We start from the raw sequence: 55,994 nt of genomic DNA, 5'->3' as shown, positions 1-55,994 counted from the left end.
GGTCGGGGTCGCGCGAGCCTCGATCTCCGCGCTGCTGCTCGTTGTCGATGAGGCAGCGAGTCCAGGTGTCGTACACGGTGACCGACCAGAACAGTTTCGCCGGCGGGTCCGCGGGAATGTGCAGCGTGTAGGACTTGGCGCCATCGAGCCAGTCCCCCTCGGCATCGGTGTACGCGCCGAGATAGGCCTGACCTACCCCCGGTGTCTGGCTCTTCATCGCTTCGGAGAAACTGACCGCCTCGTAGAACCACGCGGCGCGTTCGAGCAACTGGTCGTAGTACGGCCCACGCTGGTCGGAATGATCGAGCTGCACAACCAGATCCCACTGCCGGTCGGGCCAGTACTTCGCGCCGGGGAAACGCTTGGCGAACGTATTCGCCTGCGCCATCAGCTCTCCGGCAGCGGTGGCGTCGGCCAGAATCGCGGCCATCCGCTCATCGGGTTCGAACGGCTTGTCCTTCTCGATCCCCAATTGCTTCAGCATGGCCAGGTAGAAGCGGTCGCGTTCGTCGACGATCTCGCGTTGATAGATGTCGTGCAGGCGAACCCAATAGTCGAGGCCACGCGGCTGGTCCCCGGTCCACGGTTGCCCCTGCGGCGAGATCAGTCGGGTCTGCGTGGCGGCGCCATGGAGCGGTTGGATACGCACTTGCTCGACCAAACCGCGCGCCTTGTCCGGGTCCGGATCCAAGGTCCGGAAGCCGAACATGATGTTCAGCCCTGTCGCGTGATGAACGAAGTAGTCGCCGTCGAGGTCGGGATCTTCGTGACCGGGAGGAAGAATCAAATGTTTGCCGCCACGGCCTTGATCGGGCCCCATCTCACCGAGAATGCCGAACTCACGCTGCCAGAAGTCCGAGAATCCTCCGGCGGTATGACCCGGCGGCACGTCGATCACCAACGGACCGGTGGTTCCGAGATCGATGAAATTCAGGATGTACGGGGTGGTTCCGTTCGCGGTGATCAACCCGAGGCGGTCGCGATAGGACACGTAATGCACCAGGTCGAAGTCCCCGGCGCCGAACACATCTCGATGCTGTGTCTGCCACTGCGCATAAGACACCAACGGCAAGGCCCACAGGTAGACCTGGCAGGCCAGTTGATAGTCCAGTTCATCGAAGATCAGCGGAAGATCGGCACGTCGCGGTAGTTCACCGTCCATACCTACCCGTGCCAAGCGACCCTGCAGCGAAGAATGCGCCATGCTCGCCTCCTGTTGTCACGGAATATCAGGTGTTCGCAATCTCTGGAACCCACCGCCAGCGGAGGCAGATCACTGAGGACCTAGCCCATACGGCTCACGCTAGGTCGGGCATCAGTACCGCGCGTCACACGTTATGGGTGATATCCGCTCGACCGGGCGACCGACATTCGAAATGTCACGCCCACAGCACTTTCGCCGAAGGACTCTTGCCGATAGACCGGAGCGACCGGGACAGGTTGGCGGCAACAGGTTATTCAATCTGGCAGGAGGCGCAGTTCGAGGAGGCGTAGTTCAGCCGGCATTCCATTGCTCTTGCCGGATACCGCTGCGGCCGAGCTGCGCGAATCCTACTTCGGCCCACGCAGGCGAGCACGCGCGCCTGCGATGATCGTGATGATCATGACCGTCATGACCTGCAGCGCGGTGAGTGCAGGTGCAGGTGGTGACTGAACAGGTGCGGCGTACTCGACCGGGGGCGGCTGGGTCGGCGGCGGTGGGACCGCCGCGAGGGTCGGTGGGATCACCTCGGGGAGTCGCACCGGGATAGGCGCGACGGCCGGTTCCGGCGCCGGCAATGGAATGATCAGGGGACTACCGGGCTCCGGTGGATCTGAGACCGGTAGCAACAGCATGCAGGTCAGCAGGGCGCTGCCGGTGGCGGCGCTGCCTACCGCCACACTGCCCGCACCGGCCGAGCCCGAGCCGACGCTTGCGCTGGAACCGAGGCCGACCAGGCTCGAGCCAAGGCCGCTACCGCTGAGAATGCCCGACCCAAGCGCGGCGCTGCCGACTGCCGCGCTGCCGACACAGGCGGGGAGCACAGCGTCGGGGTCGGGAAGCAGCAGGCCACCCAGCGTGTCCGGGGCGGCGATCTCGGTCGCCGGTGCCGTTCCAGGCGCGGGATCCACACGCGCGGTATCGATGCCGCTGGGAGTACTCGGGCCGAGGCCGAGAGCTTGCCCGCCTGCCGGATTCGGGACCACCCCGGCCGAGCTGCCGGTCGGCGCCGCTGACCGGCCCGGTCCGCTCGCGAGGCCGCTGCCGAGCCCCAGCTCCTGCCCACCGGATTGCGCGTCGCTCGGGGCCACGGTGCCCGGAGCCGCACTGCCGCTGAAGATCTGGTCGATCGTCGGCATTCCGGCGTCAGCCGCGACGTACGGTGAGTGGACAGCGAGCACCGCCGCGGTCGCCGAAACCGTCGTGAATCTTCTTACCACTCTTCGTTTTCCGCCCACGATGCCTCCGAAAGCCAAGTGCTGATCGCTGTTCGACCCGGTCAACGAGGAATGTCGCCGCTGGACGACGTCTCCGCGGCGAGATGATGGAAGCGCTCGAGCGCGAGTTCGTAGGCGTCCTTGGCGACGTGGTTACCGCCCGCGAACGGCTGATCCAGTTGATAGACAGCCAGAATGACCGCACCGATCACCAGGCCGAACAACCCGGTCATGAGGACGCTGCGATTGGTGACCACGACACCGGAGAAGACGGTGCCGAACAACAGCATGGCAGTGGCGAACCACAAGGCGATATAGAGAAAACCGGGCAACCGATAACCGGCGTCGAGGCCACGGTCGAAGCGGGCCTCGGTGATCGCCGCGACGGCAGTGGCGGCCTCGTCCTGGTCCGCCTTCGCGTCCGCGGTGGCGGCAGGCACGGAATCCACCGCCTCCCGCAGGTCATCGAGCGTCGCCTGCGTGGACGGGCTCAGCCGGCGCTGTTTGTCCATGACCTGCCACTCCTCGCCGATCACCTGCCGGGTGTAGGCGGTCGCCAGGGTGCGGATCTTCGCACGATCCGGCTCGGGCATGCTGTTCGCGGACTCGTACACGCTCACCAGGGCCTTGCCCTCCGACACGGTGTGCGCGTGCGAGGTGTCGTACTGCTGCCAGAGGATCACCACCACGAACGCCACGATGGCGGCGAAGAACATGTTGACCATGTCCAGCATCATCGAACCAGCGCCGGAATCGTCGTCGTGCCGCCATGATTCGGGCCGCACCCGATCCCCCAGCACGAAGATCCCCACCGCGACGCCCGCGAAAAGAGCCAATACCGCCAGCTGCAACAGAATTCCCAGCATTCGCGACTCCGTTCCTGGCGGGGTTGACGCTGTCGCAGGGTATTCGCGGTGGCCACGCGGATGGATTGCGATCCGAATCCTCTTCCACCCCACCGATTTACAACCGAGCGGTCGCTTTTCGGGGTGCTGCGTCAACGGGCAATGAATGCCCGCGGATCCGCTTCGCGCTAACCCGTACGGTGCAGTACGAGTTATGCTGTTGATGTGAGCCCTGCCACGCCTCATCGCAAACGCGCAGATGCCCGCCGCAGCATCGACCGCATCGTCGCCGCGGCCCGCGCTGAGCTGAGCAAAGATCCACAGGCGAGCATCGACGACATCGCCGAGCACGCGGGGGTGGGGCGGATGACGCTGTACGGGCATTTCCCCAACCGCGCCGCGCTGGTCGAAGCAGCCCTCACCGCCGCGCTGGCAGCGGGCGACGAGACATTGTCGTCGGTCGATCTCAGCGGGAACGCCGAACGCGCCATGACCCACTTACTCGGCGCCAGTTGGGATTTGATCGCCGAATCCGCCGCGTTGCTGACCGCCGCGATCGAGACCTTGCCCGCGGGGCGCATCCAACAGCTACACGACAGCCACGCCGAGCGCATGGACAAACTGCTTCACCGTGGCCGGGAACAGGGCGAGTTCCGCACCGATCTACCTGTCCCCTGGCTGCGCAACGTCATCCATTACGTCTTGAAGGGTGCCGCCGAGGAAGTCAGCGCGGGCCGGGTGCACGCCACGGACGCTCCTGGTCTCGTCACCGCCACTGTGCTCCCCCTTCTCATCGCGAACCGGGACCCGAGCTAGAGGAATTCAGATGACCACAGAGACTCCGGAACGCAGGCACTGGCTGGGGAAGCTGACCGAACGCTGGCCGACGGTACTTGGCGTGGCGACGGTCGCGGCACTGGGTGCGGGAATGGCCGGGGATGCCGACGATGAGCTCGGCGACATTCTGATCCTCCTGCCGCTGATCTACCTGATCGTGGCGAAGTGGCGCCGACCCGCCCTGACCTGGCCGGTCGTCATCAGCCTGCTTGTCCTGTCGACCGTGGTGAGCACATTCGACATCGTCCGGACCGGGTATGTGTTCGCGGCGATTGCGCTGATACTGCTGGTTTGGGCCGCCATCGACGGCCAACTGGGCCGCCGCGAGGATTTCACCGTTCAGGCGCTGGGCATGGTCGGTTTCGGCGCTCTGGCAGTGGTCGCGATCGCTGCCAGTCCGGAGATCGGGCGCTACGTGCTGGCTGCCTGCTGGCTGCTGCATGGCGTGTGGGACTTCGTGCATCTTCGGCTCAACCGGACCGTGGCGCGTTCGTTCGCCGAATGGTGCGCCGTCGTCGATGTCCTGGTTGCGATCGTGCTGGTTGTCGGGGTGTGACGGTTGCGCTGGGATGTGAGACCTCCGCGCCCCGCAACAGTTAGGTCATCGGCCGGTTGCGATGCCTGCCATGGTCAACTGGAGATACGCGTCGTCGATGTCGCCCTCGCCGAAGAACTCCGCGAGGACGTTGCGCCCGAGTTCCCGGCGATCGGCGGCGCCGACCAAGCCGAGCGCTGACTCGCGGGTCTGGGCATTCGGTTCGTCAGCCACCAGCGCTGCCACGATGGCGGCGGCACTCTCCCTGCTCCACACCCCGGGGACAGCCGCGGAGATGTCGCTCGTGGACGGGGTGGCGGCGCGATACCACCGGCCACCATCCCACCAATAGCAGAAGGACAGCAGGCCCACGCCCGCGCGCGGGTTCAGCGTCGCGTTCGCCACCCATGCGGGTGCGCCGGCGTAGAGGTCCGGCATCGGCGCCGCGCTGTTGTAGACGGCGTCGAGAACGGGGTCGTTCCACACACCGCCGGACAGAACGGCACGGTCGCCGGGCAGGATCCAGAGCGAAGAGCCACTGCGCTCGGCGCCCTCGAACAGGCCGAGCGCGGGCAGTACCCTTGGGCCCCAGGGTGATCCGACCGCAACGAAGGCCGCCGACAGCACTGCCCACCGTGCCAGCAGCGACGGCAACGCGGGCAGCTCGTCCGCGACGACCGCCGCACCGGGCGCGGCCCGCGCCGCCACCTCGGCGGGTCGTGACTGCCTGTCGGCGTGCCCGATGTGGGCGGCGAGCCACACCGGCAACCGGGGTCGCGGGAAGGCCTCGAGATCAGCTCGATAGACCTCGGCGGGGAAAAGGTGTTCGTCGGGAAATGGTTGTTCGCCGAAGTCGTAGTCCGTGCGCACGTCTCCCGATTCCGACACCACCAGCAGGTAGCGCCACCAGGGGCCGTCGGGCCGGACGGCCGAGGCCTCCCGGTGCACACGGACCAGGCCCATGATCTCCGCGGGCGGCACGATCTGGACCGGCTGGCCCTGCTCGTCGGTGGCGACGACCGAGGCCAGTTCAGCGGTGGCCGTCAGCACGAATATCGCGCGGATCTCCCGGGCTTGCGGCCCGAGTTCGGTCAGCAGTGCGGCGATGCGACGGCTCGCCGCATCCGGCGGTGTCGATCCGGCCTCGGTCGGGTCCTCGGTTCTGGTCACGATAGGGCACCTCCTCGGTCGGGGCGCAGGCTACCACCCATCGGCAAACGAACGGTGTTGCCGGAAGCGAGATTTCGTTATCCATAGACCGATACATGCTGTACGAGAACAGAATTCGTCTTCCAGTCGCTACGGGTTCAACTTCCTGCGATGTACTCCGACGACATCGACCGCTGAGGAGACAGCCGTGCCGCGCGAACCAGGAGTGCTCCGGAGCACCGCGGAGCAGTCATGACCCTCCAGCTGCCCGAGGGTTTGCACTGGCTGGCGTGGATCGCGGGCACGACCTGGCCCGCGGGCGACGAGGACGCGTGCTGGGCTGTCTCGGAGGCATGGAAAACAGCGAGCGCGGAGATCGAGGCACTACTCGCCGGCATCGACGAGGCCAAGGCGACCACCGTGGCGGCCTATCCGCAGGGCGAAGGCGGCGCCGCGATGGGCAGCCGCTACGACGTGCTGCGCGCGGGGGATCAATCAGTGGAGGCGCTGGCTCAGCTGATGCACACGGTCGCCGACAGCGCGTTCGACATGGGTACCGAGATCCAGGCGTCCAAGATCACCGTCATCGTGACCCTGGTCTGGCTCGCGCTGGAAATCCTGTGGGCTTGGGTGTTCCCGCCGACCGCGCCCGCGGTGGAGGCGGCCGCGATCACCACGACCCGGTCGTTTCTCAAGGTGTTCGAGGATTTCGTCCAGAAGATCATCACCTCGATCGCCGCCAGGCTCGGCGCCCCGACGGTCAAGCGGCACTTCTGGTCCCAGGCGGCGCGGCTGCGGCCGGTGATGCCCACCGCCAAGGGGTATGGCGTTTACGGTGTGCGGGCGATCGAGGCGGCGGTCATCACGGGGACGATCAACGGATCAGTGCAGGTCGGCCAGCTCGCGGCCGGTAAGCGTCGGCATTTCAACGGCCGCGAATTCGGGCTGTCGGTCCTCGCCGGTGTCGCCGGGGTGATCCCGGGCCGCGAGGTCGGCCGGTATCTCGGAAAAGGCATCGACAGTGTCGCAGGCAAGAACCTCGGCAGTGCGGCCGGGCGAGTGGGGCGAGGCGCCGTGATCGGCGCTACGTCCGGTGTCGTCGGCACCGCTGTCGGGAACCTGGCGGTGGGCGCGGCAACCGGCGACTGGTCGTCGTTCTCCTCCGGCGCGGGCTGGGTCGGCGGTGCCGCGCGCGGCGGCATCGTCGGCGGGGCGCGGGGCGGATTCGCCCTGGGAACGCCGATTCCCCTGGGGCGCGGGGACATTCGGTCCTACGTGTGGATGCCGAAACCCGCTACCGGCAGTCCGCCGGTTACCGATGGCTCGTCCTCCGGCTCGTCGGCCGGCTCGTCGGCCGGCTCGTCGGCCGGCTCGTCGGCCGGCTCGTCGGCCGGCTCGTCCGCCGGCTCGTCGTCCCGCGCCGGGATCGCCGGGTCACGTACCGACTCAGAGTTCAGCGGCGGCACCGTAGCGGGAACGAACTCCGGCCGCGGCGACGGTGGTTCGTCCTCCGGTAGCTCAACCCATTCCGGGCAGTCCGTGTACCACGACGTCTATCGCCCCGGCAGTCCCGAAAGCGGCCAGTCGGTGTATCACGATGTCTATCGCCCCGGCACACCGGAAAGCGGCCAGTCGGTGTATCACGATGCGGTCGGCACAATTTCGGGATCGTCGTCGTCCGGATCGACCCCCAGCTTTGTGACGGCTTCCGACGGCGGCGGGTCGGGCACCTTCACCGGCAGGCCGCCCACCTCGTTCGAGTCGTCGGTGGACGGCTGGGGACCGAGCGGACAGCCGCCGCCCGGCAACAACGGACTTGTCGGAGGTGGGGCACTGCCCCCGCCGACCGGCGGCGAACCGCCTGGCCCGGACGGTGCGGGTGCGCGCCAGGCCGGGACCGACCAACCGTTCCTCGGCGAGGGCAAAGATGTCCGCGGCAAGCCCCGCCCGAAACAGGTGCCGTCGGTGGAGCCACTGCCAGGGCCCTACACACCGCCACCCGACGGCGCCTCGCGGCCGAGTGACTGGGTGAGCACGGACCCTGCCGCGGGCACCACAGACGTCGATGTTCCTTTCACCCTCTAGACCGCCGATATCGAAGGGAGTGCGCGATGGCCGAAAATGTCGAGGTCGACCCCCAGAAACTGCGCAAGGCAGCGGAATTGACCGCGGAGTTGTCGACGAAAGTCACGGCTGCCGCCGACAAACTCCGCAATACCCTCGCCGGAACGGAATCCGACGCCACCACCGCCCCGTGGGGAGACGACAAGCGGGGCAAGAAGTTCGCCGACGGCGACAAGGGGTACCAGGCCGCCCGCGACAACTTGCTCGCCGGGGCCGACGGGGCCGCGAAGACCCTGCTCGATATGTCGACGGGCCAGCGCGAGGCGGCGGACATGCTCACCGGCACCGACCAGTCCTCGCATTTCGGCGCGGGGACGGTGTGAGCGCACCGTGCTGAACGACCGACTACGCGCGGACATGGCGACGATGCTCGACGGCCTCGGCGAGCAGTTCCGCGGCATCGCCGAACTCCAGAAGGAGCGCGCGCTCCTCACCGCCACCGCGACCGCGTGCGACAAGCGCATCGAGGTGACGGTGAACGCCGACGGCCTGCTGATCGCCACGAAATTCGCTGACGACGTTCTCGAGCTGAGCCTCGAGGAGATCGCCACGAATCTGACGGCGGCCGTCCAGTCCGCGGCCGCCGACGTGGCCGCTCGCGGCAAGGACCTGATGACACCGCTGCTCGAGCGACGCGACGCGCTGCCGAAACTCTCCGAGATCATCGAGGGCGCACCCGATCTGGGCGCGATGTTACCCACCGCGCCTGCCCCACCGACGGTCCCACCCGAACCGGCATGGTGGCCGACCGACGGTTCCGGCACCCGTGGTCCGCGGTCCGCGGTCGCTGACAACGACGACTGACCCACCCGCACGCGGACACCAGACGAAGCGGGATCCGATTCCCGGCGAAGAAAGGCGACGATGGCCCTCGAACCGAACACGTGGTCCGGCTTGGCGAATCAGGCGAAAGCGGGATATCTCGCGTTCGACCCGGCGAAAGCTTTGGCCGCGGCGAAAGCCTGCGCCGACCTGGTCGACGATCTACTCGGGATGAGCGCCGCGGTGACCGACCTGCGCCTGAACAATTTCTCGCCGATCGGCAATCTGACCTCCGGGACCCAGCTGTCGATGGCATTGAGCAACAAGGGTTCTCGCCTGCACACCATTCTCGACGACCACGCGAAGATCGTCACCGACATGGGCGACACCTACATCGCCGCGGGCAAGATGTATACGGGCACCGATCACAATTCCGGGGACAACATCAAGGCGCTCGGTGAACTGAGAATGCCGACCGCGGCGACCCCGTACGCACCGGGCAGTCCTGCTCCTGGTGCCCCCTCGGCCACTTTCGACAAGCCGAGCGGCGGTTTCACCTGGCAGAACGGCAACGAGACGCACACGGTGAATGCGGACGCCGAGAGTTTCCCTTCGTCGTTGAAGGACTATCAGGGCGCGAAGGACACCAGCGTCACGGCCAGCGTCGAGAACAAGGACAGTCTCACTTTCACCGATATGCACGAGCTCGGGCGCGATCTCGAACCGCGACCGGTGCTCGCCGCCGCGGGCACCTGGCACTCGTTGTCCACCGATCTGCTGAGCAGGATGAACAACTTCGTCACCGTGATCTCGGCGGGAACCGACGGCTGGGAGGGCGAGGGCGCTGCTGCCGCGGCGGCCGCGGTCACGAACTACACCGACGGCGTGCAACCGCTGATCAACTCGATGCTCGCGATGAGCCAGAACCTCGACTACACCGCGCAGTGGTTGCATCTCACGAAACTGAGCATGCCCGCGACCTCCGATGCCGGTGATTGCTGTCCTGGCCAGGTAACCAGGCGCTATCGCGAGGAGTGGCAGAAGCACTACGGCGAGGGCATGAAGAACACGGTGTCGATGATGCCGGTAGTCAACGGGCCGATCGCCACCCCTCAGCCCGCCGCGGGTGCGGGGCCGAATACGCCGGGCGGCAACGAGAACGGTGGCGGACAACAGGGCGGTTCCGGCTCGGGTACCTCGGGCAACGGTTACGGCAACCAGGGAAACGGCTACGGCAACCAGGGCAATGGTTACGGCGGCCAGGACGGTAACTACGGCGATCAGGGCGACGGCAACCGGACACCCGGCGATGGCTATCGCAGCGACCGGCCGGAGCTGGAATCCAGCAGTGGCGCCGGGTCGGGGGCAGGGCTGCCCGGAGCCGGTACCCCGACCGCAGGCGCCGCACCCGATATCGGTGCTCTGCCGTCGGGCTACGAAGCCGCGGGCGCGGACGCGCCGGGCGGCAGCGCGGGTGGGGGCGGCGCTCCCGCGGGGGTGCTCGGCGGGACCGCGGCGTCCCAGGGCGCCACGACGCCGACGCGTTCGACCAGCGGATCGGGTAGTTCGGCCTTCCCCCGCAGCAGCTTGCCAGCCGCCGGACAGCCGGAATCCGTCACCAGTGGCGGTATGCCGGAGGTCTCCTCCCTCGGTTCGGTCCCGCTACCGCGCGGGTCCTCCGGTGCGGGTGGGGCTTCGAGCACGAAGCCGTCGAGTTCGGGCGGCGCCGGTTCCGGTGCGGGCGCGGGCTCACTGGGCGACGCTCTCGGCGCGGCGGTGGGCGCGGACCCCGCGCAGGTGAAGTCGGTGCTCGACAACCTGCCCGGCCTGCTCGACGAGGACACCTTGTCGGACCTCACCGGATTGCCACCGGAACAGGTGCGGTCGATTCTGGACAACATTCCGGACGTGGTCGACGAGAACGCGCTCGCGGAGCTCAGCGGTGTTGATCCGGCCGGAGTGCGCTCAGTGCTGGAGAACCTGCCCGCCGCGTTGGACGAGGAGGCGCTCGCGACGGCGACCGGCGGCACGAACGGCCTGTCGTCCGCCGGGGCCGGGATCGCTTCGCCGGACGCGGCCTCGGGTGCCGGGAGCTCGCAGAGTTCACTGGCTTCCGCGGGCAGCGACTTCCTCGGGCAACTGGGGACGGCACTGACCCAGGGGCTGGATTCGCTCACCCAGCTCGGGAGCGCGCTCCCTGGCACACAGGAGATACAAGACATGCTGCGGCAGTTCGATCCGGACGCGTTGACAGCCGCGGCGGGACTCACCCCCGTCGAAACCGCGGGCGCGGGCGGTTCGGGCGCGGGTGGTGCGGGCGCAGGCGGTGCGGGGGCAGGCGGCGGAATCGGTTCACCGGAAACTCTTGCCCAGCAATCCAGCACTGCCCTGTACCCACGTGCGGGACTGCCCGGTGCCGAATCGCCGGTCTATCCCGCCGTGGCGGCCGCTGCCCGCACCGACTCCACGCCCGGCGGTATGCCCATGATGCCGCCCGCCGCCGCCGGTGGCGCGGGACAGAACGCCAACGGTGGGCACCAGCCCGCCAGATTTCTCCGTTCGAGAGCACACCTGGACGAGGCCATCGGCCCGACGCCCGACCGAGTGCGTCCGGTGGCCGACTCATGAGCCAGACCTGGGAATTCACCGACCTGGAGTTCAATCTGCTCTGCGAGGACGTCCGGCGGGGCGAACTGCCCGCACCGTTCATCTTCACCAGCCGTACCCGTCTCGAAGATGACTACGAGCGCGAGAAAGCGCAGGTTCGCCAGCAGTTACGACACCGGCTCGACAACGATCTCGATGCCCTGGCAGGCGCGATCGCCAAACCGGACGTCTTCGTCGTCGCGCACGCGTGGAACGACCAGGATTTCGAGAATCCCGAGGCGCGCATCCGGGTGCACGCCATCCGGCATCGGGCCCGCGGCTATGTGATCACCCAGCGCCCGGGCGAAACCCTCGCGCACAGCGGCGGTTTCGATGCCGTCGAATGCGATCCGTATGTTCTGGCCGACACCGTTCTCGGACTTCTCCCGCGCTGCGGCGCCGGGAAGCTCGACAACATCCGCCTGTCGCTCCCCCACACCGCACCGGAGGCCGAGCACGATCGCGCGGTATCCAGCGTCGCCGACAACGACGACGACTACGACCCCTTCCGCAGCGCCGCGTTCTTCGCCACCCCCGCCGTCAGCACCGGGATCATCAAAGTGCTGCAGGGCCGCTCGAAATACGGACCCCGCGGCCGGATCGAAGCCGGGCTGTTGTGGCGTGACCTGCCCGACGACGGGCGCTACGTGATACCGCTGGACGACCCAGCCCCGGTCGCCACCGCGATGAGCAGCGACCGGTTGGGCCCCTGGGTGCGCGACCGGATCGAGGAGATCCTCACCCGGCTGGAATCGCACAGGGAAACCGAGGAATGAGCGGACCCCGCTCGACGGACAACTCGCGGTTACACCAGCTCTGGCACGCGTAGGTGGGCGAAGCCGAGCCTGAACTCCGCGACCTCGAGAACTTCGGCGCCCATGGTGCTGGTCGCCGCGGCCCGGATTCGATCCACCTGGGCGCGGCTGTTGTCCAGTTCCTCTCTGCTTGCCCAGACCGTCGATCCCACCCCTCGGCCGGTCGCTCGGTCGACGAACAGGCTGGCGCTGCGGAATCCCTCGATCTTTTCGAGCTGGGGCAGCAGACCGGACTTGAATGTCTCGATCGCGGAATCGACTCCGGCCGGGTCGACCTGGACCCAGGTGCACCGAGTGCAGGCACTCGCGCCGGCCAGGTGATCGCGGTGCATGACCGCGACTTCCCATTCCTCGATTGTGTCGACCTGGCCGTTCAGCGCTTCGGCCAGACCATCACGCAATGATCGGACGCGCATTCTGCTGTCGTGCATCGCGGTTTCCGATTCCCACGCGGTTGTGGCGATACATCGGCCTGTCGCCCTGTCCACCATCAGCGACATGCCGACCCACCCGTCGAGCTCGGTCATATTCGGCATCACCGCATTGTTGAGGTATGCGATACCGCGGTCGATCGACGACCGCTGGGCCGTAAATGTGCTGGAACGTGCGTACACGGGCCACCTCCTACTTGCAGGAAGGGCGGTGCCCCGGTGGGCACCACCGACACATCCACTGTCCTCCGCGACGACCATCGACACAATGCGATGGGCGGCCTTCATGACGCCGATTATTTCGGCCGTATTCAGTGGCCCGAAGGTATTGACATCGAGCAAATCAGGAGAAGACTGGATGGATACCGGAACACCGGAAATGAGCCACACTGCCGACGGAGACGTTTGCCGACCGTGGTGACTTCGTTTTCAGGATCTGGCTAAGCCCCCGGCAAGCCAATCGAATAACCGGAGTTGTCAGCGACGACTGAGCTCAGGAATTCGATGAAGACTACCGGGGACTGTTCTGTGTGGGGGTAGAAATTCAGCCTGCTGTGTCAGGGCGGTCCGCGAGGCCAAGACGTAGGTGTTCGCTGTGGTACACGGCCTCATCCAGCAATTGAGCGACGTGATTGTCGTAGAGGCTGTACACGATGCTGCGTCCGGCCCTTGTGCCGTGGACCAAGCCGAGATTGCGCAGCAAGCGCAGTTGATGCGAGACCGCGGACTGCTCCATGCCGACCGCCTCGGCGAGCTCGGTGACCGGGCGCGGGCCTTGGCGTAGTTCGGTGAGGATGAGCAGGCGACTCGGGGTGGCCAGGGCCTGCAAGGTGGTTGCCACATGAGCGGCGGACGCGGCGTCGAGTCGGGAACTCGGCCGGTCGCGGCCTTCGACACCGTGTCCCATGGCGTGAAGTTTAGCTCACCAGCACTCATGAAAACCTCTTCATATGTACTGCTATTCTCGGGTGGTTCTGTCCCGACTTCCGGAGGTGACCTGTGGCTACGCCCACCGCCACGCCCACCCGCCGAGCCACCCCGCGCGCGGCCGTTCCCGTGCGCCGCACCCGACTGCTCGAACTGAGCGAAATACGTTGGGCAGCAACAGCATCCGTACTATTTGTGCTCGGCCTGGTCACCCAGTTCTCGGGTGGGCCGTCGTGGCTGTGGTGGGCGCTGTATCTGGCCTGCTACGCCACCGGCGGCTGGGAGCCCGCGCTGGCCGGGATGCGTGCGCTGCGCGAGAAAACCCTCGATGTCGACCTGCTGATGGTGGTCGCGGCAATCGGGGCGGCCTCGATCGGACAGGTGCTCGACGGCGCGCTGCTGATCGTGATCTTCGCGACGTCGGGCGCGGTCGAAGCCTTCGCCACGGCCAGGACCGAGGACTCGGTGCGCGGACTGCTCGGCCTCGCCCCGGAGACCGCGACACTGCTTTCCGACGGCCACGAACAGACTGTCAGGGCAGCCGATCTGGAAATCGGCGCGGTGATCTTGGTGCGGCCGGGTGACCGGATCGCCGCCGACGGGTCGGTAGTCGGCGGGGCCGGTGAGGTCGACCAGGCCACCGTCACGGGCGAGTCGATACCGGTGGACAAAACGGTCGGCGACGAGGTGTTCGCGGGCACCCTCAACGGCACCGGTTCGCTGCGGGTGCGGGTGGATCGCCGTGCCGAGGACTCGGTCGTGGCCCGCATCGCGACGCTGGTCGAGGAGGCAGGCCGGACCAAGGCCACGACGCAGTTGTTCATCGAGAAGATCGAGCAGCGGTATTCGGTGGGCATGGTCGCGGTGACGCTCGCGGTGTTCGTCGTGCCGCTGCTGTTCGGCGCGGCGTTGCAACCGACGTTGTTGCGCGCCATGACGTTCATGATCGTCGCCTCGCCCTGCGCGGTGGTGCTGGCCACGATGCCGCCGCTGCTGGCCGCGATCGCGAACGCGGGTCGTCACGGGGTGCTGGTGAAATCGGCCGTCGTGATGGAACAACTCGGCACCACCACCCGGGTCGCGCTCGACAAAACCGGCACCCTGACCCTGGGCACCCCCGAACTCGCTGATATCCGGGTATTGCCCGGCGGCCCGCTCAGCGAAGAACAGGTCCTGCGGCTGGCCGCGGCCGCCGAGCATCCCAGCGAGCATCCGCTGGCCGCCGCGATCGTGCGGGCCGCCCACCGCCGTAGCCTCGATCTCCCGATCGCCGACGACTTCACCGCCGAGCCCGGCCGCGGCGTCTCGGCCTTGGTCGAGCAACGCCTCATCCAGGCCGGATCCCCGGCCGCGCTTCTGCACCACGACAGCACAGCCGGCCGACATGCGAGCGTGGTGGTCACCGAACTCCAGCGCAACGGGCGAACCGCGGTGGTCGTGCTGTGTGACCACGAGCCCATCGCCGTCCTCGGCATCACCGATCAGGTGCGTCCCGAGGCCGCGGCCGCTGTCGCCGCGATCACCGAATCGACCGGCGCCGCACCGACTTTGCTCACCGGCGACAACCACGCCACCGCCGCCCAGATCGCGAAACAGGTCGGCATCACCGATGTGCGCGCCGGATTGCTGCCGCACGAGAAGGTCGCCGCCCTCCGAGATCTGGAGTCGCGGGGATGGCGGGTGACCATGATCGGCGACGGCATCAACGACGCTCCCGCACTGGCCGCCGCGCACACCGGGATCGCGATGGGCGGCGCGGGATCGGACCTGACCCTGCAGACCGCCGATGCGGTGATCGTCGGCGACGACCTGACCACCATTCCCGCCGTCATCGAACTGTCGCGCCGGGCGCGCCGCGTCGTGATCGCGAACCTGGCGATCGCGGCCACCTTCATCGTCGTCCTGTCGCTCTGGGACCTCATCGGACACCTCCCGCTCCCGTTGGGCGTGGCCGGACACGAGGGTTCCACCGTCATCGTCGGCCTGAACGGCCTGCGTCTGCTCGGTTCAGCGGCTTGGCGCTCCGAACAGGTCGGTGCGGCAGGTTCGCGGTGACCTCGCGTTCCACGGCAAGGAAGGGTCTCGGCGAACCGGGCCCGAAGGCCGGGGTCGGCCCGGGATGTCGGCGAGCAGACCAGACGAGCCGGACTACGGCAGCCGCGCTCCGACGATCCGCAGGGCCATCTCCGCGTACCGGTCAGCCACCTCGTTCACCGACCAATCCCCGCTTTCGCGATACCACCGCGCGATGTCGATTCCGAGCGAAAGCACCGCTACGACAGCCATTTTGAGGTCGGGGATGTCGAAATCGCCGGAGCGGACCCCGTCGGCGACGAGCGAGCGCACCGCGTGCTCGGTTTCTCGCCGGATGCCCCGGATCTCGGCCAGGTGCTCGGCACTGAGCGCGGCCAGTTCGTAGTTCAGGATGCGCGCGACGGTGCGGCGGCCGGCGTGCTCGGCGACGAAGGCGTGGACGAGTGCGTGCAGCCGCTGAGTTGGCGTTCCCGCTGCGGCGACGGCCTCGGTGACCAGGTCGAGTATCCGTTCGTGGCCACCGCGCGAAATCAGGTACAGCAGTTCTTCTTTGGACTTGTGATGCATGTAGACCGCGGCCGGGCTCATCCCGGCCGCGGCGGCGATATCGCGTGTCGTCGTGCCGTAGTAGCCCTTCGCCGCGAAGGCCTCGACGGCGGACTCGAGCAGGCGGGTACGCGTAGCTTCCGCCCGTGAGGTTTCCGCCTGGGGCACATCGGTCATGGATCGATTCTGTCAGCGCGTCGACCGGCCCGAGCGTGGAGGTGCTTGACGACCGGCGGCACCAGGAGCCAAGATAGAAATTAAGCAAGCGCTTATTTCCGCATCTCAGAACGGACGAACGTGACCGACGACGTACTCTGCCAGCGCGATCTCGAGTTCCTGCTCTACGAGTGGCTCGATATCACCCAGCTGACCAACCGTGCTCGGTTCGCAGAGCATTCGCGGGAGACCTTCGACGCGGTGCTTGACCTCAGCGCCGACATCGCGATCAAGGAATTCGCGCCACACAACAAGAAGGCCGACCAGCACCAGCCGATCATGCGGCCCGACGGCACCGTGGAGATGATCGGCGAGGTCGCGCACGCGCTCGAGATCTTCGCCAAGGCCGGGCTCATGTCCGGCCAGTTCGACGAAGAACTCGGCGGCATGCAACTGCCCGCGACGATCGCGCGCGCCGCGATGGCCTGGCTGCAAGCCGCGAACGCGGGCACCTCGTCCTACGCGCTGCTCACCACCGCCAATGCCAACCTCCTCGCCGAGTACGGCACCGCGAGCCAGATCGACGAGTACGTGCGGCCGATGCTCGAGGGGCGCTACTTCGGGACGATGTGCCTGTCGGAACCGCAGGCAGGCTCCTCGCTGGCCGACATCACCACCCGCGCCACCCGCCAGGACGACGGAACCTATCGGGTGACCGGGACCAAGATGTGGATCTCGGGTGGCGATCACGAACTCACCGGCAACATCGTGCATCTCGTGCTGGCCAAGACCCCCGACGGTCCTCCCGGGATCAAAGGCATCTCCCTGTTCATCGTCCCGAAGTACCTGGTCGATGGCGGGGAACGCAACGATGTCACCCTGATCGGCCTCAACCACAAGATGGGCAACCGCGGTACGACCAATACCCACCTCGCCTTCGGCGACGGCACCCACTCCCCCCGCGGCAAGGCAGGCGCGGTCGGGTTCCTCGTCGGCGAGGAGGGCCGCGGACTGTCCTACATGTTCCACATGATGAACGAGGCCAGGGTCGGCGTCGGGATGCTGGCCACCGCCCTCGGCTACACCGGTTACCTCAAATCCCTCGCCTACGCGAAGGTTCGCACGCAGGGCCGGGCTGTCGGGGCCAAAGATCCACTGTCGCCGCCTGTTCCGATCATCGAGCACCCCGATGTGCGCCGGATGCTGCTGGCCCAGAAGTCCTACGTCGAGGGCGCGATGGCGTTGAACCTGTACTGCGCGCGCCTGGTCGACGACGCGGCCACCGCGCCGGAGTCCGACGCCCGCGAGGCCGCCGCCTTGCTGCTCGACGTGCTGACCCCGGTCGCCAAGAGCTGGCCCTCGCAGTGGTGCCTGGAGGCCAACAGCCTCGCGATCCAGGTGCACGGCGGCTACGGCTACACCACCGACTACGACGTCGAGCAGCTCTACCGCGACAACCGCCTCAACCCCATCCACGAGGGCACCCACGGCGTGCAGGGACTCGACCTGCTCGGTCGCAAGGTAGTGATGCGGGGCGGCGCCGGACTGGCACTGCTCGGCGCGGAAATCGAGAAGACCATCGCGCGGGCGAGCGAACTGGGCGCGGAGCACGCCGCGCAGCTCGGTGCCGCGTGGCACAAGCTCGTCGAGACCACGATGCGGTTGTGGTCCACCGGCGACCCCGCCGTCGCGCTCGCCAACTCCTCGCTCTACCTCGAATCCTTCGGCCACGTCGTGATCGCGTGGATCTGGCTCGAACAGCTCGTCGCCACCGGGGACAAGGAAGGTTCGTTCTACGACGGCAAGCGCGCCGCGGCCCGCTTCTTCTACACCTTCGAACTACCCAAGGTCACACCACAACTCGACATCCTCGCGACCTTGGACACCACGCTGCTCGACACCGACCCGAACTGCCTCTGACCCGGCGTCGCAGTCCTCACTTCGGGGGATCCGAACCCATCGATGACCGCGTCCGGAATCCCCCGCTTCGTCACGCCGACCGTCCACCCGGGAACGCCCCTACCGGGCGCGTGCGCGAACCGGCGATGTCACCCCTGGGGCGGGAGTAGTTCGGCGACGAGGGCTTCGATGCGGGTTTTGATCTCGTCGCGGATCGGGCGAACCGACTCCACGCCTTTGCCCGCCGGATCGTCCAGTGTCCAGTTGCGGTAGCTGACGCCGGGGAAGACCGGGCAGGTGTCGCCGCAGCCCATGGTGATGACGACGTCGGAGGTTTCCACGGCGTCGTAGGTGAGGATCTTCGGGGTCTGATCGGCGATGTCGATGCCGAGTTCGGCCATCGCCGCGACGGCGGACGGGTTGATCGTCTCGGCGGGCGCGCTGCCCGCCGAGCGGACCTCGATCGCGTCGCCCGCGAGGTGGTTGAGGAATCCGGCGGCCATCTGGGAGCGACCTGCGTTATGGACGCAGACGAACAACACGCTGGGCTTGGTGGTCATGTGGGGCAATGCCTTTCAGCTGGCCGGGAGGTCTAGTTCGGCGAGGAGATGCCGGACACGGGTTTCGATGTCGTCGCGGACCAGGCGCATGCGTCCGATGCCGTCGATGCCGCGTTCGGAGGGTTCGTCGGTGCCCCAGTTGATGATTCGGATGCGCTCATCGCGGCGTCACCCCCGCAGCGACAGCGGTGGCGGCGGTCGGCTTGAACCGTTTGCGCAGGGCAAGGGAGACATAGACCAGTGCGACGAGGACGGGGACCTCGATGAGCGGGCCGACGACGCCGGCGAGGGCTTGACCGGAAGTGACGCCGTAGGTGGCGATCGCTACGGCGATGGCCAGTTCGAAGTTGTTGCCCGCCGCGGTGAACGCGAGGGTGGTGGTGCGTTCGTAACCGAGGCCGAGGGCCGCGCCCATCGCGTAGCCGCCGCCCCACATGATCGCGAAGTAGGCCAGCAGCGGGATCGCGATGCGGACCACGTCGAGCGGGTGGGCGGCGATCTGGTCGCCTTGCAGGGCGAACAGGATCACAATCGTGAACAGCAGCCCGTACAGCGCCCACGGGCCGATCCTCGGCAGGAACTTCGCCTCGTACCAGTCGCGGCCCTTGGCGCGTTCACCCAAGCGGCGGCTCAGAAACCCGGCCAGCAGCGGGATACCGAGGAAGATCAGCACCGACTTCGCGATCTGCCACGGCGAGACGTCGATGGTGGTCTGTTCGAGGCCGAGCCAGCCGGGCAGGACCGAGAGGTAGAACCAGCCGAGCACGGCGAACATGACCACCTGGAACACCGAGTTCAGGGCAACCAGCACCGCGGCGGCTTCGCGGTCGCCGCACGCCAGGTCGTTCCAGATGATCACCATGGCGATGCAGCGAGCCAGGCCGACGATGATCAGACCGGTGCGGTATTCAGGCAGGTCGGGCAGGAACAACCAGGCCAGGGCGAACATCAGCGCGGGGCCGAGTACCCAGTTCAGCACCAGCGAACTGATCAGCAGTTTGCGGTCGCCGGTGACGGAGTCGAGGCGGTCGTAGCGGACCTTGGCCAGCACCGGATACATCATGATCAGCAGCCCGATCGCGATGGGCAGCGAGATGCCGTCGATCTCCACGGCGCTCAGCGTGTCGCCGAGGCCGGGAATCATGCGTCCGAACAGCAGTCCGGCGGCCATCGCGACGCCGATCCAGACCGGCAGGAACCGGTCGAGCGTCGACAGTTTGCCGACGACGGCGGGGTGGTCGGTGGTCGTGGTACTCATGCGGTCACCGCTCCCGCTTCGGTCGCGAGCACATCCGACAGTCGCGCGAGCGCCTGCGGGACGACCCGGTAATACACCCAGGAAGCCCGGCGCTCGCTGGCCAGCAGTCCGGCTTCGCGCAGCACCTTCAGGTGGTGGGAGATGGTCGGCTGGGTGACGTCGATCCCCGTCGACAGGTCGCACACGCAGGCTTCACCGTCGGCGCGGGACGCGATCGCCGACAGCAACCGCAACCGGACCGGGTCGGCGAGGGCCTTGAACAGCACGGCCAACTCGGCGGCCGTCTGGCCGGTCATCGGTGGGCGGGTACTGGGCGCGGCCTCGCACGACTGCGAGACCACGCTCAGCGGCAGATCCTGATTCGACATATATCGATATTGACGGATGTCTAATCAAGAAAGCAAACGAACACCGGATGAACGAGCCCGGCGGATCAGCGGCAGCAGCTCGCGCCGGAAGCCACGGCCTCGGTCTTGGCCGCACTGCCACAGCAGGCGCCCTCGCTCTCAGCTTCGGCGGCGGTGCCACAGCAGACGTCGACCGCCTCGGCGTCGGCAAGGTCGAGTTCCGGTGCGGTGCCGAAGGTTTCACTGTCGGCCAGCACCGTGTAGACCTCCCACCGCTCGGCGCCCGGCCCGGTGACCCACACCTTGTCCTGAGTGGCGAAGCAACATGTGGTCGCGATCTGCTCCTCGGTGAACAGACCCGCTTCGGAGAGTCGGGCGATCTCGCCGTGCACCTGTTCGGAGGATTCGACCTCGACGCCGAGGTGATTCAAGCTGCCACCTTGACCGGCGTTCTCGATCAGCACGAGCTTGAGCGGCGGCTCGGCGATCGCGAAGTTCGCGTAGCCGGGCTTGCGCTTGGCCGGTTCGGCGTCGAACAGGGTCGAGTAGAACTGGACGGCGGTGTCGAGGTCGTCGACATTGAGGGCCAGCTGGATACGAGACATGATCGAACCTCCACTTGTGTGACATATATCGAATAACTTGTGCCGCCGAGTCTGCTCACCTTTTCGACATATGTCAATACCGCGGGTAGAGTCGATCTCATGCCCAAGGCGCTGCCCGTGATCGATATGTCCGCCCCCGTCTGCTGCGCCCCCGTCGCGGCGGGGCCCGTAGACGACGCCGCAGCCCTGGAGGTGGCGTTGCGACTCAAGGCGATCGCCGACCCGGCCAGAGTCAGACTGCTGTCACTGCTGCTCACCAGCCCACTCGGCGAGGAGAACGGTGGCGAGCTCGCCGCCACCGTCGGCCTGAGCGAATCCACCGTCTCCCACCACCTCGGCCAGCTACGCAAGGCAGGCCTGGTCGAATCCGAACGACGCGGAATGAACACCATCCACCGCGCCCGCCGTGACGCCCTGTCCGCGCTCTGCACGGTCCTGGATCCCAACTGCTGCAGCTGATCTCGCGGCGCTGACACCGCGCACCGTGGCCGAGTAGAATCGGGACCAGATCGCCGACGACGGTCGCACGGCCCGACGTTGTCACAGGAGCGGCGGATGAGCGCACGTGAGGACTCCGTTTCGGAACAGGTGCCCCGGCGTCTACGGCTGCTGCTGGTAGCTGGTGCGGTATTCATCCTGTTGCTGCTGGTCGTGCCGGGCCTGATCGGCACCTATGTCAACTGGTTGTGGTTCGGCGAGGTCGGCTATCGCGGTGTCTGGTTGACCGTGCTGCTCACCAAGCTGTCGCTGTTCGTGGTGATCGGCGGGTGCCTCGGTGGGGCGCTCTATCTGGCCATGTGGTCGGCGTACCGCTCACGTCCCGTCTTCATGCCCGCCGCACGTGCCGACGATCCGCTCACCGAGGTCCGTCGCGTGGTCGGCCGGTGGCCAGGGCGCATCGGGACGGGGATCGCGGTCGGATTCGGGTTGATCTGTGGTCTCATCGGCCAGTCGAGGTGGGAGACGGTGCAGTTGTTTCTGCACGGCGGGGCGTTCGGCGCGCGCGATCCCGAATTCGGAATCGATATCGGCTTCTTCGTCTTCGATCTGCCGTTCTATCGCCTCGTGCTGAGCTGGTTGTTCGTCGCGGTGTTCTTCGCGTTCATTGCCGGTCTGGCAACGCATTTTCTGTTCGGCGGGCTCCGGCCCGCCGGCAAGTCGGTCGGCCTCAGCCATGGTGCCCGCGTTCAGCTCGCGGTGCTCCTCGGGCTGTTCTTCGTCTTGAAGGCCGGCGCGTATTGGCTCGACCGGTATGCGCTGTTGTCGAGTCACCGGCGGGAACCGACGTTCGCCGGCGCCGGGTACACCGACATCAACGCCGTGCTACCGGCGCGGTTCGTGCTCTTGGCGATCGCGCTGATCGGTGCCGCGGCGGTCTTCTCCGCGGTCGTGATCCGCGATCTCCGGCTCCCCGCGATGGCCGCCACCCTGCTGCTGCTGTCCTCGATCGTGGTCGGCGGGGTTTGGCCGCTCGCGGTGGAACAGTTCTCGGTGCGCCCCAACGCGGCCGACCTGGAGAGCCCCTACATCGAACGCAATATCGCGGCAACGAGGCAGGCGTACGGGATCGGCAGCGACCGGGTCGACTACCAGTCGTATCCGGGGGTCGGCACGAAGCAGCCTCCCGAGGTCGCCGCCGACGCGACCACGATCGCCAATCTCCGGCTGCTCGACCCGCATATCCTCTCCCGCACCTTCACCCAGCAGCAGCAGCTCAAGAACTTCTACAGCTTCCCGGAAAATCTGGACCTCGACCGCTACCGCATCGACGGCAGGCTGCGTGACTACGTCGTCGCGGCCAGGGAGCTGACCCCGACCGCGCTCAGCGGCAATCAATCGCATTGGGTCAACCGGCATACCGTCTACACCCACGGCGACGGGTTCGTCGCGGCACCGGCGAATCGGGTCAACGCGGCGGTGCGGGAAGCATCGGGCGACAGTTCGGCCAGCAACAGCGGGTACCCGATCTACGCGGTGAGCGATATCGCCTCCCAGCACGCCGGGCAGCAGGTGATCCCGGTCGAACAGCCACGCATCTATTTCGGTGAGGTGATCGCGCGGGCCGATCCTGACTACGCCATCGTCGGTGGCGGCACCGAGCCCCGCGAGTACGACACCGACACCACCAAGTACACCTACGCGGGTGCGGGTGGGGTTCCGATCGGGAACTGGCTCAACCGGCTGGCCTTCGCGTCGACCTATACCGAACGAAATATCCTGTTCTCCAAGGCGATCGGCCCCGACTCGAAGATCATCTTCCATCGCGATCCGAGTGAGCGCGTCGAGTTGGTGGCACCGTGGCTCACCGTCGACAACAACCCCTACCCGGCGGTTGTCGACGGCCGGATCGTCTGGATCATCGACGCCTACACCAGCATCGACGGCTACCCCTACGCCGCTCGGAGTTCGCTGGATGCTCTCGCCCGCGACGGCGACGTGGCTCACCGCGAGATCTCCTACGCGCGGAATTCGGTCAAGGCGACCGTCGACGCCTACGACGGCACCGTGACGCTGTACCAGGTCGACGACCGAGACCCGGTGCTGGCCGCCTGGATGCGGGCGTTCCCCGGCACCGTCGAACCAGCGGCGTCGATCAGTGACGACCTGCGCGCCCATTTCCGCTACCCGGAGGATCTGTTCGCCATCCAGCGCGACATGCTCGCGCGGTACCACGTGGACGAGCCACGAGAGTTCTTCACCAACAACGCCTTCTGGTCGGTGCCGAGCGATCCGACCGTCGAGGCCAATCCGCAGCAGCCGCCCTTCTATGTGCTGCTCGGCGACCCCGCTGATGCGGCGCCCTCGTTTCGGCTGGCCAGTGCGATGGTCGGGTTCAAGCGGGAGTTCCTGTCCGCCTATATCTCTGTGCGCTCCGACCCCGAGAACTACGGCAAGTTCAGCGTTCTGCAGTTGCCCACCGACACGCTCACGCAAGGGCCCCAACAGATTCAGAACTCGATGATCTCCGATACCCGAGTGGCGTCCGAGCGCACGCTGCTCGAGCGCTCCAACCGCATCCAGTACGGCAACCTGCTCACCTTGCCGATCGCGGACGGTGGCGTCCTCTACGTCGAACCGCTGTTCACCGAACGGATCTCGACTGCCGCGAACGGATCCACTTTCCCGCAGTTGGCACGGGTATTGGTCAGCTACCGGGAGCCCGGCACCGGCGGAGTCAGAGTCGGCTACGCACCGACCCTCGCCGAAGCACTCGACCAGGTCTTCGGTCCCGCGACCGGCAATCTCGCGACCGCGCCCGGCGGCAGCCCCGCCGCGCCACCACCGCCGGGCAGACCGACAGCACCACCGGGCGAACCACCACCCGCTTCGCAGATCGATGAGTCCGCGATCACCCGACTCGAAGCCGAACTCGAAGCGGCCAGGGCGGCGCTCAACCGGCTCGAGCAACAACTCGACGACATCCTGCGCCCAGACGAATAGAACCCGGTCACCGCGAGCGATTCATGTTCATCTTGCGCCGACGTTCACGGACGAGGACGCAAACGCACGAAGGGCAGTCGACGTCCGACCTCGCGGTAGTCCTGCGGTGTGCCATCGACAGCGAAGCCCATGAACCGCACCAGTTTTCGCGCTGCGCGCGGGTGCCGGGGCGCGTACCGAGCCATGAACTCGCCGCCTTCGTCCACATCGAGCGGCTGTGCGGTGACCGGGATGGTGCGCAGGCCGACTCGAATACTCGTGTCGGGTGTCGCGAGGATGTTCTGATACCACGCGGCTTTGGGGCCGAAACCGGAACAGACGACGTAGCTGTCATCGGTGCTGTCGTGTTCGACGACCTCGATGACCGCCTGGCGCGGCTTCCCCGACACCCGGCCCGTGTGGTCGAGCAGGAGCAGCCTGCCCCCGAACAGCCAGCCAAGCCGGAGTCGGTAGAGGTAGATGGGGGCCCGGAACAGCAGGCGGCGAATACCGGTGGGCGGCGGCGGGCGCTTGACTATTTCCATCGTCCGTCCTTTCAGGGGTCTCTGGCATCGGTCAGCCATCGGGGCTGGAGTGGTCAAACCGCCCGCGACCGAGCAGGCGCGCGTTCAGTTTGCGGTCGGAGTGATCTTTACGGCATCTTTACGGGTAGGTGCGCCGGGAAGTCTGGTCGGCAACCCGGCTCGAGCTCCGTCGGGTGGGGTTCGATCGGTGACGGGTACCCACTCTTGCTGCTTGCGCGCAACTCAGGCTTCACTGTCCGCCTCCCCCAGTCGGTGGTTGGATGACGCCGCCGACCCGACGCACAGTTCTCACCCGAGGTAGCTGGCCGGAAGCACGGCGAATCGCCTCGGTGCTGCGGCGCGAAACCGTGGGCGGCGTGCTGCTGATCGTCGCGGCGATCATCGCGCTGATCTGGGCGAACACACCATGGGCCGGCGCGTACACAGCGATACGCGACTTCCACATCGGGCCGTCCGCGCTGCACCTGAACCTCTCGCTGAGCGAGTGGGCGGCCGACGGGTTGCTGGCGATCTTCTTCTTCGTCGTCGGCCTCGAGCTCAAACGTGAATTCGTGGCGGGCGATCTGCGCGATCCACGCCGCGCGGCGCTGCCCGTTGTCGCGGCGGTGGGCGGCATGGCCGTCCCGGCGCTGATCTATGTGCTGGTCAACCGCAGCGGGCCGCCCGGCACCCTCGATGGCTGGGCCATTCCCACCGCGACCGACATCGCGTTCGCGCTCGCCGTGCTGGCGGTGATCAACACCCACCTGCCCGCCGCGCTGCGCACCTTCCTGCTCACCCTCGCCGTCGTGGACGACCTGCTGGCGGTCACCGTGATCGCGATCTTCTACACCAGCGAACTGAACCTGCCCTACCTGGCCGCCGCGGTCGTTCCCCTCGCCCTGTTCGCGCTCGCCGTGCAACGGCGGATCAGTTCACCCTGGCTGCTGGTCCCACTGGCACTGGTCGCATGGTGGTTGGTCCACCTTTCGGGCGTGCACGCCACGGTGGCGGGAGTGCTGCTCGGATTCACCGTCCCGGTCGTCCTCGCGCGCGGCGAATCCGCCGAACACGGACTCGCGGAACGCTTCGAACACCGGATCCGGCCGCTCTCGACCGGATTCGCGGTGCCGGTGTTCGCGTTCTTCGCCGCAGGCGTCACCGTGGGCGGGCTCAGCGGTCTGACCGATTCCCTCGGTGACCGGGTGACTCTCGGCATCATCGTGGGACTGGTGGCAGGCAAGCTGATCGGCATCACCGCCACGACCTACCTCACCGCGAAACTCACTCGCGCCGAACTCGATTCGGAACTGGCCTGGATCGATGTCGCCGGGGTGGCACTGCTCGGCGGCATCGGGTTCACCGTGTCGTTGCTCGTCGGCGAACTCGCCTTCGCCGGCGACCACACCCGGGCCGATCACGTCCGCATCGGCGTGCTGTTCGGCACCGTGACCGCGGCGATCCTGGCCACCATCGTGCTGCGCGCGCGCAACCGGGTCTACCGCGCACTGGACGAGGCCGAATCGCGCGACGACGACGGCGACGGCATCCCCGATGTGTATCAGCACCCGCAGACTCCGCACTGAGGTAGCGCGGCACGCGCACAACCCATCGATCGCTCGACGAGGAGCACCTATGACCGGACCAGTACCCCGCCACGGCGGTCTTGCCCATGTCACGATGGGGTTGGGTTGGGATCCCGTGCGCCCCAACATGTTCGGGCGGCGCGGTAAAGATGTCGATCTCAACGCCGCCGCCCTGTTGTTCGCCGGCACCCGCTTCATCGATGTCGCCTACCACGAGCAACTCACCTCACGCGATCGCGCGGTCCGCCACCTCGGCGACAGCGTCACCGGCGACGGTGACGGCGACAACGAGGTCATCGTGGTCGACCTGACTCGGCTCGCCCCGGATGTCACCACTATCGTGTTCATCGTGACCTGCTACACGGGGCAGCGATTCGACCAGGTCCAGAATGGTTTCTGCCGCGTCACCGACAATGTCACCGGGACCGAACTGATCCGCCTGCGGCTGGACAGCGGCGGCTCCCACACCGGTCTGGTGCTCGGCAAACTCCGCCGCCCCCACCAGGATTGGGACTTCGCCCCCATCGGCGAACCGATCTGGGCGCAACACATCGTCCACGCCGTGCCCCAACTCGCCGGCTACCTCAGCTGAGCCCAAACGGAGATTGACCCATGAACGCACAGTTGATGATCGTCGAGGACGACACCCGGGTACGGGAGTCGCTGCGGCTGGCCATGGAAGACGAGGGTTACACCGTCGCCGAGGCCGATTCCGCCGAGAAGGCACTCGACCAGGTCCACGATCTCGGCGCGCCCGATGTGATGCTCGTCGACCTCATGCTCGGCGGAATGGACGGCTACACCTATATCCGTGAGGTGCGTCGCGAGCACGACGTGCCGATCATCGTGGTCAGCGCGCGCGACGACACCCATGATGTGGTCGCCGCACTCGAGGCGGGGGCCGACGATTTCGTCACCAAACCGTTCGAGGTCAAGGAACTCTCCGCGCGGATCAGGGCGCTGCGCAGGCGGACAAGGAACACCTCGGATCGCGATGTCACCGAGATCGTCCTCGACGCGGCCGCGCACCGCAGGTTGATCCTGTGTCCGGAGCGCGGCTCGCTGCGGTTGGCAGGCGAGGACGTACATCTCACGCTCACCGAATTCCGGTTGCTGTGCGAATTGGCCCAGAACGACAGCTTGGTGCTGAGCAGGCAGGTGCTGCTCGACAAGATCTGGGATCGCGGGTTCTTCGGCGACGAGCGCATCGTCGACGTGCACGTACGCAGGCTGCGCACCAAGATCGAACGCGATCCCGCCGACCCGAGGTTGATCGTCACCGTCCGTGGGCTCGGCTACCGGCTCGATGTCCAATCCTGAACGCGGGCACCGGGTTCCGTCGCGGTTGCGCGGACTGCGTGGACGCGTCACGGCGGCGTTCGTGCTCGGCGCGAGCCTGGTCGCCGTTGTGCTGTCCGGATCGGTGTACGCCATCAGCACCAATTACATGGAGTCGCAGCGCTCGCGCACCGTCGAGCGGGCGGTGGGCGTGCACGCCGAGCTGTTGCGCCTGCGGTTCGGCAGCACGAACCTCAGCGGCGATCAAGCCCTCGAGGCGCTGCATCTGCCGAGTGGCACCATCGCGATGTTGCACCGGGACAATCGCTGGTCGACGGTCGGGGCAGACCTCGAGTTCCCACTCGCACCGCCGCCCGTTCCGGACGCGGCCGAGGCGGTAGGCGAGGAGCCCACTCGGGTCCGGATCGGAAACCAGCCCTACCTCCGGGCAGGCACCGTCGTCGACAACGCCACCGTCCTCTACGAATTCGCGCCGCTGCTCGAACTCGAGTCCACCCTCCGGATGCTGCGGACAATCCTGCTCGCCTGCTCGGTACTGGCCGTGACGATCGCGGCCGCGATCGGCGCCTGGGCGGCTCATCGCGCACTGAGCCCACTGCGTCAGGTGGCCGCCACGGCATCCAGAATCGCGTTCGGCGAGCACGAACTGCGACTACCGCGCACCGATGACGACGAACTGTCCGCCACGGTCGACGCGTTCAACGCGATGGTCGACTCACTACAGCAGCGGATCGAGCGCGAACGGCGCCTCGTCTCCGATCTCAGCCACGAACTGCGCACCCCGCTGACCACTCTCACCACCACCGCGACGGTCCTAACCGGCCACCGCGACGAACTGTCCGAGCGCCCACGCGCCGCGCTCGGACTGCTCGTCGAGGAAACCGCGTACCTGCGGGGCCTGCTCGACGACATGCTGGCCCTCGCCCGCGTGGAAGCGGGCATCCACCGCTCCGACCAGACCCCGCTCGACCTGGCGGAACTGCTCACCCACCTGCTCGTCGGCCGTGGCGTGTCGCCGGACGTGCTCGACATCGGCGATGTGGGAACGATCCGCGGGCGCCGCACGGAACTCGAACGCGCACTGGTCAATCTGCTCATCAACGCCGAACGGCACGGCGGCGGCGTCACCGGTGTCCGCGTCGACCGCGACGGGCCCGACATCGTGGTCACGGTCGACGACGCGGGCCCCGGCGTCGCGCCCGAGAACCGCGAGCGCATCTTCGAGCGCTTCGTCACCGCCTCCCGCGCGACCGCGGGCACCGGCATCGGGCTCGCACTGGTCAGCGAAACGGTGCTCGGCCATCACGGCACCCTGCGCTGCACGGAAAGTCCCGCCGGCGGCGCCCGATTCGTGCTGACCATCCCCGCCCTTCACGAGATCGCAAAGAAGCGACCGGAACTCTTGCAATGATCGGCTGCGATTCTCTGTGCGTGCCGCAGCCGAGCGCCGCGTGGCGCTCTCGGCCCTACCGGAGGCGTCTGCCACGCGGACAACGATGAGGGTCACGTTCACGTGCCAGGAACGACGATCCATCGGGCCAGGTCGCGCACAAAGGTCACCGGAATCGGCGCTGTCACGGCTGTGACGCCGGTGCGGAGGAGGACAGCCGTCGGGGGTATTCGGCCCTGACGGTCGACGATCGGTTGTCAGCGGCCGACGCCCGATTCCGGTGACCGGATACCCGCCGAACGCAGTGCGGCCCGGCGCATCGCGCCGGGCCGCACAGGGTACTGACCAGATCAGCCGATGCTGAACGGCTGACCCCACAGCGTGACGACCGAGGTCACATTGTCGGTCTCGACCTTCACCTTCACGAAGGCACGCGCCTGGGCGTAGCCACCGCAGCCGGACAGGCCGATCGTGGTGTCGGCCCAGGTCACCGAGCCGCTCTTACCCTTGAACTTGTTGTCCTTGCTGTGCGACTCGTCGCCGTAGTCGTCGGCCTTCTCGAGATCCAGGATGTAGAACGACTCGGCCTGGCCCGGCCCGAGGCTCAGTTCGGCGCCGGTATCGGCACCGACACCGGGCTTCTTGCCCGCCCAGTCGCTCTCGCCCTCGACGCCACCTTCCACGCCGCCGCCGTCGATGTTGACCTGGCAGCCGACGACGTAGCCGGGACGGATCTTGCCGCCCTTGGCATTACCCGACACCTCGACCTGCGCGCTACCGGACACCCACGCGTTGCGGTGGACCGGGGTCGAACCCATGGACGGGTTGATGTTGGCCGACTCGCCGACCAGCCGGACCGTGACGGTGGTGCCGTCGGACAGCGTCTTGACGATCTCGCCGCCGGGCAGCGGAATGAAGGTGTCGGCGTTGGCCGCACCGGTCGACAGCATCCCGACGGTGACGGCGGCCGCGCCGGCGACACCGGCCAGCCGCGCCGCGTTCTTACGGTGGAACATATTTTTCGTCCTCTGATCTATGTCTGGTTCGGGCAGGTCAGCCGATGCTGAACGGCGCACCGTAGAGGGTGGTCTTGGAGTAGTGGTCGCCGATGATCTCGACCACGGTGTAGGCGCGGGCCTGCGCGTAACCGGCACAGCCCTGCACCTCGATCTCGACGTCCTGGTACTCGATCGAGTAGACGCCCGCCTTCTCGATGTCCTTCTTCTCGAGCTGGACGAACTTCACCTCGCCCGGGCCCAGCTCGATGCCGGCCGAACCGCCGACGCTGAAGCCGGACAGGTCGATGCCGCCGGAGAGGCCCGCGGCGATCGCGTCGTCGCCGATCGAGACCTGGCAGCCGATGATGTAGCCGGTGTTGAGCTGGGAGGCACCGTGCGTGGAGGAGTTGTTGGTGCCGTCGGCGCCGGAAGGACCGTTGTTCGGGCCCGCCTCGCCCTCGGGGGTGATCGTCACGTCGGCGGTCACGTTGGCCGAGACCCACGCGACCCGGCCCGCGCCATTGGCGGCCATCGACGGGGAAACCACGGCGTGCTCACCGGTGCGCTTCACCGTGACACCGTGGCCGACCCGCTCACCGTCGGGCAGTGGGACGAAGGCGTCGGCACCGGCGGTACCGGCCACCAGCGCACCCAGTGCGAGCACAGCCAGGCCGGTGCCGAGTGCACTCGCGCCACCACGGATTCGGTTGATATTCATACTTCCCCTCATCAGGTTCGAGCAGTCATCCCCCGACGCCGCGCAAGGGCGCGCCGAGGGCTCGACCGAGCTTGTCCTCGAACCGTGGCGCGATGAGGACCACGCGAAAGCTCACCGATGAAAGTCGCACTACGGGAACATTTCCGGCTCTTTGCAGTGGTGTAACAGTCGTCGTAAACAGTTCGTAATACTGGACCACGACACCTGTCGCGTCCGCGGTGGTCACAACGGCGATCGGTTCTCGATCACCGATGCGGCCGCAGCACCAGCATGGCGGCGAGCAGACGATCCCAGGTGGTGGCCGGGAGTTCGTGGCCGATGCCGTCCAGCGGGAGCAACTGGGCGCCGGGGATCTCCCGGGCCATGGCCTGCCCGTTGCCGTAGGGAAAGAACGGGTCGTCGGTGCCGTGGACGACGAGGGCCGGGATGGTGAGATCGCGTAGCCGCTCGCGCCAGCGTTCGCCCGCCTCGACGAAAGCCAGATTGCGCACGCTGGAGGCCATATCGGTGGTGCGGTCGACCATCCGGACCGCCTGCTGCCGCGCCCGCTGTTCGTCGAATCCGTGTGCGCCGGCGCGGACCCGGGCCTGTTCGACGCCGTAGTCGATCACCGCGGACCGGTCGGACCAGTCCGGCGGGGATGTCTCGGTGAAGAACTTCATGACCCTGTCCGAATGCTCGGGTAGGTCCGGGTCCGCCGGGCCGGGTGCGGTGGGGCGTGTGTTGATCAGGGTCAGAGCCGACACGCGGTCGGGGTGGTCGAGGGCGGCGAGCTGGCAGATCCAGCCCGCCACCGAGAAGCCGACCAGGTGGGCGCGCGGAAGTTCGAAGACGTCCAGCAGTCCGACGAGGTCCGAGACCAGGTCGCGCAGGGTGTAACCGGGCGAGCCGACCGGGTAGGCGGTCGACCGGCCGGTATCGCGGATGTCGTAGCGAAGGACGAACCGGCCCGCGCCGGCGAGCCGTTCGCAGAACCGGTCTTCCCAGCACAGCCGCGACGTGCACGGCAACAGCACCGGCGACCGTCGCTGGTCGCCGAACGTGGTCACGCACAGGTCGACATCACCGACGGTGACCAAGCGCTCGGGCGATCGATGTGACGGCATGGCGACTCCTCTGCGGTTGCGTCATAGGACGAGACGACTTCCGCGGCCGGAATTCATTGGTCTGGAAGCCTATCGCTGGGCCACGACCTGCGGATAGAGCAAGGCCAGCGTGCGCGCCCTGCGGTATTACGAAGAGCAGGAGCCCCTCGTCCCCGAGCGCACCCCGTCCGGCCAGCGCGTCTACACCGAGGAAGCGATCGAGCGGGTCCGCTTCTTCCAGCAGTTCTACGCGGCGGGGCTGGGCAGCCGCACCATCACCAGCCTGCTGCCCTGCCTGGACGCCGGCCACACCACCGTGACCCAACGCGACGAACTGCTGGCCGAGCGCGACCGCCTCGCCACCCACATCGCCGCCATGAGGAAAGCCTTGGGCCGGCTCGACGAGCTCATCACCGCAGCCGATCACCACAGCGAACCGACCGCCTGAGCGCGCTACCCCTCGAGGTCTCGGCGCACGGTGGCGGCGACGCGGGTGAGCGCATTGCCGAGATGGCGTTGCTGAGCGGCGGTGAGCGGGTCGAACACGAGGCGCTTCACCTGCGCGACGTGCGCGGGTGCGCTCTCGGTGAGCTGGCGCCTGCCGGTATCGGTCAGCGTGGCGAGGGTGTAGCGACCATCGGTGGGGTCGGCGCGGCGGGCGACCCAATCGCGAGTTTCGAAGCGGTCCATCACCTTCGACAGCCGCGGCAGGGTGGCGTCGCATTCCCTGGCCAGATCACTGAGCCGAAGTGTCACCTCGTCGGCCATGGACAGCCGGGCCAGCACTCCGTACTCGAAGTTGGAGATGCCCGCGTCGCGCTGCAGCTGACGATCGAGTGCCGCGGGCAGGGCGGTGACGACCGTGAGCAGCGCTTGCCACAGGTCCTGCTGATCGGCGTCTAACCAGGGTGACTGGGTGTCCATCAGCTGATCATACTTGCCAAGACAACCCATCCAACTTGCCTGAGCAACTGAATTCACTTGCCTAGGCAACTCACCTCAAGCTAGTCTTCACTTGCCCAGGAAAGTTAAATTACTTTCCCAGGCAAGCAATGGAGAGGATTGGCGATGAACCCGACACCAGCCGCGGCCTACGACGACCTGCTCGCAAGGGCCATGCCCCAGGCGCGCGAACAACGCCGGTGGAGCCCGTCCAACGGCGCCCTACCCAGCCTCTTCGTCAGTCACGGCGCCCCGTTCACCCTCGACGATCCGCAGTGGGTCGGCGATCTCTTCGACTGGAGCCAGTCGATGCCCAAACCTCGTGCCATCGTCGTCGTCTCGGCGCATTGGGAAGCCGCGCCGGTCACCATCACCGGAGCCGTGGCAGGCACCCCGCTGTACTACGACTTCAGCGGCTTCCACCCCCGCTACAAGACCCTTCCCTACGCGACCCCGGACGCCACCGACCTGGCCCGGCGACTCACCGGCCTGTTCGGCCGGACGCCGGTGCACGAGTTCACCGGCCGCGGTCTCGACCACGGCGCCTTCATCCCACTCATGGCCATGTACCCAGCGGCGGACGTCCCGGTCGTGCAGCTGTCGATGCCCGGCCTCGATCCCGGCGCCCTCCTAGAGCTCGGCGCACGCCTGCGGCCGCTGCGCGACGAAGGCATCCTCGTGCTCGGCTCCGGCTTCATGACGCACAGCTTCGCCGTCTTCGGCCGTCCCGAACTCGCCGCGCAGACAACGGCATTCGACGAATGGGCCGACGATGCGCTCACCCGCGGCGATGCCGACGCACTCGCCGACTACCGGAACAAGGCACCCGGCGCCGCGGTCGCCCATCCGACGGCCGAGCACTTCGTGCCGCTGTTGCTCACCGTCGGCGCCGCCGACGATCCGACCAGTGCGGTGAGCGCCATCGACCGCATGGTCATGGGCAACTCCATCCGCTCCGTACAGATTTCCTGAACAACCCACAGAAGAGGCAGTGTCATGAAAGCAGTGCGTTTCCACGAGTTCGGTAGTAGCGAAGTTCTGCGCCTCGAGGACGTGGACCGTCCGGTCCCCGGCTCCGGGCAGGTGCTGGTGCGGGTGGCGGCCACGTCGTTCAACCCGGTCGACGACCACATCCGCGCCGGCTTCCTGGCCGAGATGATCCCGATCGAGCTGCCGTACGTACCGGGCATCGACCTCGCGGGCACGGTCGCCGAACTCGGCGCGGAGGTGACCGGCGTCGAGGTCGGTGACCTGGTCGTCGCGATGTTGCCGCTGGAATCCGCGGGTGGCGCCGCCGAATACGTCCTGGTCCCGGCCGAGTCCCTGACCCCGGCGCCGCGAACGATCGACCTGGTCGACGCCGCCGCGCTGCCACTGACCGGCCTGGCCGCGTGGCAGACGGTGTTCGAACTCGCCGAACTGAAACCGGGTCAGACCGTGCTGGTCAACGGGGCAGGAGGCGCGGTGGGCAGCCTCGTCGTGCAGCTAGCCGTCGACGCGGGCGCGCGGGTGACCGCGGTGGACGCGCCCGCGAACGCCGACCGGCTTCGCGGCTACGGCGCCCACCAGGCCCTCGCCCCCCTCGATCTCGCGGCCGGACCAGCCGTCATCGGCGGCCCGTTCGACGTCGTGGTGAACCATGTGCGAGTCTCCCCCGCCGAGCTCGCGCAGCTGACGAACTACATCGCCGACGGCGGGGTGGCGGCCAGCACCGCCGGTCCGATTCCCGAAGATCCCACCCGAGGCGTACGCAGCGCGAGCCTGTGGGTCCGCAGCGACGCGACTCAGCTGGCCGAACTCGTCACCAAGGTGGATGCGGGCACGCTCAGACTGCACGTCGCCGCGCGCCGTCCGGTCGCCGAACTGGCCGAGGTACATGCCGACTCCGGCGCCGGACGGCTGACCGGCAAGACGGTCGTGCTCGTTCCCTGACCATCAGCGGTGAGCCCGCATCGCGCGTGTCGCGATGCGGGCGCTTCGCACCACCGGCAAGGCCGGTTCGCGCGGCCCACCCATCCTCGGTGGTGCGCCACTCAACCTCGCCCCACCCGCCGGGGCGCAGTGCGTTCGCAGCGTCAGTGCGAGTAGTCCCGGAACGTCATGACACCGCCGACCAAGACGACCATCGCCGTGAGGATGTAGACGGTGACGCGAACCCATGTCGGCCCGTAGTAACTGACCGCCATGGATGCGCCCAACGCTGCGAGAATCAGCACCACCCCGTAAAAGGGCGTGCGTTGCTCCCTGTCCACCATCCCTCCAGTGTCCGCCGACTGCGGCGCGCACGCCAGAACTTGTTTATACGTATACATCTACGTATAGTCACAAGCGTCGCCGGATCCACCCGGCCGAATCCGCACGCTTGATCGGAACGAACATGACGACTCCGCAGGTCACCCACCCGGGAATGCTCCCCACCAGCGTCTTCGCCGATCCCGCACTGCGCATCGACCTCGCCCTGGTGCTGCGCTACCTGCGCGGCGACCACACCTTCGCCCAGCTGATCCGATTCGCCCTGGTCGGCGGCGCCAGCAATGTCGCGTACGTGCTGCTGTTCATGACCATGCACGGCAGCGGCCCCCTGGTCGCCAATGTCGCCGGGTCGCTGGTGAGCACGGTGATCGCGAACGAATTGCACCGGCAACTCACCTTCCGGGCGGGCAGCAGGGTCGGCGGATTCACCGCGCAGTGGGAGGGCGGTGGGCTGGCCCTACTCGGGCTCGCGATCAGCACGGCGGCGCTGGCCGGACTCGACGCGCTGGCACCGGAGCTCGGCGAAGCCGCGCAGGCGGGCGCCGTGATCGCGATCATGGCCGTGGTCGGCGGGCTACGTTTCCTGGCGCTGCGCAATTTCGTCTTCGCGAAGGACTAGCACCTGCCTGTGGGCCAGGGTCATTCCGGGATTCGGATACCGGTGAGGTCTTCGGAGATCTGCCAGATGCGCTGGGCATCTTCGTGACTGCGCAGCCGACCGTAGAGTTTCTGCTCCGCCGGTGGTCCGCCGAGATGCCCCGGTCCGCTGGGTCCGTAGAAGCGTTCGGTCTCGGCGTCGGGCGAGGTGGCGGCGTAGAGGGCGGGGAGTTTCGCGGACTCGACGGTGCCGAGCAGGATGCCGCGGGCCGAAAGCCACCGGATGAGTTTCACCGAGGTGGTGTCGGTGGTGCGCCCGACCTCGGGCCGGGCGGCGAGGAGATTCGTCGGTGCGACGCCGGGGTGGGCGAGATTGCTGGTGATACCCCAACCGTTCGCCCGGCTGCGCCTGCCGAGTTCGAGCCCGAAAAGACCGAGGGCGATCTTGGACTGACTATAGGCAGCTCTGCCGTCATAGGAGCGCTCCCAGTTCAGGTCGTCCCAATTGATCTTGTTCTGGTTGGCCGCGACGCTGACCTGCGAGGTGACTCGCGCGCCCCCGGCACGGAGCAGGGGCATGAGGTGTCCGACGAGCGCGAAGTGCCCGAGATGGTTGGTGCCGAACTGCAATTCGGCACCGTCGACGGTGACCTGCCGATCCGGTGGGGTCATCACACCCGCGTTGTTGATCAGCAGATGGATCGGGCGATCCTCGGCTCGCAGGGTCTTGCCGAGCGCGGCGACCGAGGCCAGCGAGGACAGATCGAGTTCGCGAAGCGACACGTCCGCGTCGGGGGTCACCGCCCGGACGGTGGTGAGCGCCGCCTCGCCTTTGCGCTGATTGCGAACCGGGAGAACGACTTCCGCCCCGGCGGCCGCCAGGCGCGCCGCGATCCCGACCCCCATGCCATCGCTGGCTCCGGTGACCACGGCGCGCTGACCGGTGAGGTCGGGAACAGTGATGTCGGCTTGTCGGCGTGGCATATCGCTCCTCGGGGTGTTGGGCTGGTGACTGCTGTCCACGATCGTCGGGTCGCACGGCGACATCCAGGGACTGTCGATCAGTGGATACCCGCAGGCCGCGACGGTAGAACCGAACTCGACGCTGGAAGGAGATGCTGGTGATCGATCGAGCCGAGCTGGCGGAGTTCCTCAGACGACGCCGGGAGTCGTTGCAACCCGAGGACGTCGGACTCCCACGCGGGCACAGACGCCGGACGAGCGGGCTGCGACGGGAGGAGGTCGCCGTCCTGTGCCACATGTCGACCGACTACTACGCGCGACTGGAGCAGGAGCGCGGTCCGCACCCGTCGGAACAGATGACGGCGTCCATCGCCCAGGGCCTGCACCTGTCCCTCGACGAACGCGACCACCTGTTCCGGCTCGCGGGCCACACGCCGCCCGCCCGTGGCACGATCAGCGAACACATCAGCCCCGGTCTGCTGCGGATCCTCGACCGCCTCCAGGACACGCCCGCCGAGATCGTCACCGAGCTCGGCGAGACACTGCGCCAGACACCGCTCGGTACGGCGCTGACCGGCGACACCACCCACTACACCGGACCCGCCCGCAGCATCGGCTACCGCTGGTTCACCGACCGCACCGAACGCGACCGCTACGCACCAGAGGACCGCCCGTTCCTGTCCCGGATGTTCGTCTCCGGACTCCGCGAGGTCGCCACCCGGCGCGGCCCCGATTCCCGCGCCGCCCACTACGCGACCCGCCTGCTCGCCGAATCCGCGGAGTTCACCACCCTGTGGCACATCCACGAGATCGGCGTGCGCCCCCGGGAGGTGAAGCGGTTCCGGCACCCCGAGGTCGGCACCATGGACCTGCACTGCCAAACCCTTCTCGACCCCGAGCAGTCCCACCTGTTGCTGGTCTACACCGCGACGCCCGGCACCGAGAGCTACGAGAAACTGCGGTTGCTCTCGGTGGTCAGCACCGAGATGCTCCGCTGAGTGTCAGCTTCCGGGCTGGGCGCGGCGGTAGTCCTCGAGGCACATCGTCGCGCTCCTTTCGGTGTCAGAGCCGGACCAGGACTTTGAGGGCTTCGCGGTTGTCCATCGCGCGGTAGCCCTCGGGAACGTCGTCGAGCCCGATCTCGCGGTCGAAGACCTTGCCCGGATCGACGGTGCCGTCGAGGACACCCGGCAGCAGCGTGTCGATGTAGGCACGGGCCGGAGCGGGGCCGCCGGTGAGAGTGATGTTCGGACCGAACAGGGTGCCGAAACCCACTGGGGCGTCGGCATATTGGGGCACCCCGACGCGGCTGATCACGCCGCCCGGCCGGACCACACCGATGGCCTGCTGATAGGCGGGCATGTGGCCGACGGCTTCGATGACGACGTGCGTGCCGTCGCCACCGGTGAGTTCGCGCACCGCCGCGATGCCCTCGTCGCCGCGTGCGGCCACGACCTCGCTCGCACCGAACTCACGCCCCAGATCGGTGCGCTGCTTGTGCCGGCCCATCAGGATGATCTGCTCGGCCCCGAGCTGACGGGCCGACAACACCGCCATGAGCCCGACCGCACCGTCACCGACCACCGTGACGGTGGTTTCCGGCGTGACGCGCGCCTTGACAGCCGCGTGATACCCCGTGCCGTACACATCGGACAGCGTCAGCAACGACGGGATCAGCGGCGAGTCCTCCGCCACCGGCACCGCCACGAGCGTGCCGTCGGCGAGCGGCACCCGCACCGCTTCGGCCTGCAACCCACCCACCTTCCCGCCACCCCAGAAACCACCGTGCCTGCACGACGTCTGCAGTCCCTCACGACAGAACTCGCAGGTCCCGTCCGACCACGCGAACGGCGTGATCACCAGATCGCCCTTCTTCACCGTGGTCACCTCACGCCCGACGTCCTCGACGACGCCGACACATTCGTGCCCCATCGGGCTGCCCTGCGCCGACGGCGCCATCGAGTGGTACGGATGCAGGTCCGAACCACAGATGCAGCTGCTGACGATGCGGACCACCGCGTCGGTCGGGTCGACGATGACCGGGTCGGCCACCTCGATGATCCGGACATCGCCGGGGCCGTACATATAGGTCGCTCGCATGAGCATCTCCTGTCTGATTCGGTTCTCGACTGGCGGCTATTTCTCAGTACACGCCGTTCTCGGCGGTCGCGACAGTGACAGCTCTTCCAGGTAAGCGCAGTACCCCCATCGACCGCCGGAACACGTTCACCGTGGAGAAATGGACGACAACCGCGCGCAGGTCCGAGAATTCCTGACCTCTCGCATGTAGTCGATATGCCGCTGAGCGCGCGGCCACGAACGTCCGCATCTGCCGATGAGCGATCAGTCCGGACCAATGGCAATCGGACGCCGATCGGTCGGACCGATCTTGGGCGACAGGAGTGCGGTGCACCGTGGATAGGGTGGTGCCGGAACAGAAAGTGGTCGAACCCGGATACGTGAGCGGCGAAAGGTGGACGCCCTCTGCTGCATCGCCTGCCGGGGTGTTAGCGCGCTCCCTCGTGTACTCGGCGAGCAACTGCGCAACGTGGTCGGTGACCCTGCCGACCGTGCACGGCAATGGTCAGCACGTGGACGCAGACCGAGGGCACAGATCAGGTGAGCAAGTGGGCGAGCAGACGGGCAGGAGCATCTTCTTGTAGCAGGTGTCCACCATCCTCGATCCAATACAACGGTGCCTGCGGGGCGCTGGTGCAGCCAGTGGCCGTACTGCGGAGGCAGAATCCTGTCTTGCCTGCCCCACAGCAGTCGGACCGGGATGTCGATTTTTGAGAGCAGCGCCTCGAACGGTTCGGTGTCGGCCTGGGCCAGCTGGCGGTATTGGCGGTAGTAGGCGGCCTGCCCCGACGGACCGAGCCAGGGTTGCAGGAAGGTCTCCAGGACCCCGGGTCGGAACCCGGCGTGGGTCGCGTTGCGCAGATGCGCGGAAACCAGGGAACCACGAAACGGGTGTCGAACGATGACCTGGCCGAGCATGATTGGAACGTGTCAGGAGATCATCTTCGCATCGTCGACTACGACCCCGCCTGGCCTCGGATGGCAGCGGACGCGATTTCAGAGCTGCGCACACTGTGGCCGAATCTGTTGGCGGAGGTCGAGCACATCGGTTCAACGGCAGCCTCTGGCCTAGCAGCGAAGCCTGTTATAGATCTGATGGCGGCCGCGGTTGAGCTGGCCGAAGTTGAACGACGGGAAGGGCAACTATCGTTACTGGGCTATCGGCGTCACCTCAACGGGATAAGTGACCGGCTCATCTATGTCCGGATACGTGACAACATCAGGACCCATATCCTGCATGTTGTCGACCTGGCGAGCTGGCCTCATAGAAATCAGCGTCTGTTGCGCGATTACCTGCGTGCCCATCCTCACGAGGCCGAGCGGTACGCCCAGTTGAAGCGGCAGATCGTGGATGCAGGCACGCCAGCGAGGGACTACGCCCGCGCGAAAACAGAACTGATTCAAGAACTGACCGATCGAGCCCGCGCCAGACTCGGCCTGGCGCCGGTCCCCGTGTGGGAGAAGTGACGGCGGACGTGTCTGCCGAGTTCCGTGCGCTGGCAGGCTGTCAACGATCCCACTGCCTGCCAGGATGGATCGGTCGAATTTCAGTGTTGCGCTGGATGTGTGGCCAGAGCACTTGAGCGTAGGGGCGGTACGGTTCGCGCGACCCACGGCACGGTTTGACGAGGTGGTCGCGTTCTATCGAGATGATCTCGGATTGGCGGTGCTGGCGCAGTGGCGTGATCACGATGGATACGACGGGGCCGTTTTCGGGCTGCCTGGGGCTGGAGTGCAGCTGGAGATCACGCAGCACGGTTCGCCACCGGCGATACCTCCACCTCATCCGGAAAATCAGCTTGTGCTGTATTTGCGAGGGGAACAGGCTCTTCGGGGCATGGCGGATCGGCTCACCGGGCGTGGTCACCGGCCGGTCGCGCCCGCTAACCCGTATTGGGCGCGGAGCGGCGCAGTGTTGTTCGCGGATCCCGACGGCTGGCTTGTAGTGCTGATGCCGTGGGTCTTCGGCGAACCGCTGCCGGCTGAGTAAGACGCGTCTCTTCATGGTCGGCCGGCTCGGGGACATGCGGGCACCTGGACAACGCGAACGCTCTCATGCCAAATCCGCTGGCCCCGACGATGTGCCGTTCGTCTTCGACGTACGACTGGACACTCTCGGTCCGACTGACCGCGTACCGCCGCCCAAGCGTCCGGCCTAGCGGGAATCACCGCCTGACCATGCCGCGACCCGCGCGTTTCGAACCGGTCGGCGCCGCAGAGGGCCTCCACCGTTGCGGGATGAGCGAGCGCTGGATACATTGACGCCGTGATTCTTTCAACTGGGAAGGGCGTCGTGCGCCTCAGTCGGTGATCCCCCGCAGGGCCCAGACCCCCGACGCCCGCCGTCGTGCGGGTGTTGGGTCGATCACCCGAGATCGGAAGCGCTTGCAGCGCAAGCGTTTGACAGCCATCAGCGAGATCGGGTTCGACTATCGGCCGGGACCGCCCGGACGTACCGACGTCCACCGGATCATGCCCCGCATCGATACCATTCCTCTGACCGATCTCATCGACACCGTCGAAATCTGCGCTGGCATGGAGCCTGCAGGTGACGCGTACGGTGGTCTCGTTCCCCTGTTCTTCCGGTTCGAGTCGGCGATGGACCATTTCTACGGGTCCTCTTCCCTCATGAGACGGAAGACTCCCGTACTTGCCTGCAGTTGCAGGGAATTGGGCTGCTGGCCGCTGCTGACACGCATAAGCATGACCGGCGACCTTGTCGTGTGGGACTGCTTCGAACAGCCCTACCGCACCACACGTGACTACACCGCATTCGGCCCCTTCCTGTTCGACCGCAATCAGTACGACAAAGCTGTCCAGGGCCTCCACGTCACAATCGCCGCCACGAATGACGTGCCCAGTCGCACTTGACCGGTGAGCAGGTCCACCCCGGTGTCGCGTGTGATGTCATCGAAGTCAGGGGCAGCCGCCTCGGATTTCACAGATGACTCCTCACCACAGATTCAAGGAGCTGCAGACATCGTCGTACCCGTCCAGGGCCCGACCGTCGACATCCGAAGGATCAGCTTCGGCACGCGCCGCTAACACCTTCGCTAGCCCGAAGGCTTCGTCGCTGAGGCGTCCGAAACGACGAGCGGTGTGTCCCAAGCACAAACCGGCGAGGCGGGGCGAGCCTGGCCGCAACTGCCCGCGTCACCGACTCACGGTGAGCTCGTCCGGTATCGCCGCCGGCGACGGTGATCCTCGCTCGACCAACCCCAGCGCGACCCCGGCGACGATCACGACGCCACCGACAGCCTGGGCAGGCCGGAACGGTTCGCCGTTGATGATCACGGCTGCGAGTACGCCGAAGACCGGGACCAGGTTGAGGATGTTCACGGCGGCGCTCGGCGCCATCCTTCGCAAGCCGTAGTTGTAGAGCAGGAACCCGCCGACCGAGCACGCCACCGCGAGGTAGACGAGCAACGACGAGGTGGTCATGTCCGGCATCTGCCAGCTGTCGGCTTCCAGGAGGGCGATCAGCAGGAATCCGCCCGCGCCCGCCATGGTCTGGTAATACGTGACGGTCAGGGCACTGTGTCCCGCACTCGCCCGCTTGCCGAGCACGTTGTATCCGGCCCAGGCCAACCCGCCGAGCAGCAGGATGATGTCTCCGATCCACCGCGCGTCGCCGCCGACCCTGGCACCGTCGTGGACGACGAGAAAGGCGCCGACGGTGGCCGCCAGCACGCCTGTCACCCGCAGCGGCGGCAATCGGACGCGCAGGATCGCCAGCTCGAGCAGCATCGTCATCAGCGGGTACGTGGCCACGATCAGGGAGGCGTCGGACGCCGTCGACAGATCGACGCCGACGTTCTCGAGGACGAAATAGACAGTGATACCGAGCAATCCACACAGGTAGAGCTGTCGCCGCTGCCGAGCGTCCGGCCGATCACCGCGGGTGCGGTCCAGCCGCACCATGACACCGAGCAGCACGGCCGCGAGGGTGAATCTGACCGCACCGATACTGAGCGGACCGATGCCGGCCAGCAGCACTTTGGTCACCGCGTAGGAACTGCTCCACAACAGCGCGGCCGCCACCACCGCGCCCATCGCCCATCCGCTCGGCCCTCGTTCACGCACCGGATGGCACCTTTCCGTCGAGTCATCGCAGCCGAACGAAAATCAGCTGACTGGCGCGACGCTAGCAACAAAATCAATCGTCACGCGTAGACTCCGAACTAGATTCGGAAGTCAGCAGAGCGAGGCGAGCATGGACGAACTAGATTCGGCGTTGGTGCGGATGCTCCAGCAGGATGGTCGGCGCACCAATCGGGACATGGCCATGGCGCTCGACATCGCCCCGTCCACCTGCCTGGAGCGGATCCGATCGCTGCGCGAACGCGGCATCCTGACCGGGTTTCACGCGGAGGCGGACCTCGCGGCGATCGGCCGCGGACTGCAGGCCGTGATCGCCGTGCGCGTCCACCCGCCCACCCGCGCGGTGATCGAGGGCTTCCAGGCTTTTCTGGAACAGATGCCCGAGGTGATCTCGCTGTTCGTCCTCACCGGCAACGACGACTTCCTCGTGCACGTGGCTGTCCGCGACACCGACCACCTCCACGGCGTGGTCCTGGACAAGCTGACAACGCGCCCCGAACTCGCGAATGTCCGCACCTCGGTGGTCTATGGGCACATGCGCAAGAAGGTCATCGGCCCGGCATGAGTGGTGCCGCGGCAATCCCCCGTCGAACACCGGCGTCCCGACGCCGGCGGCGGTGAAGAAGGCCGGAATCCCGGTCCCGCCCGCACGCAGCTTCTCGGCGAGGGTGCCGGCTCGGCTTCCAGTTCACCGGACAGATACTGGCGCGCGAACTCCGCGTTCTCACCGACGTAGGACGCGGTGACCCCACGGATCCGCTTCTGCGCCAGCAGAATTCCCAGTCCGACGCCGTCGGTCGCGCAGTTGTTGCAGAAGATCTCGAGGCGAACACTGTCGTCATCGAGCCAGCTCCCCGGTCATCTCCAGGAGCTCGTCCAGCAGTTCCTGAGCGCGCGGCCACGGACCATAGCCCGCCGCCGGATTCAGGTGGCCGACAGCGCCGAGGTCGACCAGCCTGCTCCCCCACACCTCGGCCATGCCCGCGACGCGACGAGTCGTGGCCAAGGGATCGGTACTGCTCGCGGCCACGATGCTGGGGAACGGCAACTGCCGCCGTGGGATCGGCGTCCAGCCGTTGGCCGTGAGTTCCTCGGCGTTCGGATAGCCCTGTGGCAGTGGGGTTTCGAAGTCCGGTGGGGTCGCGAGCAAGGCGCCGCGCACCGGCCGGTCGGACTGCTGCGCCCAGTGGACGGTGATCATCACGCCCGCGCTGTGCGCGACCAGGACGACAGGGCCGTCGATATCGGCGAGCACCGCGTCGAGTGCGGCGACCCGCGCGGCCAGGCGCAGCCCGTCCCGCTCGAGGGGCGGCACGATGGCCACCTTGTCGAGGGTGTCGGCGAGCAGCGTCTGCCAGTGATCGGCGACGTGGTCGCGCAGACCGGGAACGATAACGACAGTGGGTTCGGGAAGAGAATTCATCTGTGCGGTAGTCCTTTTCGAAGTGATCAGTGCGGAGCTGCCGCGTGGACGGTGGCGAGCTTGCGCAGGCCGATCGGGTACACGCGGCGACCGAGAAGCAGGGCCGCGATGGCGAGCACCGACACCACCGGCGTGACGCGCAGTGCGCTCTGCAGCCCGAGGTGATCGGCGAGAACGCCGACGACGAACGGACCGAGCGCCAGCCCGAGCAAGCTGTTGGCGAGGGTGAGGGTGCCGAATGCCGACGCACGGACCGAGGGGTGGGTGAGATTGGCGACCATGGCGACGGTCGGGCCGGCCGAGCCGCCGGAGAAGAACGCGCCGATGCCGAGCAGAACCAGTTGCGGCGCACCGGTACTCATGCTGAAGCCGATACCGAGGGTGACGAGCGAGATCAGACAGAACACGATCGCGGTGGTCCACTTCCGCGCCATCTCGACGCGACCGACCCGGTCGGTGATCACCCCGCACACCACCATGCCGGTGCCGACGAGGGTCACGATCACGGCCGCTAGCCCCGCGGCCCGGTCCGGCGCCAGCCCGTAATAGCGGTTGAAGAAGCTGGGCATCCACGACAGCAGCACCGCGGCGGTGAACATCTGCAACCCGCTGCCCACATAGGCGCACAGCACCGCCGGATTGGTGAACAGGGTCGAAATCGGGGCGCGGAAGGCGACTTCGGGAACCGGCTCGGCCGCGTGTTCGGCGTTGCGGTGCTCCTTGACCACCGCCCAGAACACCACGGCCAGCACCAGTCCGAACACCGCCATCGTCGCGAACGACCACCGCCAACCCAGATGCACGGCGATCACACCACCGGCGGCGACACCGAGGACCGATCCGAACGAACCACCGGCCATGAACGCGCCACTCAATGCGGCGTGCCTGTGCGCGGCGAAGACACTGAGCACCAGCGCGATGCCGACACTGCCGTACGCGGCCTCACCGACGCCGACGAAGAAGCGCGCGGCCAGCATCTGCGGGTAGTTGTCGGCCAGTGCGCATACCAGTGTCGCGACACTCCACACCACCGCCATCAGCACCAGGCTCTTGACCCGACCCCACCGGTCGGCCAGCACCGACAGCGGTAGCGTGAGCAACCCGACCATCAGCGCGACCACACTGCTCAGTGACGCCAACTGCGAATCCGACAGCGTCCATTCGGTTTTCAGGAACGGAAAGACCGCGCTCAGCACTTGTCGGGACATGTAGTCGGCCAGTAGTAGGCCGAAGGCGAGTGCGAACACCAGCCAGGGATAGTTGTGGCGGATGAACGAGGAACGGCTCGGCGCCGGCGCGGTGTTCGCGGCGGCGATGGTGAGGTCCATGGGTGCTCCTGCGAACCGGTGGACGTCGTCGCTGACGTCCACCGGGTTGTCGAGAAGGGGACGGTGATCCCCAGGAGGATCAGGCGTGGTGGGTGAACCCGACCTGGCCCGGCTGACGGTTCGGGGCGAACCCGAGCTTGGCGAGCGTCTCGTCGGCGTCGGCGTAGTGCTCGTCGAGCTTGTAGATCTCGCGCGCTTCCTTGCCGGTGGCGACCTCACGACCGAGCTCGCCCGCGATCCGGACCAGTTGCTGAACCTGCTGGACCGAGGTCATCTTCTCGCCCTTGCGGCCCCAGAGGGTGTCCTCGTTGCCGCAGCGCGCGTGCAGACCCATCGCGATGGCCATCGTGTTCACCGGCAGCACGCTGCGCATCAGCGTCTCCAGGGTGAGCACGGCGCCGTCGGGGGTGCGGCGGATGAACTCCATCATGTTGTAGGGGTTGGGACCGTCGAAGCCGCCGCCGATGCCGACCCAGGTGAGCATGAGCGGGCCGGTGTAGACGCCGCGCCGGATCAGTCGCTCGACGGTCTCGAGCTGCGGGATGCTCGACAGCTGGAAGTGCGGCTGAATACCGTTGGCCTGCAGACGCTTCAGGTGTTCGGCAACCCAGGTCGGGCCCGCCGGAACGTACATCTCGCGGTACGCCTCGTACACCTCGGGCCGCTCGAAGGAGGTGCCCGCGATGTCGTCCTCGGTCATCAGTTCGACGATGTTCATCTGACTGGTATTGATCGCGATGGTGACCTGATCCGGCTTGGGATCGAGCTCGGCCAGCATGTGCCGGGCGTCGTCGGCGAGCCATTTCGCGTCGGCGCCTTCACCTTCGGGCGAGAACGAGATGGAGCCGCCGACCTGCAGGATCATGTCCGGCACGGCCTCGCGCAGGCGGCCGAGCAGCTCGTTGAACTTCGACAGGCGCTTGGAGCCCTTGCCGTCGAGTTCACGCACGTGGATATGCAGCACGGTGGCGCCGGCTTCGTAGCAATCGACAGCTGCTTGGACGTGCTCGTCCATGGTCAGCGGCAGGTCGTCGCGGAAGTCGTCGAGTTCCCATTCCGGGCCGTACGGTGCGACGGTGATGACCAGCTTTTCCTGGTTTTCGGGGAATAGTGCGTCGTCGTGAAAATGCATGGGGGTACTCCGATCGGAATTGCGGGGTTATCGAAAAAGGGAATGTCAGAAGGGACGGTCGCCGATGATCCCGGCGCGCTCCATCTTTCGGACGGCAGGCCAGTAGTCCTGGACCGCGTAGTGCTGGGTGCACCGGTTGTCCCAGATCGCGAAGCTGTTCTCGGTCCAGCGCCAGCGCACCTGGTATTCGGGGATACTCGCCTGGCGCATCAGGTAATTGAGCAGTTCGCTCGCTCCCGGCGCGTAATCGGCGCCGAATCGGATGTTCTCCGGCGTGTGGTAGTTGACCAGATGCGTCGTGAAGGAATTGACGAACAGAATGTCCTCGCCGGTATCCGGGTGAATACGCACCACTGGATGTTCGGCGTCGGGGAAACGTTCGTGCAGGTCGAGTCGCTTCTCCTCGGTGAGCGCGGCGCCGAAACTCGCCTCGATACTGTGCCGGGCCCGCAGATGCGCGATCTGCGATTTCACCGACTGCGGCAGCCGCTTGTATGCCTCGACCATGTTCACCCAGATGGTGTCGCCGCCGACGGGCGGTGTCTCCACGCAGCGCAGCACAGCGCCCATCGGCGGATTGACTCGCCAGGTGGCATCGCAGTGGTAGGCGTTCTCGTAGTGCTCGGGCGCGCTGTCGAGATCCTTGTAGATGCGCACCAGACCGGGGTGATCTGGATCGCTGCCGAGGGCCGGATGATCTTCGAGCGGGCCGAAACGTTCAGCGAGAGCGACATGTTCGGCACGGGTGATGTCCTGATCGCGGACGAAGAGCACCTTGTGGCGCAGCAGCAGGGTGCGCAGTTCGGCGAAGAGTGCGTCGTCGACGGCGGCCTCGGCGAGGTTCACGCCGTGCAGTTCCGCGCCGATGGTCGCGGTCAGCGGCACCGCTTGGATCGCGGTTCGAACAGTCATTGTCTTGTTCCTTTCCACGCGTCAGATCGTGAAGACCGACGCACCGACGCTGCGGCCCGCTTCGAGGTCGCGGTGCGCCCGCACGGCGTTCGGGAGTTCGTAGCGCTGGTTGATCTCGACCCGCAGGCGACCGGCGATGAGATGGTCGTGCAGTTCGCCTGCCAGTTCGGCGCGTTCGGCCGGATCGGCGATGTAGTCCGCGAGCGCGGACCGGGTAACGAACAGCGAACCCTTCATTGCCAGTTGCATCGGCTCGATCGGCGGCACCGGACCCGAGGCGGTGCCGAAGCACACGAGCAGGCCGCGCCGGGCGAGGGAGTCGATCGAGGACTGGTAGGTGGTCTTGCCGATGCTGTCGTAGACCACGGGAACGCCTGCGCCATCGGTGATTTCGCGCACCCGGGTGGCGACGTCCTCGCGGGTGTAGATCACCACGTGATCGCAGCCGTTGGCGCGGGCGACCGCTGCCTTCTCCTCGCTGGAGACGGTGCCGATCACACTGACGCCGAGCAGTTTCGCCCACTGGGTGAACAGCTGGCCGACCCCGCCCGCCGCGGCGTGCAGCAGGACGGTATCGCCCGCGCGCAGCGTAGTGATGCGGCGCAGCAGGTAGGCGGTGGTGAGTCCGCGCATGGTGGTCGCCGCGGCGGTATCGAACGCGATAGCATCGGGCAGGGCGATCAGGTGCTCGGCGGGCATGATCCGTTCGGTGCTGTACGCGCCGAGCGGGCTGCCGGTGTAGGTGACGCGGTCACCGGCCGCGAAGTCGACACCGGGGCCGACGGCTTCGATGACGCCTGCCCCCTCCACGCCGAGGCCCGCCGGCAACGCTGACGGATACAGGCCGGTGCGGAAATAGGTGTCGGCGAAGTTGAGCCCTACCGCCTCGTGCCGGATCCGGACCTCGCCCGGGCCCGGCTCGCCGACCTCGGTCGACTCCCACCGCATAACGTCGGGACCACCGGTTTCAGCGAATCGAATTGCGTGTGCCACTGCCATCTCCTCCTGTGTGATGCAGCTAACTGTAGGCTGGGTCACACGACTGTTCTTGTCCTCACGGGACAAGAAACTATTCATCTCGGGACATTGGAGGAGGGGCTGGATGAAACCGTTGTCCAGGTACGCGTCGCTGAACGACTACGTCGAACTGGCCAGATCACTGGGCCTCGAGCCGGCCCGGCTGATCCGTGACTGCGGACTCGATCCGGCCGGTTTCGGCACCCAGGACCGCTGGATTCCGGCCGAAGCCGTCGCCGAACTACTGGAACGCTCCGCGGCCGAATCCGGCAAGGAGGACTTCGGTGTGCGATTGGCGCAGCTGCGGCGGTTCTCCAACCTCGGCCCGTTGAGCCTGGTCATCCGCGAGGAATCGGACGTGCGCAGCGCGCTGCGGCTGCTGTCGCGCCACGAGCACATGTACAACGAGGCGCTGCACACCGAGGTCATCGAGGCCAACGGCATGGCGACCATTCGGGTCAGCGTGGCCGTCGGCCGCGTGGTCCCCGTCCGGCAGGCCGTCGAACTCACCACCGGGGTGCTGCACGGCTTGCTCCGCGGATTCGTCGGACCCACCTGGCGGCCGATGCAGGTGTGCTTCTCCCACCCCGCGCCGCACGACCGCACCACCTACCTCAAGATGTTCGGCCCGCACGTCGAGTTCGGTCAGGATTTCGACGGAATCCTCACCTACAGCAGCGATCTCGACGCGAAGAACGCGATGGCCGACCCGCTCCTGCACGCCTACGCGCAGCAACTGCTCGGCGCGCTGGCGCCATCGCAGGAGACCACGGTCGCCGACCGGGTCCGCGAACTCGTCGAACTGCTGTTGCCGACGGGCCGGTGCACTGTCGAACAGGTGGCGCGCAGCCTCGGGGTCGACCGGCGCACGGTGCACCGCAAGCTCGCGCTGGACGGCACGACGTTCACCTCGGTGGTCGACGATATCCGCGGTGCGGCGGCCGAGCGGATGGTCGCCAACCGCCGCCACTCCCTCACCGAAGTGGGTGATCTGCTCGGGTTCTCCTCGGTGAGCAATTTCTCGCGGTGGTTCAGTGCCAAATACGGTGTCAGCCCACGGCAATGGCGACACGGTCGCGCTCCGGCCACCGGCGGCACCGCGCACTGATCGGGTTCGACCGGCCGATGGCGTCACCACGGCCGGTCGGCTCAGCTCGCTGGCCAGCCGCCGTTGCGCTCGCGCATGTCCGGCTCGTCGTCGTCACCGACCGCCAGGTGCTCGATGCCGAGCTTCTCGGCGAACAGGTGGCGCTGGGTGATCCAGCCGAGCACCGAAAGACCGACCCAGACCAGGGTCGAGGTGACCTGCTGCCAGCCCGATTCGGGGTAGCGCAGAAACGACAGCGAGTCACTGAATCGCGCGACACCGCTGCAGATCATGCTGGCGCCGCCGATCGAGGTCAACCACAGCAGTGCGCGGGCCCGGAACTTCTGCGCCAGGAACGCCCCGGCCACACCCAGCGCGCCGGCGACGATCATGCTCAACGCCACGTTCTTGTCGCCGGGCTGCAACACCGTCGCCAGCTTGGTGCCGATCATCACGCCGGTGAGACCGCCGATGAAATAGGCGGCGAAGCGGAATACGAGCGAGGTGACGACCCAGACCGAGACCGCGCCGATCAGCCCGACCAACAGCAGCCACCAGAAACTCGCGTTGAACAGGTCGGCGATCAGCCAGCCGAGGCCGAACCCGATCGCGAGCAGACCGAGGTTGACCGAGCGAATCCCGTAGAAGCACAACAGCGCTCCGACGAGGGCGACCAGAATGCCGTTCATCTGTGTTCCTTTCGGCAGGCGGGCGTGATCACGACCCGGACAGTGCGGCGGTCGCGGCGGCGACGGTGGGATAGATGGGGATCGGGACGTCGCCGTGCTCGGCCGAGCCGAGCGCGTCACCGAACTGGGCGATCGGTCGCGCGATCGCGAACCCGATCCGCCGGGCGGCCAGCGTGTCACGCAAGGCGAGCAGCATCGCCGCGGCGGTCACGTCGATCGAGGGCGAGGTCTCGGCATCGAGGACGACCATTCGGGTCCGGTCGGTGCACAGTGCTTCGATCCGGTCCTTCACGAAATCGGAGTTGGCGAAGAACAATCCGGCCTCGACCCGGACCACCAGCAGATCGGGGCGCGTCGTCGCGTCCGGGTGCCGGTGGAGGTCGACCCACAGCGTCTCGTGCTTGCCGAGCACGGCCACATGCGGTTGCGAGGCCCGGTACACCAGCAGCACCATCGCCACCCCGATGCCGATGAGCAGACCCGGCAGCGTGTCGAAGATCAGCACACCGAACATCGCGGCCATCGCGCCGAGGAAGTCGGCGCGCGCGGCCTTGCCGTAGATGCTGCCGAGCATGGTGGTCCAGACCCGGTAGAAGCGGCGCATCGCGGCGATATCGACCAGCTCGACGACGGCCGCGATCACGACCGCCGCCAAGGTGGCATCCGGCAGTTTCTCGAACAGCCCGGTCAGAAACAGCAGGGTGATGAGCGTGAGCCCGGCCACCACGAGCCCGCTGAGCTGGGTCTTCGCCCCGGCACCACCGTTGACGGCCGTCTTGGACAAGCTGCCGTTCACCACCATCCCCGAACTCGCTCCCGAGCCGAGATTGGCGACTCCGAGTCCGATCAGCTCCCGATTCGGGTCGATCGGGTATCCCGCCTTGGCCGCATAGGTTTTCGCGGCGCCGAGACCCTCGGCGAAGCCGATCAGTAGTACGCCGACAGCCGGACCGAGCAGGTCGAGATAGTCGTCGAACGTCACGCCCGACGGCAGCCCGAGCGCGGGCAACCCGGCATCGATGTGACCGACGATCGCGACACCCTTGTCGTCGAGTCCGAAAATGGCCACGGCGACGATGCCGAACAGCACGGCCACCAACGCGCCGGGAACGAACGGCAGCCAGCGGCGCAGCACGAGCACCAGCGCGAGGCTGATCAGGCCGATCGTCACAGTCCGCCACTGCGTCTGTCCCAGATCGGTGATGATCCCCCACGCCTGCTCGAAGAAGTTGCCTTCGTGTTTGTCGATGCCGAGCAACTTCGGCACCTGCCCGATGATGATGACCAGGGCGAGGCCGACGATGAAGCCCTTGAGCACAGGTTCGGAGATGAACGCGGCGATGAAGCCGAGCCGCAGGAGCCCCGCCAGCAGCCCGACGATGCCGGTCGCGATGGCGAGTGCGCTCGTCAGCGCGAGATAGCGGCCGCCGTCGGCACCCGCGAGCGGCGCGATGATCGCCGCCGACAGTGCCGCTGTCGCCGACATCGGGCCGACCACCAGGTGCCGCGAACTGCCCGCCAGCGCGTAGAGCACCAGCGACGGCACGGCCGCGTACAGACCGACGACCGGCGGCACCCCGGCGATCGAGGCGTAGGCCAGCGCCTCGGGCACCAGCACCGCCCACACGGTGAGACCGGCGATCACATCGGGACGCAGCCAAGCCCGCCGATAGCCGTGCAGTGACTCGAACACCGGAAATGACAGCGCCACGATCCCTCCTCGTTACAGCCCGCCGATGCCCTTGCCGACCACCACCGCACCCATGATCAGCAGCACGATCGCCATCACCGCGTGATTGTTGAGCTGCAACCACTCCCGCAGGCTGTCGAGCATCGGACCGAGTTTGCCCGCGGCGACCATGTAGCCGATGACCACCGCAAGGACCGTGGCCGAAGCGAGCAGGGTGAACACCACGATCGCGACCAGCTCGCCCCCCGCGCTCAATCCGCCGGACCCGATCGCGACACCCGCCGAAACACACAGCAGCAGATTCTTCGGATTCACCCCCGACAGCAGCGCGCCCAAACCCAGCGCCTTCACCGGCGTGAGTGTGTCGATCGCCTGCATCCAGCCGGGCACCTCGGTCTGTGACCGTTCCTGCCACTGGATCACCGCCAAGACCACCAGCGCGACACCGAGAATGATCTTCACGATCGAGGCGCCCGTCGACGGTTCGCTGTCCGTGCCGCCCAACGTCCCGGCGAGCAAGGTCAGCACGCCGGTCACGACGAGGATTCCGGCCACCCAACCCACGGCGAAACCCTTCGCGGCACCGCCCGCGTTCTTCGACAAGATCATCAGAATCGCCGCGATGATCGGGATCGGCGACAGCGCCACACCGACCGCGAGTGGCAGGAGACCGCCGAGTACTGAGCCCATGCCACGACGCTAAACGGGCCGTGCACGGCCCGCCTCACACTTTCCGGGTGAACTGCACCGGTGTTTTCATCCGAATCGGGTGAAGCAGCCGAGGCCTGATCAGCGGCATGATTCGGCGTATGGGATCACCAGCAACGCTCGGACCGGTCGAATTCCTTGTGCTCACCTTTCCCGGCACCGACATCGACACATCCGTCTCGGCGGCGCTGGCCGAGGTCGTCGCGAAGGGCACGGTCACGCTGCTCGATCTGCTCGTGCTGTCCATGGACGCGGCGGGCACCATCACCGAACGCGAGATCGACGACGACATCGCCGTGGTGGGTCTCACCGGCCTGACGGCTGCCGACATCGACCTCGTCAGCGACGACGACCTCGACGTCGTCCGCGCGTCGATGGAACCCGGAACGACCGCTGTCGTCATCGTTTTCGAGGAAACGTGGGCGGTTCGCCTGGCCGGCGCGGTGCGCGCGGCCGACGGCGAGGTCGCGCTGCACGTGCAGGTACCGCGCGATGCCGTCGACGCCGCGCTCGCCCTCATCTAGGAAGGAATCGGCTATGCCACTTCGAAGGGGTCGCATCGGGCGGCCGGGACTGCTCGGCGCCGTGGCCAGGACCGCCGTTGTCGCAGGTACCGCCACTGCGACCTCGAATGCGGTGAACCGGCGGGGAGCGCGGCGAGCCGCCGAACAACAGGCCTACGCCCAGCAACAGGCTCCGGCTCCCCCGCCACCGCAGCAGGCTCCCCCGCCACCGCCGCCCGCGGCCCCGAGCGCAGGCAACGACACCGTCGCCCAGCTCGGCCAGCTGGCCGAGTTGCACTCCTCCGGCGCGCTGTCGGACGCCGAATTCGCGGCCGCGAAGGCCAAACTGCTCAGCTGAACGGCCCACCGAAGACGCCCTGGCAACACTGCCTGGGCGTCTTCGTGTGTCTACTGCACGCGACCACCGACCGTGTGGATGATGACCACCTTCGGGTCCCACGGAACGAGATCGTTCACCTTCTGCTGCAACTGCGCCCGCGGTGGCAACTGCTGGGGAGCGAGCACCGAGACCGTCGCGATGTCACCTTGCAGAGTGACGTCGATGACCTGCGCGTCCGCCGAGTCCCCCAGCCAGTCCCTGGCCGCATCGGCGATCTGCCCGGCCCACAACGTGGACAGCGAATTGAGCACCATCGGGATCGCCACCAGCACCAGGGCCGCACCGAGCGCGAGGTAGGCCCGGCCCCGCCGAACCGTCGCCGGATCGGCATCGCCCGCGTACCCCGCGATGAGCAGCACGATCGTCGACGTGATGATCATCGCGACCACATTGGACGCGAAGAGCACGAAAGCGCCCCCGGCGAGCGCGGGCGCCCGCGAACCCAAGCACACCCCGACCACCCCCAGCGGCGGCACCAGCGAAATCGCGATCGCCACCCCCGGCAGCACATCGCCGACATCACGGCGGGTGATCGCGATCGCCGCGACCAGGCCGGTCGCCATCGCCGCGGTCAGATCCATCAGCTTCGGCGAAGTCCGCCCGACCACTTGGGCATTGGACAAGACATTGACGGGGTTGGGCAGCAACTGCGCGAAAAGGAACCCGAGCGCGACCACCACGACGATCCCCGACAAGACCAGCAACAGACTCCGGCCGAGCAGCCGCGCACGACCGGTCACCACCCCCAACGCCACTCCGAGAATCGGAATCGACAGCGGCGCCACGATCATCGCGCCGATCACGGTCGCGGTGGAATCACCGATGACGCCGGAGATCGCGATCACCGCCGACATCACCAGCATGATCCAGAACGCCGACCGCTTCGACGCGACCGCGCCCACCGACAGATCCAGTTTGTCGGTCAGCTCGTCCAACGATCGTCGCTGGTCCTGCGGGACCAGAAAACTCAGCATGGCAGGCATGGGTCATGACCTCCGGTCTCGGTGGATCCGAACCTCGGCATCGGCATAGGCGGCCAGTGTCGACTCGCCGAGCGTGCTTGTCGCCGGGAAGAATTCGATGCGGACGCCTTGCGCGTACAGCAGATCGTCGGTCCAGACGTCGCGGATTCGTGGGTCGATACCGCTGAGGTAGAGGCGCCCGCCGAGTGCGTCCAGCCGCCGCGCGTAGTCGCCGATCACGTGCAGGAAGGTCGCGCTCACGCTCGTGCGCCCGCGCAATCGCAGAATGACCACCGAGTCGTGTGCGCCGCCGGGGTCGGGCAGCTTGGTTTGCAGCGTGCGCGCGCCCGCGTAGAACAGGCTGCCGTAGACATCGAGGACGACGATCTCGTTGTCGGACACCGTGCGCGGCGCCTTCGCCTCGACGAGGTGGTCGCCGTCGACCCGCAACCGGACCACCTTCAAGTCGATGGCCTCCTGGTTCAGTTGCAGCAGCAGCGATAGCGCGACACCGACGCCGACCGCCGCCGTCACCGGCAACAGCAGCGTGGCGACAAAGGTCACCACCAGCGCGGTCCGCGAAATCGCACCACTGCTCCAGATGGCGATCAGGCGATCGGGATCGATCGACCGGGCGGCGGCGACCATCAGAATCGCGGCGAGTGTCGGCAGCGGCACCCGGCCGACCACCCCGGCCAGCCCGACCATGATCACCAGAATCCACAGACCCGACCACATCCCGCCCCAGCGGCTGCGCGCCCCGGAGGAGACGTTGATCGCTGTCTGCCCGACCGATCCACCCACCGGCATCCCACGGAACAGCCCGGCGAAGATATTGCCGATGCCTTGCGCGGTGAAATCGCGATCGACCGAGGACCGCGTGCCACCCGGGTTCGGCGACGACTCGGCCACCCCGGTGCCCTGCACCAGCACGATGACGGTCACCGCCAGCGCCCCGGTGACCAGCGACGGCGACAGCGCACTCAACTCCGGCAGGTGCGGCAGCGGAAACCCGGTCGGAATCTCGCCGGTGTCGGCGACCGTACCGACCTGGGTCCAGCCGAAGCCGAACACCACGATCATCGGCACGATCAACGCGAACAGCGAGGCGACCGTGCGCAACTTCGTGTACGCGAGCGAGATGATCAGCAGCATCGCCAGAACGCCGACAACCGCTGCGCGCCAATCGAAGTCGAGCGGATGCAGCACCACATGCAGGGCTTTCGTCAGTGCGATCGACCCCCGCACCGGCGCGCCGAGCAGACTCGGCAGCTGGCCGAACAGGATGTTGGCC

At 67.1% G+C, this 55,994-nt stretch carries 57 protein-coding genes and 2 pseudogenes (2 of these 59 cut by a window edge); 27 read left to right on the top strand and 32 right to left on the bottom strand.

Annotation, left to right across the window (positions count from 1 at the left end; all coding sequences use genetic code 11):
* The 3 genes from ACQHI0_RS00575 to ACQHI0_RS00565 all read right to left on the bottom strand — a co-directional run.
* Positions 1-1,204, bottom strand: partial view of a DUF1254 domain-containing protein gene (locus ACQHI0_RS00575; protein ID WP_427905973.1) — the 5' portion only. Its footprint begins 179 nt before the window's first position; the window shows 1,204 of its 1,383 coding nt (coding positions 1-1,204); the start codon lies at positions 1,202-1,204; the stop codon falls past the left edge of the window.
* 347 nt (positions 1,205-1,551) lie between these two features.
* Positions 1,552-2,421, bottom strand: coding sequence for a hypothetical protein (locus ACQHI0_RS00570; protein WP_427905972.1), 870 nt, complete (start codon positions 2,419-2,421; stop codon positions 1,552-1,554).
* A gap of 59 nt (positions 2,422-2,480) precedes the next feature.
* A complete protein-coding gene (locus tag ACQHI0_RS00565; protein WP_427905971.1) occupies positions 2,481-3,284 on the bottom strand; it encodes a DUF4239 domain-containing protein in 804 nt (267 codons plus the stop codon).
* 204 nt (positions 3,285-3,488) lie between these two features.
* Here ACQHI0_RS00565 and ACQHI0_RS00560 point away from each other — a divergent pair, with 204 nt between their 5' ends.
* Positions 3,489-4,079: a TetR/AcrR family transcriptional regulator gene (locus ACQHI0_RS00560; RefSeq protein WP_427905970.1), complete on the top strand. Its 591-nt coding sequence runs from the start codon at positions 3,489-3,491 to the stop codon at positions 4,077-4,079.
* A gap of 82 nt (positions 4,080-4,161) precedes the next feature.
* Entirely contained in the window at positions 4,162-4,656 is a 495-nt protein-coding gene (locus tag ACQHI0_RS00555; RefSeq protein ID WP_427905969.1) for a hypothetical protein, read from the top strand.
* A 45-nt stretch (positions 4,657-4,701) separates the two neighbouring features.
* Here the strand turns inward: ACQHI0_RS00555 and ACQHI0_RS00550 are convergent, their stop codons facing one another.
* Positions 4,702-5,805 carry a hypothetical protein gene (locus ACQHI0_RS00550; protein ID WP_427905968.1) on the bottom strand — a complete coding sequence of 368 codons (1,104 nt, stop codon included), beginning with the start codon at positions 5,803-5,805 and terminating at the stop codon, positions 4,702-4,704.
* A gap of 231 nt (positions 5,806-6,036) precedes the next feature.
* Between ACQHI0_RS00550 and ACQHI0_RS00545 the strand changes: the two genes are divergently transcribed.
* From ACQHI0_RS00545 to ACQHI0_RS00525, 5 genes are read left to right on the top strand one after another with little or no spacing between them, the layout of a single operon-like run.
* The gene (locus tag ACQHI0_RS00545) at positions 6,037-7,869 is read left to right on the top strand and encodes a hypothetical protein (RefSeq protein WP_427905967.1); all 1,833 of its coding nucleotides are present in this window, start codon (positions 6,037-6,039) and stop codon (positions 7,867-7,869) included.
* Between the two features lie 26 nt (positions 7,870-7,895).
* Positions 7,896-8,231, top strand: coding sequence for a hypothetical protein (locus ACQHI0_RS00540; protein WP_427905966.1), 336 nt, complete (start codon positions 7,896-7,898; stop codon positions 8,229-8,231).
* 7 nt (positions 8,232-8,238) lie between these two features.
* Entirely contained in the window at positions 8,239-8,712 is a 474-nt protein-coding gene (locus ACQHI0_RS00535) for a YbaB/EbfC family nucleoid-associated protein (RefSeq protein ID WP_427905965.1), read from the top strand.
* Between the two features lie 60 nt (positions 8,713-8,772).
* On the top strand, positions 8,773-11,298 hold the full coding sequence (locus ACQHI0_RS00530) for a PPE domain-containing protein (protein WP_427905964.1): 2,526 nt from the start codon (positions 8,773-8,775) through the stop codon (positions 11,296-11,298).
* Positions 11,295-12,092, top strand: a complete 798-nt coding sequence (locus tag ACQHI0_RS00525; protein WP_427905963.1) for an ESX secretion-associated protein EspG — start codon at positions 11,295-11,297, stop codon at positions 12,090-12,092. The genes ACQHI0_RS00530 and ACQHI0_RS00525 overlap by 4 nt, the downstream gene beginning before the upstream one ends.
* Positions 12,093-12,121: 29 nt before the next feature.
* On the opposite strand, the gene ACQHI0_RS00520 is transcribed toward ACQHI0_RS00525, so the two are convergent.
* Both ACQHI0_RS00520 and ACQHI0_RS00515 read right to left on the bottom strand, forming a co-directional pair.
* Positions 12,122-12,745, bottom strand: a complete 624-nt coding sequence (locus ACQHI0_RS00520; RefSeq protein ID WP_427905962.1) for a hypothetical protein — start codon at positions 12,743-12,745, stop codon at positions 12,122-12,124.
* Between the two features lie 361 nt (positions 12,746-13,106).
* Positions 13,107-13,469, bottom strand: coding sequence for an ArsR/SmtB family transcription factor (locus ACQHI0_RS00515; RefSeq protein ID WP_427905961.1), 363 nt, complete (start codon positions 13,467-13,469; stop codon positions 13,107-13,109).
* 92 nt (positions 13,470-13,561) lie between these two features.
* Here ACQHI0_RS00515 and ACQHI0_RS00510 point away from each other — a divergent pair, with 92 nt between their 5' ends.
* Positions 13,562-15,544 (top strand): heavy metal translocating P-type ATPase, encoded by a 1,983-nt coding sequence (locus tag ACQHI0_RS00510; RefSeq protein ID WP_427905960.1) that lies wholly within the window; start codon positions 13,562-13,564, stop codon positions 15,542-15,544.
* Positions 15,545-15,637: 93 nt separating this feature from the next.
* Here the strand turns inward: ACQHI0_RS00510 and ACQHI0_RS00505 are convergent, their stop codons facing one another.
* A complete protein-coding gene (locus tag ACQHI0_RS00505; protein ID WP_427905959.1) occupies positions 15,638-16,246 on the bottom strand; it encodes a TetR family transcriptional regulator in 609 nt (202 codons plus the stop codon).
* A gap of 120 nt (positions 16,247-16,366) precedes the next feature.
* Here ACQHI0_RS00505 and ACQHI0_RS00500 point away from each other — a divergent pair, with 120 nt between their 5' ends.
* Positions 16,367-18,145: an acyl-CoA dehydrogenase gene (locus ACQHI0_RS00500; RefSeq protein WP_427905958.1), complete on the top strand. Its 1,779-nt coding sequence runs from the start codon at positions 16,367-16,369 to the stop codon at positions 18,143-18,145.
* Positions 18,146-18,273: 128 nt separating this feature from the next.
* On the opposite strand, the gene ACQHI0_RS00495 is transcribed toward ACQHI0_RS00500, so the two are convergent.
* The 5 genes and pseudogenes from ACQHI0_RS00495 to ACQHI0_RS00475 all read right to left on the bottom strand — a co-directional run bounded on the left by ACQHI0_RS00495 (position 18,274) and on the right by ACQHI0_RS00475 (position 20,894).
* Complete coding sequence (locus tag ACQHI0_RS00495) at positions 18,274-18,684, bottom strand: arsenate reductase ArsC (protein WP_427905957.1); 411 nt, start codon at positions 18,682-18,684, stop codon at positions 18,274-18,276.
* 15 nt (positions 18,685-18,699) lie between these two features.
* Positions 18,700-18,837: pseudogene (locus ACQHI0_RS00490) on the bottom strand (low molecular weight phosphatase family protein); the annotation flags it as partial.
* 4 nt (positions 18,838-18,841) lie between these two features.
* A complete protein-coding gene (arsB, locus tag ACQHI0_RS00485) occupies positions 18,842-19,942 on the bottom strand; it encodes an ACR3 family arsenite efflux transporter (protein ID WP_427905956.1) in 1,101 nt (366 codons plus the stop codon).
* On the bottom strand, positions 19,939-20,310 hold the full coding sequence (locus tag ACQHI0_RS00480) for an ArsR/SmtB family transcription factor (protein WP_427905955.1): 372 nt from the start codon (positions 20,308-20,310) through the stop codon (positions 19,939-19,941). The genes arsB and ACQHI0_RS00480 overlap by 4 nt, the downstream gene beginning before the upstream one ends.
* A 65-nt stretch (positions 20,311-20,375) precedes the next feature.
* Positions 20,376-20,894, bottom strand: a complete 519-nt coding sequence (locus ACQHI0_RS00475; protein ID WP_427905954.1) for an ArsI/CadI family heavy metal resistance metalloenzyme — start codon at positions 20,892-20,894, stop codon at positions 20,376-20,378.
* A 99-nt stretch (positions 20,895-20,993) separates the two neighbouring features.
* Between ACQHI0_RS00475 and ACQHI0_RS00470 the strand changes: the two genes are divergently transcribed.
* Both ACQHI0_RS00470 and ACQHI0_RS00465 read left to right on the top strand, forming a co-directional pair.
* Positions 20,994-21,353 carry an Rv2640c family ArsR-like transcriptional regulator gene (locus tag ACQHI0_RS00470; RefSeq protein ID WP_427905953.1) on the top strand — a complete coding sequence of 120 codons (360 nt, stop codon included), beginning with the start codon at positions 20,994-20,996 and terminating at the stop codon, positions 21,351-21,353.
* 96 nt (positions 21,354-21,449) lie between these two features.
* The gene (locus ACQHI0_RS00465; RefSeq protein ID WP_427905952.1) at positions 21,450-24,335 is read left to right on the top strand and encodes a UPF0182 family protein; all 2,886 of its coding nucleotides are present in this window, start codon (positions 21,450-21,452) and stop codon (positions 24,333-24,335) included.
* A gap of 44 nt (positions 24,336-24,379) precedes the next feature.
* Here ACQHI0_RS00465 and ACQHI0_RS00460 read toward each other — a convergent pair whose 3' ends face one another.
* Positions 24,380-24,859, bottom strand: coding sequence for a nitroreductase family deazaflavin-dependent oxidoreductase (locus tag ACQHI0_RS00460; protein WP_427905951.1), 480 nt, complete (start codon positions 24,857-24,859; stop codon positions 24,380-24,382).
* A 260-nt stretch (positions 24,860-25,119) separates the two neighbouring features.
* On the opposite strand from ACQHI0_RS00460, the gene nhaA reads away from it, so the two are divergent.
* Genes nhaA through ACQHI0_RS00440 form a run of 4 tightly spaced genes read left to right on the top strand, consistent with a single transcriptional unit; the run spans position 25,120 to position 29,134 of the window.
* Positions 25,120-26,424, top strand: coding sequence for a Na+/H+ antiporter NhaA (gene nhaA, locus ACQHI0_RS00455; RefSeq protein ID WP_427905950.1), 1,305 nt, complete (start codon positions 25,120-25,122; stop codon positions 26,422-26,424).
* Positions 26,425-26,473: 49 nt separating this feature from the next.
* Positions 26,474-27,016, top strand: a complete 543-nt coding sequence (locus ACQHI0_RS00450) for a TerD family protein (RefSeq protein WP_427905949.1) — start codon at positions 26,474-26,476, stop codon at positions 27,014-27,016.
* Positions 27,017-27,036: 20 nt separating this feature from the next.
* On the top strand, positions 27,037-27,744 hold the full coding sequence (locus ACQHI0_RS00445; RefSeq protein ID WP_427905948.1) for a response regulator transcription factor: 708 nt from the start codon (positions 27,037-27,039) through the stop codon (positions 27,742-27,744).
* Positions 27,731-29,134, top strand: a complete 1,404-nt coding sequence (locus ACQHI0_RS00440; RefSeq protein ID WP_427905947.1) for a sensor histidine kinase — start codon at positions 27,731-27,733, stop codon at positions 29,132-29,134. The genes ACQHI0_RS00445 and ACQHI0_RS00440 overlap by 14 nt, the downstream gene beginning before the upstream one ends.
* A 329-nt stretch (positions 29,135-29,463) precedes the next feature.
* On the opposite strand, the gene ACQHI0_RS00435 is transcribed toward ACQHI0_RS00440, so the two are convergent.
* The 3 genes from ACQHI0_RS00435 to ACQHI0_RS00425 all read right to left on the bottom strand — a co-directional run bounded on the left by ACQHI0_RS00435 (position 29,464) and on the right by ACQHI0_RS00425 (position 31,935).
* Complete coding sequence (locus tag ACQHI0_RS00435) at positions 29,464-30,129, bottom strand: MspA family porin (protein WP_427905946.1); 666 nt, start codon at positions 30,127-30,129, stop codon at positions 29,464-29,466.
* Positions 30,130-30,166: 37 nt separating this feature from the next.
* Positions 30,167-30,829: an MspA family porin gene (locus ACQHI0_RS00430; RefSeq protein ID WP_427905945.1), complete on the bottom strand. Its 663-nt coding sequence runs from the start codon at positions 30,827-30,829 to the stop codon at positions 30,167-30,169.
* A gap of 245 nt (positions 30,830-31,074) precedes the next feature.
* The gene (locus ACQHI0_RS00425; protein WP_427905944.1) at positions 31,075-31,935 is read right to left on the bottom strand and encodes an alpha/beta fold hydrolase; all 861 of its coding nucleotides are present in this window, start codon (positions 31,933-31,935) and stop codon (positions 31,075-31,077) included.
* 109 nt (positions 31,936-32,044) lie between these two features.
* Between ACQHI0_RS00425 and ACQHI0_RS00420 the strand changes: the two genes are divergently transcribed.
* Positions 32,045-32,362 carry a MerR family transcriptional regulator gene (locus tag ACQHI0_RS00420; protein ID WP_427905943.1) on the top strand — a complete coding sequence of 106 codons (318 nt, stop codon included), beginning with the start codon at positions 32,045-32,047 and terminating at the stop codon, positions 32,360-32,362.
* Positions 32,363-32,367: 5 nt separating this feature from the next.
* Here ACQHI0_RS00420 and ACQHI0_RS00415 read toward each other — a convergent pair whose 3' ends face one another.
* Complete coding sequence (locus tag ACQHI0_RS00415) at positions 32,368-32,838, bottom strand: MarR family winged helix-turn-helix transcriptional regulator (RefSeq protein WP_427905942.1); 471 nt, start codon at positions 32,836-32,838, stop codon at positions 32,368-32,370.
* 144 nt (positions 32,839-32,982) lie between these two features.
* Here ACQHI0_RS00415 and ACQHI0_RS00410 point away from each other — a divergent pair, with 144 nt between their 5' ends.
* Both ACQHI0_RS00410 and ACQHI0_RS00405 read left to right on the top strand, forming a co-directional pair.
* Entirely contained in the window at positions 32,983-33,828 is an 846-nt protein-coding gene (locus tag ACQHI0_RS00410; RefSeq protein WP_427905941.1) for a dioxygenase family protein, read from the top strand.
* A 24-nt stretch (positions 33,829-33,852) separates the two neighbouring features.
* Positions 33,853-34,788 (top strand): NADP-dependent oxidoreductase, encoded by a 936-nt coding sequence (locus ACQHI0_RS00405; RefSeq protein WP_427905940.1) that lies wholly within the window; start codon positions 33,853-33,855, stop codon positions 34,786-34,788.
* Positions 34,789-34,931: 143 nt separating this feature from the next.
* On the opposite strand, the gene ACQHI0_RS00400 is transcribed toward ACQHI0_RS00405, so the two are convergent.
* Positions 34,932-35,111: a hypothetical protein gene (locus ACQHI0_RS00400; protein ID WP_266298104.1), complete on the bottom strand. Its 180-nt coding sequence runs from the start codon at positions 35,109-35,111 to the stop codon at positions 34,932-34,934.
* A 122-nt stretch (positions 35,112-35,233) separates the two neighbouring features.
* Between ACQHI0_RS00400 and ACQHI0_RS00395 the strand changes: the two genes are divergently transcribed.
* Entirely contained in the window at positions 35,234-35,728 is a 495-nt protein-coding gene (locus ACQHI0_RS00395) for a GtrA family protein (protein WP_427905939.1), read from the top strand.
* 20 nt (positions 35,729-35,748) lie between these two features.
* On the opposite strand, the gene ACQHI0_RS00390 is transcribed toward ACQHI0_RS00395, so the two are convergent.
* Positions 35,749-36,690, bottom strand: coding sequence for an SDR family oxidoreductase (locus ACQHI0_RS00390; protein WP_427905938.1), 942 nt, complete (start codon positions 36,688-36,690; stop codon positions 35,749-35,751).
* 137 nt (positions 36,691-36,827) lie between these two features.
* On the opposite strand from ACQHI0_RS00390, the gene ACQHI0_RS00385 reads away from it, so the two are divergent.
* On the top strand, positions 36,828-37,667 hold the full coding sequence (locus tag ACQHI0_RS00385; protein ID WP_427905937.1) for a helix-turn-helix transcriptional regulator: 840 nt from the start codon (positions 36,828-36,830) through the stop codon (positions 37,665-37,667).
* Between the two features lie 64 nt (positions 37,668-37,731).
* On the opposite strand, the gene ACQHI0_RS00380 is transcribed toward ACQHI0_RS00385, so the two are convergent.
* Complete coding sequence (locus ACQHI0_RS00380; protein ID WP_427905936.1) at positions 37,732-38,769, bottom strand: zinc-binding dehydrogenase; 1,038 nt, start codon at positions 38,767-38,769, stop codon at positions 37,732-37,734.
* 870 nt (positions 38,770-39,639) lie between these two features.
* Here ACQHI0_RS00380 and ACQHI0_RS00375 point away from each other — a divergent pair.
* The 3 genes from ACQHI0_RS00375 to ACQHI0_RS00365 all read left to right on the top strand — a co-directional run bounded on the left by ACQHI0_RS00375 (position 39,640) and on the right by ACQHI0_RS00365 (position 41,619).
* Positions 39,640-40,215, top strand: a complete 576-nt coding sequence (locus ACQHI0_RS00375) for a GrpB family protein (RefSeq protein ID WP_427905935.1) — start codon at positions 39,640-39,642, stop codon at positions 40,213-40,215.
* Positions 40,216-40,279: 64 nt separating this feature from the next.
* Entirely contained in the window at positions 40,280-40,738 is a 459-nt protein-coding gene (locus ACQHI0_RS00370; protein WP_427905934.1) for a VOC family protein, read from the top strand.
* Positions 40,739-41,133: 395 nt separating this feature from the next.
* Positions 41,134-41,619: a hypothetical protein gene (locus tag ACQHI0_RS00365; protein ID WP_427905933.1), complete on the top strand. Its 486-nt coding sequence runs from the start codon at positions 41,134-41,136 to the stop codon at positions 41,617-41,619.
* A gap of 282 nt (positions 41,620-41,901) precedes the next feature.
* Here ACQHI0_RS00365 and ACQHI0_RS00360 read toward each other — a convergent pair whose 3' ends face one another.
* Complete coding sequence (locus ACQHI0_RS00360; RefSeq protein ID WP_427905932.1) at positions 41,902-42,831, bottom strand: DMT family transporter; 930 nt, start codon at positions 42,829-42,831, stop codon at positions 41,902-41,904.
* Positions 42,832-42,961: 130 nt separating this feature from the next.
* Between ACQHI0_RS00360 and ACQHI0_RS00355 the strand changes: the two genes are divergently transcribed.
* Entirely contained in the window at positions 42,962-43,414 is a 453-nt protein-coding gene (locus ACQHI0_RS00355) for an Lrp/AsnC family transcriptional regulator (protein WP_427905931.1), read from the top strand.
* On the opposite strand, the pseudogene ACQHI0_RS00350 reads toward ACQHI0_RS00355, so the two are convergent.
* The 6 genes and pseudogenes from ACQHI0_RS00350 to ACQHI0_RS00325 all read right to left on the bottom strand — a co-directional run.
* Positions 43,319-43,686, bottom strand: a pseudogene (locus ACQHI0_RS00350) (CoA-transferase); the annotation flags it as partial. The gene ACQHI0_RS00355 and the pseudogene ACQHI0_RS00350 overlap by 96 nt on opposite strands.
* A gap of 1 nt (position 43,687) precedes the next feature.
* Positions 43,688-44,272 carry an RBBP9/YdeN family alpha/beta hydrolase gene (locus ACQHI0_RS00345; RefSeq protein ID WP_427905930.1) on the bottom strand — a complete coding sequence of 195 codons (585 nt, stop codon included), beginning with the start codon at positions 44,270-44,272 and terminating at the stop codon, positions 43,688-43,690.
* 26 nt (positions 44,273-44,298) lie between these two features.
* On the bottom strand, positions 44,299-45,600 hold the full coding sequence (locus tag ACQHI0_RS00340; protein ID WP_427905929.1) for an MFS transporter: 1,302 nt from the start codon (positions 45,598-45,600) through the stop codon (positions 44,299-44,301).
* A gap of 79 nt (positions 45,601-45,679) precedes the next feature.
* Entirely contained in the window at positions 45,680-46,732 is a 1,053-nt protein-coding gene (locus ACQHI0_RS00335) for a 3-keto-5-aminohexanoate cleavage protein (RefSeq protein WP_427905928.1), read from the bottom strand.
* 45 nt (positions 46,733-46,777) lie between these two features.
* On the bottom strand, positions 46,778-47,644 hold the full coding sequence (locus tag ACQHI0_RS00330; RefSeq protein ID WP_266298080.1) for a TauD/TfdA family dioxygenase: 867 nt from the start codon (positions 47,642-47,644) through the stop codon (positions 46,778-46,780).
* Positions 47,645-47,665: 21 nt separating this feature from the next.
* Positions 47,666-48,637, bottom strand: coding sequence for a quinone oxidoreductase family protein (locus ACQHI0_RS00325; RefSeq protein ID WP_427905927.1), 972 nt, complete (start codon positions 48,635-48,637; stop codon positions 47,666-47,668).
* Between the two features lie 109 nt (positions 48,638-48,746).
* On the opposite strand from ACQHI0_RS00325, the gene ACQHI0_RS00320 reads away from it, so the two are divergent.
* Positions 48,747-49,769: an AraC family transcriptional regulator gene (locus tag ACQHI0_RS00320; RefSeq protein WP_427905926.1), complete on the top strand. Its 1,023-nt coding sequence runs from the start codon at positions 48,747-48,749 to the stop codon at positions 49,767-49,769.
* 41 nt (positions 49,770-49,810) lie between these two features.
* On the opposite strand, the gene ACQHI0_RS00315 is transcribed toward ACQHI0_RS00320, so the two are convergent.
* Genes ACQHI0_RS00315 through ACQHI0_RS00305 form a run of 3 tightly spaced genes read right to left on the bottom strand, consistent with a single transcriptional unit; the run spans position 49,811 to position 52,817 of the window.
* A complete protein-coding gene (locus ACQHI0_RS00315; protein WP_427905925.1) occupies positions 49,811-50,437 on the bottom strand; it encodes a DUF4203 domain-containing protein in 627 nt (208 codons plus the stop codon).
* 28 nt (positions 50,438-50,465) lie between these two features.
* A complete protein-coding gene (locus ACQHI0_RS00310) occupies positions 50,466-52,148 on the bottom strand; it encodes a SulP family inorganic anion transporter (RefSeq protein ID WP_427905924.1) in 1,683 nt (560 codons plus the stop codon).
* Between the two features lie 12 nt (positions 52,149-52,160).
* Positions 52,161-52,817 carry a GAP family protein gene (locus ACQHI0_RS00305; protein ID WP_427905923.1) on the bottom strand — a complete coding sequence of 219 codons (657 nt, stop codon included), beginning with the start codon at positions 52,815-52,817 and terminating at the stop codon, positions 52,161-52,163.
* Between the two features lie 119 nt (positions 52,818-52,936).
* Between ACQHI0_RS00305 and ACQHI0_RS00300 the strand changes: the two genes are divergently transcribed.
* Positions 52,937-53,359, top strand: a complete 423-nt coding sequence (locus tag ACQHI0_RS00300; protein ID WP_427905922.1) for a DUF6325 family protein — start codon at positions 52,937-52,939, stop codon at positions 53,357-53,359.
* Between the two features lie 13 nt (positions 53,360-53,372).
* Positions 53,373-53,696, top strand: a complete 324-nt coding sequence (locus ACQHI0_RS00295; protein ID WP_427905921.1) for an SHOCT domain-containing protein — start codon at positions 53,373-53,375, stop codon at positions 53,694-53,696.
* Between the two features lie 50 nt (positions 53,697-53,746).
* Here the strand turns inward: ACQHI0_RS00295 and ACQHI0_RS00290 are convergent, their stop codons facing one another.
* Together ACQHI0_RS00290 and ACQHI0_RS00285 are read right to left on the bottom strand one after the other, a co-directional pair.
* Positions 53,747-54,712, bottom strand: a complete 966-nt coding sequence (locus ACQHI0_RS00290; protein WP_427909043.1) for a DUF389 domain-containing protein — start codon at positions 54,710-54,712, stop codon at positions 53,747-53,749.
* Positions 54,713-54,724: 12 nt separating this feature from the next.
* Positions 54,725-55,994: the 3' portion of a SulP family inorganic anion transporter gene (locus ACQHI0_RS00285; protein ID WP_427905920.1), read on the bottom strand. 362 nt of this gene lie beyond the right edge of the window; 1,270 of the gene's 1,632 nt are visible here — the last part of the coding sequence; its start codon lies beyond the right edge, outside the window; it ends in the stop codon at positions 54,725-54,727.

It is taken from the genome of Nocardia sp. FBN12 (assembly GCF_050320175.1).
Taxonomy (GTDB): Bacteria; Actinomycetota; Actinomycetes; order Mycobacteriales; family Mycobacteriaceae; genus Nocardia.
Note: the sequence above shows the minus strand (reverse complement) of the source record. Positions and strands in the feature narration are given on the sequence as shown.

Coding starts and splice junctions, on each gene's coding strand:
- ACQHI0_RS00540 (WP_427905966.1), top strand. CDS start 7,896: ATGGCCGAAAATGTCGAGGTCGACCCCCAGAAACTGCGCAAGGCAGCG.
- ACQHI0_RS00335 (WP_427905928.1), bottom strand. CDS start 46,732: ATGCATTTTCACGACGACGCACTATTCCCCGAAAACCAGGAAAAGCTG.
- ACQHI0_RS00415 (WP_427905942.1), bottom strand. CDS start 32,838: ATGGACACCCAGTCACCCTGGTTAGACGCCGATCAGCAGGACCTGTGG.
- ACQHI0_RS00505 (WP_427905959.1), bottom strand. CDS start 16,246: ATGACCGATGTGCCCCAGGCGGAAACCTCACGGGCGGAAGCTACGCGT.
- ACQHI0_RS00300 (WP_427905922.1), top strand. CDS start 52,937: ATGGGATCACCAGCAACGCTCGGACCGGTCGAATTCCTTGTGCTCACC.
- ACQHI0_RS00450 (WP_427905949.1), top strand. CDS start 26,474: ATGACCGGACCAGTACCCCGCCACGGCGGTCTTGCCCATGTCACGATG.
- ACQHI0_RS00380 (WP_427905936.1), bottom strand. CDS start 38,769: ATGCGAGCGACCTATATGTACGGCCCCGGCGATGTCCGGATCATCGAG.
- ACQHI0_RS00345 (WP_427905930.1), bottom strand. CDS start 44,272: ATGAATTCTCTTCCCGAACCCACTGTCGTTATCGTTCCCGGTCTGCGC.
- ACQHI0_RS00295 (WP_427905921.1), top strand. CDS start 53,373: ATGCCACTTCGAAGGGGTCGCATCGGGCGGCCGGGACTGCTCGGCGCC.
- arsB (WP_427905956.1), bottom strand. CDS start 19,942: ATGAGTACCACGACCACCGACCACCCCGCCGTCGTCGGCAAACTGTCG.
- ACQHI0_RS00470 (WP_427905953.1), top strand. CDS start 20,994: ATGCCCAAGGCGCTGCCCGTGATCGATATGTCCGCCCCCGTCTGCTGC.
- ACQHI0_RS00410 (WP_427905941.1), top strand. CDS start 32,983: ATGAACCCGACACCAGCCGCGGCCTACGACGACCTGCTCGCAAGGGCC.
- ACQHI0_RS00545 (WP_427905967.1), top strand. CDS start 6,037: ATGACCCTCCAGCTGCCCGAGGGTTTGCACTGGCTGGCGTGGATCGCG.
- ACQHI0_RS00525 (WP_427905963.1), top strand. CDS start 11,295: ATGAGCCAGACCTGGGAATTCACCGACCTGGAGTTCAATCTGCTCTGC.
- ACQHI0_RS00340 (WP_427905929.1), bottom strand. CDS start 45,600: ATGGACCTCACCATCGCCGCCGCGAACACCGCGCCGGCGCCGAGCCGT.
- ACQHI0_RS00370 (WP_427905934.1), top strand. CDS start 40,280: ATGGATCGGTCGAATTTCAGTGTTGCGCTGGATGTGTGGCCAGAGCAC.
- nhaA (WP_427905950.1), top strand. CDS start 25,120: ATGACGCCGCCGACCCGACGCACAGTTCTCACCCGAGGTAGCTGGCCG.
- ACQHI0_RS00445 (WP_427905948.1), top strand. CDS start 27,037: ATGAACGCACAGTTGATGATCGTCGAGGACGACACCCGGGTACGGGAG.
- ACQHI0_RS00480 (WP_427905955.1), bottom strand. CDS start 20,310: ATGTCGAATCAGGATCTGCCGCTGAGCGTGGTCTCGCAGTCGTGCGAG.
- ACQHI0_RS00355 (WP_427905931.1), top strand. CDS start 42,962: ATGGACGAACTAGATTCGGCGTTGGTGCGGATGCTCCAGCAGGATGGT.
- ACQHI0_RS00515 (WP_427905961.1), bottom strand. CDS start 13,469: ATGGGACACGGTGTCGAAGGCCGCGACCGGCCGAGTTCCCGACTCGAC.
- ACQHI0_RS00530 (WP_427905964.1), top strand. CDS start 8,773: ATGGCCCTCGAACCGAACACGTGGTCCGGCTTGGCGAATCAGGCGAAA.
- ACQHI0_RS00475 (WP_427905954.1), bottom strand. CDS start 20,894: ATGTCTCGTATCCAGCTGGCCCTCAATGTCGACGACCTCGACACCGCC.
- ACQHI0_RS00565 (WP_427905971.1), bottom strand. CDS start 3,284: ATGCTGGGAATTCTGTTGCAGCTGGCGGTATTGGCTCTTTTCGCGGGC.
- ACQHI0_RS00430 (WP_427905945.1), bottom strand. CDS start 30,829: ATGAATATCAACCGAATCCGTGGTGGCGCGAGTGCACTCGGCACCGGC.
- ACQHI0_RS00405 (WP_427905940.1), top strand. CDS start 33,853: ATGAAAGCAGTGCGTTTCCACGAGTTCGGTAGTAGCGAAGTTCTGCGC.
- ACQHI0_RS00460 (WP_427905951.1), bottom strand. CDS start 24,859: ATGGAAATAGTCAAGCGCCCGCCGCCGCCCACCGGTATTCGCCGCCTG.
- ACQHI0_RS00400 (WP_266298104.1), bottom strand. CDS start 35,111: ATGGTGGACAGGGAGCAACGCACGCCCTTTTACGGGGTGGTGCTGATT.
- ACQHI0_RS00435 (WP_427905946.1), bottom strand. CDS start 30,129: ATGTTCCACCGTAAGAACGCGGCGCGGCTGGCCGGTGTCGCCGGCGCG.
- ACQHI0_RS00395 (WP_427905939.1), top strand. CDS start 35,234: ATGACGACTCCGCAGGTCACCCACCCGGGAATGCTCCCCACCAGCGTC.
- ACQHI0_RS00440 (WP_427905947.1), top strand. CDS start 27,731: ATGTCCAATCCTGAACGCGGGCACCGGGTTCCGTCGCGGTTGCGCGGA.
- ACQHI0_RS00330 (WP_266298080.1), bottom strand. CDS start 47,644: ATGACTGTTCGAACCGCGATCCAAGCGGTGCCGCTGACCGCGACCATC.
- ACQHI0_RS00315 (WP_427905925.1), bottom strand. CDS start 50,437: ATGAACGGCATTCTGGTCGCCCTCGTCGGAGCGCTGTTGTGCTTCTAC.
- ACQHI0_RS00305 (WP_427905923.1), bottom strand. CDS start 52,817: ATGGGCTCAGTACTCGGCGGTCTCCTGCCACTCGCGGTCGGTGTGGCG.
- ACQHI0_RS00390 (WP_427905938.1), bottom strand. CDS start 36,690: ATGCCACGCCGACAAGCCGACATCACTGTTCCCGACCTCACCGGTCAG.
- ACQHI0_RS00425 (WP_427905944.1), bottom strand. CDS start 31,935: ATGCCGTCACATCGATCGCCCGAGCGCTTGGTCACCGTCGGTGATGTC.
- ACQHI0_RS00465 (WP_427905952.1), top strand. CDS start 21,450: ATGAGCGCACGTGAGGACTCCGTTTCGGAACAGGTGCCCCGGCGTCTA.
- ACQHI0_RS00320 (WP_427905926.1), top strand. CDS start 48,747: ATGAAACCGTTGTCCAGGTACGCGTCGCTGAACGACTACGTCGAACTG.
- ACQHI0_RS00495 (WP_427905957.1), bottom strand. CDS start 18,684: ATGACCACCAAGCCCAGCGTGTTGTTCGTCTGCGTCCATAACGCAGGT.
- ACQHI0_RS00290 (WP_427909043.1), bottom strand. CDS start 54,712: ATGCTGAGTTTTCTGGTCCCGCAGGACCAGCGACGATCGTTGGACGAG.